This is a genomic window from Chitinophaga sp. 9-1-y, from assembly GCF_059511905.2.
This window is the reverse complement of the sequence record NZ_CM197955.1, coordinates 1-56,311: the sequence shown is the minus strand read 5'-3', so window position 1 is coordinate 56,311 and position 56,311 is coordinate 1. Positions and strand designations below refer to the sequence as shown.

Sequence of the window (56,311 nt, the reverse complement as noted above, 5' to 3'; positions counted from 1 at the left end):
ACGCCTACTGACCGCGTACTGGGCGGCTCGGTGCTGGCAGATTCTTCCTTATTTGAAAATTATATCATCAACCGGTACCAAAGCATTACCCTGCAGGAGAAAGAAGGCGAAGGCTCCAATCCGGGTTTTGGCCGGGGCTTCGAATATGCACTGTGGAGCTCTATTACAGATGAATCCATTTATAATAATGACGACTTTACCTGGATCATTCAACAGGGGCAGATAGCGCCGGAAAATACGGGTATTGCCGGTACCATCTGGGGCAGAAGTTATCGCAGTATCCGCGAATGCAACTTCGCTATTAATAACATTGATAGTGTAGAAATAAGTGCGCCTCTCCGTAAAAAACTGCTGGCGGAATTGCGTTTTATCCGCGCCTACCGCTATCATGACCTGATCCGTAACTATGGGGGAGTAGTGATGATGGGGAATAAAGAATATAGCTTAAACGACAACCTCACCGATCCGGCATTGTTCAAACGTGCTACCCTGCAGGAGTCCATGGATTATGCCATAGCAGAACTGGATGCTGCAGCAGCAGATTTGCCCGCCAGCAATGATGGCAACTGGCAACCGGGCCGCGCTACGCAAGGCGCCGCACTGGCGCTGAAAGCCCGCCTGCTGTTATATGCCGCCAGCCCACTGTACAAAGTAGGCACCTGGCAGGCAGCCGCCACCGCCGCCAAAGCAGTGATGGATATGAGCAAATATTCCCTGGCAGACGACTACAGCCAGCTATTTGTAAAAGGCAGCAATACGGAAGTCATTTTTGCCCGTCAGTATGCTGTAGGCGCCCGTCACGTGTGCCTGGAAATATCCAATGGCCCTAACGGATATGGCGGCTGGGCTGGTAACACCCCGCTGCAGAATATGGTAGATGCCTACGAGATGAATAATGGCAAAACCATTACAGATGCCACTTCCGGTTATAACCCACAACAACCTTACACGAACCGGGATGCCCGCTTCTATGCTACCATCCTGTATAATGGCGCCAGCTACCGTGGTTCGGTAATACAAACATTTTCACCAGGTGGGAAAGACGGGAAAGATGGTCCTTCCAACTGGAATGCAAGCAAAACCGGTTATTATCTCCGTAAATTCCTGGATGATAAAAACCCTATCGATAACCCATGGGATATCGCCGGATTGCAGCCCTGGATTTATTTACGTTATGCAGAAGTATTGCTGAACTACGCAGAAGCCCAAAATGAAGTAGCCGGACCGGATGCCAGTGTATATGACGCCGTTAATCAAATCAGGCAACGTAAAAGCGTAAAACAACCACCGCTCGCACCAGGCTTATCCCAGGCGCAGATGCGGACCGCCATACAACGGGAAAGACAAGTGGAACTGGCTTTTGAAGAACATCGCTTCTATGATGTTCGCAGATGGAAAATTGCCAATGTCACCGAAAATGCCCCTGCCTATGGTATAGACGTGGCTTCTACTGCACCCGGTGTTTATACCTACACCCGTAAAGTGGCGTTAGCTGGTCGTTTGTTTGCGGATAAAAACTATTGGCTGCCTATTCCGAGAGCCGACATCCTGGCGTCTAACAAAAAACTGGATCAAAATCAGGGGTATTAATTAGTAGAATCGTTCACGCAAAGCCGTAACAGCTGGTGGAGGTAAAATACCGGTCAATAAGTTTTGAAAATATTCAGTCCGTATTTTACTATTTTACAGTCTTGCTCACCACCATGGTGGATGTTGTAAGCTTACTTTTTTGCGGCTTTGCGTGAACCAAACCGCCGCTACTATGAACATGAAAAAAATAATTTGCTCACTACTGCTATGCGGTGCGCTACAGGAAACAGCTGCACAAAGTAATACACCCATACAGGTTTATATAGACCTACAACATACTGCGCAAACCATTCACAACTTTGCCGCATCAGATGCGTGGGCCTGTCAGTTTACCGGCAACTGGCCCGATAGTAAAAGAGCACAGTTAGCAGACTGGTTGTTTAGCATGGATACTACCCGCAGCGGCCAGCCTACCGGTATTGGTTTATCTATGTGGCGGTTTAATATTGGTGCAGGCAGTGTGGAGCAAGGCAACAATAGCGGTATCGGAGACGAGTGGCGACGGGCAGCCTGCTTCCGTAACGCCGATGGTACTTATAATTGGCAAAAACAAGCCGGACAATTATGGTTTCTGCAAGCCGCCAAAGCAAGAGGAGTGACCCGTTTCTTAGGATTCCTGAATAGCCCGCCGGTAGCCTTTACGCGCAACAGTAAAGCGTTTGCCGACAAAGGCATTTGTAATCTTACACCAGACAAATATGATTCCGTTGGTATTTTTTTGAGAGATGTAATACTGGGTATCCAAAAAAATACAGGAGTAACGCTCAGTTATATCAGCCCCGTAAACGAGCCGCAATGGGATTGGAGTGATGGCGGCCAGGAAGGATGCCCCTATAATAACGAACAGGTTTACGGTCTTACCAAAGCCATTGACCAGCAATTCAGCGTGGCAGGTATTCAAAGCCAGCTACTGGTGCCAGAAGCCGGTCAATTTAATTATTTATATGCCAGCGAAAATAAGCCTGACAAAGGCATGCAGGTAAAAGCGTTTTTTGATCCACAAAGTCCCACTTACCTGGGTCATCTTAAAAATATTTATCACGGTATAGCTGCACACAGCTATTTCACTACTTCCCCTGCAGATACGGCCATCGCTATACGAAAAAAGGTGGCTGCCGCATTAAAAGGGCTTCCCTTCTGGCAGTCGGAATATTGCATACTGGGAGGCAATGCGGGCGAAATGGATGGTGGCAAAGTAGATCTGGGTATGGATGCCGCTTTGTATATGGCAAAAGTGATTCATACGGATTTGACGGTAGCCAACGCCGCCGCCTGGCAATGGTGGCTGGCCATATCGCCCTACGATTATAAAGACGGATTGATTTACATAGATAAAAACAAAACAGATGGTCAACTGCACGATACCAAAATGCTGTGGGTACTGGGTAACTACAGCCGCTTTGTAAGGCCAGGTGCCACGCGCGTAACAGCCGCACTCAATGATAGCGCAGCTGCCAGCCATCTGCTGGTATCTGCTTATAAAAATCCCGATAACAGCTTGAATGTGATAGTGATTAACAGTAGTCAAACCGCTGCTGATATTGCTATTCAATGCAAGCAATTACGTGGCAGCCATATGCGCAGCTACACCACCAATGCACAGGAAAACCTGCAACCCGGCTATGTTTCGGGACGCATGCTCACCGTGCCACCTCGCTCCGTAGTAACATTGACAGGAAAAATAAACAAGTGATGAAAAAAATTAGTGTTGTTATTTTAATGCTGATATGCTGTTTCCAGTTGAAAGCACAGCATACCTTCCAGCTAGGTGACTCCGCCTTTCTGTTGGATGGAAAACCATTTCAAATGATCTCGGGAGAGATCCACTACCTGCGCGTACCGCGGGAGTCGTGGCGCGACCGGATCAGGATGGCAAAGGCGATGGGATTGAATACCATTGGTACTTATGTATTCTGGAATATGCACGAACCGGAGCAGGGACACTATGAATTTAGCGGTAACAATGATGTTGCTGCTTTCGTAAAGATTGCACAGGAAGAAGGTATGTGGGTGATATTACGCCCCAGCCCATACGCCTGCGCAGAATGGGAATTTGGTGGTTACCCTTATTGGTTGCAAAATAAAAAAGGCCTGGTAGTAAGAAGTAAAGAACCCCAGTACCTCAACGCTTATCACAACTATATCAAAGCAGTAGGTAAACAACTGGCCGGCCTGCAAATCAATCATGGTGGTAACATCCTGATGGTGCAGATAGAAAATGAATATGGTTCCTACTCCAACGATAAAGATTACCTCGAAATTAATCGCAAAATGTTTGTGGACGCTGGGTTCGATGGTCTCCTCTACACCTGTGACCCCGCCGCTGACGTAGCAAACGGCCATTTACCTGGTTTGCTGCCAGCCGTAAACGGTGTGGATGATCCGGTAAAAGTAAAAAAACTGGTAAGAGATAACCACAATGGCAAAGGCCCTTTCTACATTGCAGAATGGTACCCTGCCTGGTTTGATTCCTGGGGCGAAAAACATCATACCGTACCTTACGAAAACTTCCTGGACAGACTGGATCGCGTATTAGCTGCCGGCATTTCCATCAACATGTATATGTTCCATGGCGGCACTACCAGGGGCTACATGAACGGCGCCAACTATGACGACCAGCATCCTTATTCACCGCAGGTGAGTAGCTACGACTATGATGCCCCGCTGGATGAAGCAGGTAATGCCACGCCGAAGTTTATGAAGTTCAGGGAAGTGATTGCAAAGCATTTACCAGCCGGACAAACATTACCGGAAGTTCCTGCTAAAAAACCAGTGATCACTACTCCGGTTGTTACGTTTAGCCGTAGCAGTGCTTTATTAAACACCTTACCCGCTGCTGTTAAAAGCGTAGATCCGTTAACGTTTGAAGACCTGAAACAGGCATATGGCTATGTATTATACCGCACCACGGTTACCGGCGGACAAACCGCCCTGCTGAAAATAAAAGATCTCCGCGACTACGGCCTTGTATTCGTGAATGGGAAACGGGTAGCTATATTGGACAGGCGCCTGGCACAGGATAGCGTTATGGTAACACTACCGGCTGGTAAAGTTACCCTCGATATCCTGGTGGAGAACCTGGGACGCATCAATTTCGGTACTTATCTCCTGAAAAATAAAAAAGGAATTACTGAAACCGTATTACTCAATGGACAGGCCATACATAACTGGCAGCAGTTCAAATTACCATACGATAAACAACCCACCGTAAAAACCGGCCCGGTTAATCCGGACGCACCCGTGTTAAAAGAAGGCAGCTTTGTGCTGAATACTTTAGGCGATACCTACCTGGATATGACCCAATGGGGCAAAGGCGTAGTATGGATCAACGGACATCACCTGGGCAGATACTGGCAGGTAGGTCCGCAACAAACATTGTATGTACCATCCGGATGGTTGAAAAAAGGCAGCAATAAAATCACTGTACTGGAAATGATCAAACCCACTGCTAATACATTACAGGGGATAGATCATCCAGTGCTGGATGTTACACAACAGTAAGGCGCCAGAGACGATATAGCAAGGTAACGAGACGGATTCTCCGTTTCGTTACCTTTTCTTTTTTTCCTTAGTGAAGTATGCACATTGAATAAGATGCATAAAATTATCTTGTATCAGCTATTCTGTTACCGCAAAAGGTAAGTCCATCGCTATTGGAGCGGTTTTTGATATTTTAACATCCATTGCCGAACCTTTACTTTGTAGCCGATCATCCCGTAATTGCCTGTTATGAAAAGGATATTTTTGTTAGCTGTCATCAGCCTTAGCAGTTTGACTACCTTCTCCCAAAGCTTTATGCATGCCGTTGGTTTATCAGTATTTGTGGATCATACTTCCGGATTACGCAATGTTACCAGTGGCGCTTTTACCTACTCTCCCCGCTATAATATAATGGAGAACAACCGAATGTCGGTATCCATTGGTATTCCACTGAGTATTGGTGGATCCGGCGGTCGCGGAGGTGTTCAGGAAGACGGCTATTGGGTGGACGGTGTATACTATTCCAATGGTTATTACGACACCGGTAAGCCAGAAGTTAAAAGTCGCTGGATGATAGATGTTCCCCTGATCATTAACCTGAATTTCGGCGCCTTTTCCACTAAAACCAACAAAAACAGGTTTGGCTTTTATGTAGGCGCCGGATTCGGCTACCACTATGGTCCGGTAAACCTGGATAAGATAACCCGCAACGGGGAACATTATAAAGACTCCACCATGCAACATGCTTATGGCCCGGTAGGAAACGTGGGCCTGAGAGTCAATTTTTCGAAACGTACGCGGGAAGGAATTGATCTCCGGTTTTCCTACATGAAAAGCGTCAGTAAAAGACAACCGGAGATCTATGGAATGACGGCGATGTACGCCTTTTAATGAGGGACATTAATAGCTACTCTTGCAAAATAAAATGCGCCCAGTGAACCCATCTGAACAGACGCATATTTAAATACATCAAAATAGCTGTTGCCATATACCTGCTTATCCGGGAACACATCCAGGATATTATTGGCGCCGATGGAAATCGTTACCGGCTTCAGCTCGTAACTAATGGATACATCTGTTACCACCTTGCCTTTATGCACCTGCACTTCCCCAAAAGGGAAGCTGTTACGGGATACTTCTCCGAAATACACATTACGCACTAATACACTGAACTTTTTGTAGCCATAAGTGAGCGATAAATTTGCTTTTGCCCTTGGCGTACCTTCCGTAATCAGGATGCTGTCGTTCGGCGAAAAGAAGATTTGTTCCTGCCCTTTCAAACCAGCCGGGATGTGCAGGCTACCGGTAATTTTATTTTTGTTGTAGTTGAAACCCAATGACGCATTAAACCGATGAGGCCCGCGGAGGAGATTATAATCCGCTACTACATCCACTCCGGCGGTACGGGTATCTACTCCATTGCTGAAAAACCGTGCAGATGCAGCGCCCAGGGGGTTAATAATATGTTGTATTGCCGGCACCGGATCGCCGTTGGCATCGAAGCCAAAGCTGCCGGTAAGTACAATCCTGTTTTTAATATCTGTGAGATATCCATCTACGGAAATGCTGAAGTTGCGGGCTGCCTGCGCAGTAAAGCCCAGGCTATAGTTAACAGACGTTTCCTGTTTCAGCTTTGGAATACCCAAGGCGATAGCCACTTTGCTGGGATTGGTAAAAAAACCTGATTGGCCGAGTGTGTTATCCGGCAAAATATCTGTGCTCAACGCACTGAAATATTGCTGATGGAGAGATGGAGCGCGGAAACCATTGCTTACAGCGCCACGCACATTAAACACATCTGATATTTTATAACGGGTAGCCAGTTTACCACTTAACGCGGTACCAAAATCGCTGTAGTGCTCCAAACGCGCCGCAGCACTGACCAACCATTTATTGGTAACATCCAGTTCTCCATCTATATACACCCCGGTATTATTTCTGCTTTTATGAATCGCATTTTCGGGAGAGAAACCGGTGAAAGATTGGGAACCACCGGCCAAACCGGAAGGATTAGTGACCGTGCCATCCGGATTGGTGATCAGCGCATAATTTTTCCAGGAAGCTTCTTCTCCCTGCCGGATGCGATAATCATCTATACGGAATTCGGCGCCAAAGGCCAGGTTCAGGCCTGCGGCCACTTGTGTGAAACGGCGACTGAAATCCAGGTTCGTGGTGTTTTGCAGGAACTCATGTCCGCCGGCTTTAAATTCAGTAGGCGATGCTTCCTTCAGGGAAGCATTCACAGTATGATCTACGCGATAGTCGAAGCGGTTATCGCCGAGTGTATTACTAAGATCTGCCTGCCAGGCCCCCAACTTATGTTTCAGGCCTATTGCAACAGAGCGGTCATGGATACGGGAATCCGTGGTGGGCTGAAAACCATTTGGAAAAATGGAATACACATTCACGGAAGGATCACTGGGGAGGCGTCTGAAGCCGAATCCCTGTCCCTGGCGATAGCTGTACCCACCGAAGGAATAGAACTCGCTTTTGCCGTTGCTAAATGGCAGGGATAAGTTATAAAAAACACCTCCGTTCTTTATTTGCGCATCACCGATCTGGAAATTGAAATCATCTCTCTTCAATCCTTTCTGTTTCAGCATATCATCGTCGTACTTGCGGGAAGCAGCGGGATCATTGGTGAATTCATACGCGAAATAGTTGTCCAGGGCCGACTGATCAAAAATGATCAGGTTATTATTTTGCGCTCTGGTGGTTTTACCCCGCTGATAAGCTTCACCGGTGATGTTGAGGTAACCGCCCTGTTTGCCCAGGCCAGTACCGTAGTTAAGGCTCAATTGCCCCAGGCCACCATCGCCGCGGGAAGTAATGCCCCCGGTCAGTGCAGCGGATAACTGATGCGTATTTTGTTTCAATACGATGTTGATAACCCCGGCAATGGCGTCTGAACCATATTGAGCAGAAGCGCCATCACGCAATATTTCTATGCGGTCTATAGCGGCGGCGGGGATAGCGTTCAAATCGGTGCCGACGGAGCCATTGCCCACCGTTCCCTGGTTATTCACCAGCGAAGTAGTATGGCGACGTTTCCCATTAATCAGTACCAACAGCTGATCCGGACCCAGTCCACGGATACTGGCAGGATCAATGTGCTCACTTCCATCGGAAGAAGACTGCCTGTTGGAATTAAAGGAAGGAGATACATATTGTAATAATTGATTCAGGTCGTTTTGCGGGGCCAGTGTTTGCAGTTTAGACAGATGAAATACATCCACCGGCGCCACGGTATTCAGGCGGGTACGGCCACTGCTACGCGTTCCCACGGTAACTACTTCATTCAGGGTGCGCACGGCGGGAGCGGGAATGGTGTCCACACGCTGCTGCGCTAGCGTTAACTGGCTTGCCAGTACAAAAAAAGAGGCAGGGACTAAAATTTTTATCATCAGCGATGTATTATTATTTGTGTGAAACAGTTACTTCTACACTCCATTCACTTCCACTTCCAATATGATGAGTAGCAGCAAAGTTGCCCTGGTTGAGGGCAAAAGACAACTGCATTAAACTATTCAGGTAGCTGAGAGGCTGCCCCACTTTCACCGCGCCAAAAGTTTGACTATAAGGGGCGTTGGTTTCGTATATCTTCTTGCCGTTATGGAAGAAAGTTACGTGTAATATATCTCCATATTTCAGCGATAATTGGTTGACTAAATTTGCTGTGATGTTGGTCCAGATATTACCGTACTGTACGTCCAGGATCGAAATATTTCCTTTCAGATTACCACCTTCGAGTACAGCCGCCTGGTAAGGAATATCGACTACCTGTTGGGGTAATACTTTGCCTACCTGTTCAAAGCTGATGGTACCTGCTGCGAGGCGGGCGGCTGTATAGGCGTATACATCGCGGCCGTGGAAGGTATACGATTTTTGAGAATCTTTACGGCGGTTTACTGCTTCATCAATTTCCCTGATTTCAGCGATCCCTAATGATTTTGCCACCAGGGTTAAGGTGCCATTGTCCGGTGTCACGATAAAATGACCGCTATTGGTTTTCAGGACCACCGATTTCCGGCTGGTGCCTACTCCCGGATCTACTACCGACACAAATACGGTTCCTGCCGGCCAGTAAGGAACGGTTTGTTCCAGGCGATACGCGGCCTCCCAGATGTTGTAAGCAGGAATTTCGTGGGTGAGGTCGTAAAGTTTCAAGTCGGGCGATACGCCGGAAGCCACACCTTTCATGGCAGAAACGGCACCATCCTTCAGGCCAAAGTCTGATTGAAAAACGACTATTTTGTTTTGGGCAAATCCATAGCTGGTAATAAATACGAATACCAGGCAGCCGATAAAATGGTGTAATACTTTTTTCATGGGAGTTAGTTAGTCTACAAAAATAGTAGATTATTAGGAAATCAGTAAAAATTCTTACCTTGAAGATATGAAGTACCAGGAAATACCACCACCATCATATCTTAAAAACCATGTTCGTTATTTCTGGACATTGGAAAGTGATGGTATCGGGCATACGCCGCATATATTTGGCCCGGTGGCGGATGGTTGTCCGGGCTTAATTTTCCAGCAGTCGGCAGACACTACTTTTCTCCTGAACGATAAACAATTGCCGGATCAACTGCTGTATGGTCAAACGACGAAGTATACTGAAATGCATTTAACCGGTGCATTTTATTCCATTGGAGTTTGTTGTTATCCGAATGCGTTGAAATCTATTTTCAGATTAAACGCTGATGAGTTGACCAACTCCTGTATGGACCTTGATTTGCTGTCAATAACCAAAGATTTCAGTCTTGCTGAAAAATTATTGGAAACCCCTTCCTTAAACGGAAAAATTGATGTAATTGCCACATTTCTGTTTAAGCAGATCAACAAGAATGAAGCGGCTGCAGATGATGTCATGCAATTTGCGTTATCTAAAATTATTGAATCCAACGGCAGTATATCATTGAAAGACCTGCAAGAGCAATTGCAGTTAACGGAAAGAAGTTTTGAGCGCCGGTTCAAACAAGGCGTGGGCATCTCTCCCAAATTATTTTCCCGGATATGCCGTTTTCAAAATTCGCTGGCGCAATTGCGGAGTAATAAGTACAGCAAGCTATCGGATATTGCTTTCGAAAATGACTATGCGGATCAATCCCACTATATCCGTGCCTTCAAAGAGTTTGCGGGTATTTCCCCTTACCAGTTTCAAAAAAAATCAGCCGACCTCTCCGCTAATTTCCTCCTGAAACCCAACAAATAATCGTTTTTTTCCGATGGCGATATGCGCTGATTCCATTAAATTGAGCGATCAATAAAGGAACGATTGTATGGAAATATTTGCCTCTACCGCCCGATTGATTCTGCGGGAACTGATTCCGGCTGATGCCCCCGGCATGTTTGCACTTGACTCCGACCCGGAAGTGCTGCGTTATTTACCCGGACAATCTGTTAGCAGCCTGGAGGAAGCCAGGGAAAAAATTCAATTCATCCGGCAGCAATACAAGGATAATGGTATAGGCAGATGGGCGGTTATTGAAAAAGACAGCAATGAATTTGTGGGCTGGGCCGGATTAAAGCTGATTACCACGCCATTGAACAACCATGTCAATTATTATGATGTAGGCTACCGTTTGCTCAAAGATTACTGGGGCAAAGGGTATGCTACTGAGTGTACCATTGCATCTCTCCAATATGGATTTACGCAATTGAAGCCCGACCTTCTTTATGCCTGTGCCGATGTAGCCAATCATGCTTCTAACCGGGTATTACTAAAAACCGGCTTTACCCTGGATGGCACATTTTATCATAACCAGGTGCTGCACAACTGGTTTAGAATCAGCCGGGAAGAGTGGGCTAATCGATATTAACAGGGATAAACTGACTGAGGTGGCGTTACAGCAGGTTGCATTAATTTGCTGATACATTAAAGTGCCGGCGTTACACTCCATTACCGCATCAGTATGAAGATCAACAGCATTCAGTTCTTACGTGCCATCGCAGTAATCCTGGTTATTCATGTACACGCTATTGATACACAGGAAGTATTCGCCATATCCCATCAACAAAAATTCTATTTCCTGGAAAACTTTGGGGCCATTGGGGTGGATCTGTTTTTCGCGATATCAGGTTTTATTATCAGCCACGTGGCAAATAATTATATGGGGGCCAAAGATGGGGTGGATTTTTTGAAGAAACGCTTTCTGAGAATTAACCCTATTTATTACATGGTGACGCTTGGATACCTGGTTATATTCTGTTTCTTTGATGCTTCTTTTTCTTTAGGGGATACCTTCTACTTCCTGCGGGATAGTTTCTTCATGTTACCTGTATTGAATTCACAAAATGACATATATCCATTATTACTGGTAGGATGGTCTCTTAGTTTTGAATGGTGGTTTTATATTTTGTTCTTCTGTTTGATTTTACTAAGGGTAAAGAATAAAGCATTATTGCTGTTACTTATTATTCCAATGCTGGTGGCGATAAGCCAGCTTACATCCCTACATAATTTCCGCGCCATCTTCTACACCAATCCTATTATGCTGGAATTCCTTTTTGGCGTAATCATCTATTGGTTGTACCGGCGTATCAAACTGCCTGTTGCGGTGGCAGGTCTGCTGCTGGCATTAGGAGTAGGAGGATATATCTACAGTGTTTTCCATGGGTTTGGCGACATCTCGGAATTAAGAAGTGTAACCGGTGGTAGCGGCAGCCTGAAACGGGTATTGCTCTGGGGCTTACCCAGCGCCTTTATTCTAGTCGGCTGTATTTTCCTGGAAAAGAACGGGGCACTTGCTTCGCTATGGAACAATCGTTTCTGGCTACTGGCAGGCGATGCCTCTTACTCCATTTACTTAACCCATACCGTTCTTTTTTACCTACTTACCGTATTATACTCTCAAACAGGCTATTTTCTGAATCCGGATCTTTCCATCTTCTTACATATGGCGCTGGCGGTGGGTGTTGGTATTTTGTTTTATCAGCAAGTAGAACGTCCTTTATTAAAACGGCTTCATCCCAAACCACCAGTAGTGCCCTCTTCTGTTCACACAGCATTACCATAACACAAGGTACTATTGTATAACGTATTTATTATGAAGGTTAACAGCATTCAGTTCTTGCGAGCCATAGCAGTGCTTCTTGTTGTTCACGTACATGCTATTGATACACAAGAAAATTTTTCGGTCTCCTATCAGCAAAAGTTTCATTTCCTGGAAAACTTTGGCGCCATTGGCGTGGACTTGTTTTTCGCGATATCGGGTTTCATTATCAGCTACGTAGCAGGTAATTACTTTGGTGTAAGAGAGGGGGCGGACTTTCTTAAAAAGCGTTTTTTGAGAATCAACCCTATTTACTACCTCGCCACCCTGATCATGTTGATCAACTTCTGTTTCTTTGAAACTTCTTTTTCTTTAGCGGATATATTGAGATTTATGACGGATAGCTTATTTATGCTACCAATACTGAATTCACAACATGAGATGGTACCGTTATTGGTAGTGGGGTGGTCGCTTAGCTTTGAATGGTGGTTTTATCTCTTATTTTTCTGTTTAATTCTACTTCGTGTAAAAAATAAAACTGGTTGGCTGTTACTTGTTATTCCTATACTGGTGGCGATAGGCCAGTTCATACACCCACATGATTTCCGGGGCATATTCTACACCAATCCCATTATGCTGGAATTCCTTTTTGGCGTTATCATTTATTGGATGTACCGGCACGTGAGATTACCAGTTGTAGTGGCCGCCCTGCTGTTAGTATTGGGTATCGGGGGCTACATCTATAATGTTTTGTATGGCTTTGGCGACATCTCAGAGCTTCGGAGTGTAACCAATGGTACCGGCAGCCTGAAACGGGTGCTACTTTGGGGTTTACCCAGTGCCGCTATACTGGCTGGCTGTATTTTCCTGGAAAAGCAGCAGGTGCTTACGAAGTTATGGAACAATCGTTTTTGGCTGCTGATAGGAGATGCATCGTATTCTATCTATTTAACGCATACTATCTTTTTCTTCCTGCTCTCAGCATTATATCTTCAAACGGGATACTTTCTGAATCCCGATTTATCCATCTTCGTGCATATAGCACTGGCTGTGGGTGTGGGCATTTTATTTTATCAGAACGTAGAGCGTCCATTGTTAAAACGCCTGCATTCAAAACCACCTGTAGCAGCTTCTTCGGCTCACGCAACGATACCATGACTCATTTAGCCGGCCCTGGAGTTGTATAACTAATTTAGTATCAACCGTAGAGAGCGCACCAAGCAATATGGAAGACTGAGGTGTAGTTACAGCAGACTGCCTTAATTTGCCTGATACATTAAAATGCCGGCGTTACAATCCATTACCCTCAAATCAGTATCCCATTTTATGAAGATTAACAGCATTCAGTTCTTACGAGCCATAGCAGTGCTTCTTGTTGTTCACGTGCATGCTATTGATACCCAGGAAGCATTTACCACCTCTCATCAGCAAAAATTCTATTTCCTGGAAAACTTCGGAGCCATTGGTGTAGACCTGTTTTTCGCGATATCGGGTTTTATTATCAGCTATGTAGCCAACAATTACTTTGGAGCAAGAGAAGGGGTAGATTTTTTGAAGAAGCGCTTTCTGAGAATTAATCCTATTTATTATGTGGCGAGCTTACTGTTCATGATTGTTTTCTGCTTATATGACCAGTATTCTCTCTTTACGGCCGTGTTAAATGGATTGCGGGATACGGTGTTGATGTTGCCGGTGCTGAGTTCGCAAAAAATGTTGCTTCCAATTTTAATAGTAGGATGGTCACTCAGTTATGAATGGTGGTTCTATGTATTATTTTTCGGATTGATTCTACTTCGTGTCAAAAACAAATCGTTATTGCTGTTATTTGTTATTCCGGTGCTGGTGGTGATTGGCCAGCTTATACATCCAGAGGATGGTCGCGTCATTTTCTATACCAATCCTATTATGTTGGAATTTCTTTTTGGGGTTATTATTTACTGGCTGTACAAGCATGCCAAAGTGCCTGCCGGCGTAGCAGCCGTCTTGTTGATACTGGGGTTAGGCGGCTACGTGTATAACGTTTGGCATGGCTTCGGCGACATTTCAGAATTGGGAAGTGTGACCAGTGGTACCGGCAGTTTGAAACGGGTGCTACTTTGGGGTTTACCCAGTGCTTTTATTCTGGCAGGCTCCATCTTCCTGGAGCAGAAAGGGGTGTTTGCAAAATTATGGAACAGTCGTTTTTGGCTCCTGGTAGGAGATGCGTCTTATTCTATTTATTTAACACACTACACCTTCTTCTATCTGCTTATTCAAATATATTCCCGGACGGGCTACTTTATCAATGCGGATTTTTCCATCTTCGTACACATGGCATTGGCTGTGGGGGTAGGTATCCTGTTCTATAAAAAAGTGGAGCGCCCGTTATTAAAACTACTTCATTCAAAACCGCCAGTGTCGCCTCCACCCATTCACGCTGCTATGCCATGACTCAATATCAGGGGGTATTGGGATACCAGCCCCCTCTTTTCATCCACCAGAGCATAGGATCCAGCCATTCGTATACAGGTAACCGTTGGGTGAATCCGTGGTTGCCGGTAGGAAAGAGATGTAATTCTGCCGGTATGCCACCTTTCAGCATGGCCTGGTAGAAAGCCACACTGTTATTTACGCTTACCACGCCATCGTCGTTGGTATGTGTAATATAAGCGGGGGGCGTATTATTATTCACCCATTCTTCATTGGAAAAGAAGGCAACTTTTTCGGGAGTAGCATTTTCGCCAATAAGGCTCATCATAGAACCTACATGTGTAAGCTCTTTATGCATACTGATAACGGCGTATACGAGGATCATGAAATCTGGTCGTAAATCAGTTTTCTCTTTATTGGGAATATAACTCCTGGCGCTATGTGTACCGAGTGTGGATGCCAGGTGGCCTCCTGCCGAATAACCAGCAATACCGATTTTATGCGGGTCGATTCCCCATTCCGCGGCATTCATTCTTACCATTTTAATGGCCTGTTGGGCATCCTGTAGTGGTCCCATACTTCTGTCGCGCATAGTAGCATCTGAAGGAAGGCGGTATTTCACTACAAAGGCCGTGACGCCTTTCGCGGCAAATGCTTCGGCTATTTTGTATCCTTCTTCATCAATAGCAAGAAAGGCGTAAGCACCACCGGGAAAAATGATTATCGCAGTACCATTGGGCTTTTCTGGTTTATAAATCCGGATAGAGGGGGCATTTTCCGGCGCTAATTTGCCGATACTATTGGGAATAGAGTCTTTGTACAGCGGTCTTGTTTCCTGAGCTTGTATATGAGTAACAAATATTGTTAACGTGCAAACAACAAGGGCCAATAGTTTTTTCATGCGCAGATAATTATGTTGAATTATCTGTCAAAAAAAGATTTTTCAGCCCGGGATACTGTTTCAGGGTTCAGAATGTTACCGGATTAACAAATGATTTACAAAAAAAATACGGATTTGCGGGTAGATTCGGAAGATATCCACAAATCCGTATTTCTTTTTGTGAAGGGGGGTTAATGAATTATGGCTGCAGGTATTCAATGCGGGCGCTATCACTTACAAGGAGCTGGCCAAATGACTCCTCCGTTTTCCATACTTTTATAGGATAGCCTTTGCTGTTATACTCATACCTGTATTTTGTCAGGGAAAGTAACTCCTTATTTACGCTGAGCATTCTCATTTCCACTACATTGGCAGCAGATGCTATTCTGGGATTCAACGCCACCCATGTTCTGCAACCACTGAAATAACTCTTTTTGTCATCGTAGGAATACAATGTAGTAAATGTTCTGTCAGGTGACGGCAACTTGCGGTCTACTCTTGCTATATTATTACCTTCCCAGGTAAATTCACTCCTCTCATTGATCCACATAGCATTAGAGGTATCAATAGCATAGGAGATGACTGGCTGTCCTTTGGCATTGTATACCAGTGAATCATAATGGCGTACCTTATTATTGGGTCTGTATATTTTAAGTGGCAACCCATTCTGACCGTATATCACGTCTGCCGGAGGAACTTCAGGAAGTAAGACATCCACAGCTTTTACCACTCTGCCATTTTCATACGAATACCTGGCATCATATAAAATATCCCCCTTTTTATTGGTTTGTATAAGCCGCTTAAGCGTTTTATCACTATTATACTCCATATGCTCACTTCTGCTGTCAGCATCTGCCCAGGTTATACTCGTAATTAACATCGGGGCATCTGCCGGAGGATCCGTGATAATTTCTGTTATATGCTCTTTTTTTTCACATGCGCTAAGCAATACTGTTGCTACAAATAAAGTTAATAAGTTGATTTTCATTTATATATCGGTTATAATAATGGCGCAATATTAGGCCCTTTCCCCAATATTTCTCCACTCTTTAAAAAAAACTCCTGCCTCCTGTCACGTTTTGCTTCCCGTTCTTCTCTTATTAACATCACTCAAATATTTACAACATAACAACGACTATAATGGAACAACGACTTCATTCCCTGATAACCTGGTGAGAATACCGGCAATTATAACGTAAGACAGTTTTAATATTAAAAAAGTAACATCATGACTAACAACAACAAAAATCATCAGCATAAAATGGCTTTCATCATCTGGCTGGCCATCTTCCCATTAATTACTATTACTTTTTATTTTTTTGGAGACCTGTTGTTATTGCTACCACTGGTGGCGAGAACCTTTCTACTGACAATTATTATTGTTCCGACAGTATTTTATATTATTGTGCCGTTTTATACCAGGTTACTGGCAAATTGGTTCAAGTAAATACGACTTAAATTATTTGTGTTGAAAGATTATCAGACTATATTATTTCCATACGCCTATAATATTTTAGGAGCGGTTGAAGATGCGAAAGATGCAATACAGGACGTATTGTATAACTACCTGGCAGCGGCCAAAACGCATATTGAGAATGAAAAAAACTACCTGATTAAAAGTGTTATCAACCAGGCGTTACATATCAAAGAAAAGAAAAAAAAGTTGAAGCTGGGAGAAGTGTGGCTACCGGAGCCAGTAGCCACCGAAAGTGCCGATGCCAACATTAACCTGCACGACATTGCTTCCTACTCCATGCTGGTATTGCTGGAGCAACTTAACCCCAAAGAACGGGCGGTATTTATTCTGAAAGAAAGTTTTGGCTACGCACATGAAGAAATTGCCGATGTGCTGGGCATTACAGTGGAAGGATCGCGGAAACTACTAAGTAGGGCCCGTACACGGCTAAACGATTCGAAACAGGTGAGCAACCGGCAAAAGGTACCCTCCGATATATTGAATAGCTTCATTCATGCTATCAGAAGTCGTGATACCCATGTACTTGAAGGCTTACTCTCTAAAGATGTTACCTTCTTTGCAGATGGCGGCGCTAAGATGAATGTGGTGAAAAAGATTGCCATTGGTTTGGAAGAAGTGGCGGCACTGTTGCGCTATATTTATGAGAAGTATGATGCCGGTTTCCAGGTACAATTTGCTGAAATCAACCACCAGCCGGCATTGTTATACTATAACGATACCCAACTGGTAGCCTGCCAGGTGCTGGGGGTTTCTGCAGCAGACGGCAAAATATTCCAGGTAAACAATATAGTAGACCCGGATAAACTGGCTGCTCTTTCGATAGCCTGACCGGAAAACAACGATGATAGTGGAGCCGGAAAAGCGTTAATGAATAATTAATTTTCACTGCTATAAATAACACCTTTTCCGGTGTATTTTTAAGGATAAACCTTTCCACTATGAAACAGAAAACCCTTTTCCTGGCTTTAGCCGCGTTTTCCCTTTTTGGCTGCAAAAAAGACCTGGTAAACCCAACTGCCACCGCAGGCATTGAAACAGGTAAAAACAGTCTTGCCGCCGGCACGCTAACCGTATCACTTACCTCCTGGATGGGATCTATTGCAGACAATACCAGTCTCAGCGCCCTTTCTATTCCCGGTACGCACGACAGTGGCGCCCGGAATGAACCCGTGAGTGGTACAGCTAAATGTCAGAACCTTAGCATCCGGGAACAACTGGATGCAGGTACCCGCTTCCTGGATATCCGGTGCCGTCACATCGGAGATGCATTTGCGATTCACCATGGGTCTATCTACCAGAACCTGAACTTTACGGATGTATTAACCGCCTGCTACGACTTCCTGGCTACTAATCCTACGGAAACCATTGTGATGTGCGTAAAAGAAGAATATGACCCCACTAACAACACGCGGACATTTGAACAAACATTCGACAGCTACACTGCCTTGCAGCCCTCAAAATGGTATTTAAGCGATGCCGTGCCTAACCTGGGATCCGTAAGAGGTAAGATTGTACTGCTGAGAAGGTTTGGCGCTTCCAACACGCCTAAAGGTATTGAAGCCACTAACTGGGCAGATAATACTACTTTTTCTATTAACAATGCAAACTCCAGTTTGCGCGTACAGGACCAATACGTAGTGCCGGACAATAACGCCAAATGGACTGGTATTACTAATTTGCTTACGGAAGCCAAAAACGGCAACCAATCTGTTTTGTACATCAATTTCACCAGCGGTTATAAGTCGCTGATCTTTGGTATTCCCAGCATCACTACTGTTTCCAATAATATTAATCCCCGGATCAATACCTGGTTTACCAGCAATACACAGGGCAGATACGGCATTATTCCTATGGACTTTGCAGCAGCCGACAGAAATACGCTGATCATTAATACCAATTTCTAACGCAATCTATATAGAAAAGTTCCGGCAGGAATGGATGATCCATTTTTCTGCCGGAATTTTCCATTTATGGGGAATAATTTGTTTCTTTAAAAAATATTCCCATATACCTATACGATGTTTTCTTTATTCCGCAAACAAAAAGCAACACTACACTCAGTTAGCATTACGGATTTTGGCTGGCCAATTGTCAGGCACGACCAAAATATTATTCAATGGGTAAATCCTGAACAAACAGTTGCTGTATCCATTAATTTCTTCACCTTACCGCCAGATATCCCTACCAGCAAAGACATTCAGGCGTTAAGAAACTTCTACCGACATAATGTATCCCGTGTAAATGGTGGTATTATTGAAGTGGAGCTATGTCAACTGCATCATCATACTGCTGTCCATACCTTGTTCAAATTACCACAGGAAAAAATGGGCACTATGTATCTGGCCTCTCTAACACTACCTTTTGAAAATTGCAGTTACGTGATTAAAATACAAGCTGTAGAAACAGGCCCTACCGGGATGAGAGAAACATTTATTGCAGATCAGTTGCTAAAAACCAAGGGAAGGGAAGCATTACCTCATTGGTCTGCCGATCCATATGATCCCAATTTCCGGGAAGGGGCACTGATGAATATCTCAGAGCATTCTATCTATGACGCTTCTTTTCCCACACACCCATTAACGCTGGCCAGGCAGCTTATTTCACAAATAAAAAAAGACTTCCGCCAGGCTCCTGAAATAGATAAACTGACACCATTTTATCGCTGATAAAAACAATACCACTCCATCAGGTATCCTTACTTTTTGATGCCCCCGCTTCGAACCTTTTCAAAATAGGTTTGTTAAATAAAAAGATCGGAAAGAAACATATCCTTTAACTCAAAATAACTGTAACCATCACACAAATAATTCCTCATGGAGTTAGCGAAACCCCTTCCTTACTCCCGAAAACATTCCCAGGACATTTATCTGCATTGGTGTACCAATGAGGCATGGTGAATGCTCTCCATACGAACAGGTAGCGGAATGGACCGCACTATATAGTTAATGCAGATCCAATTATCCAGTGGTGTGGCGATTTTCCTGCATTTCTACCCACACAGGTGGCTAACCTGACGAGCACACTGGCAATGATTGTATAGTATCGTAGGTTCGAATCCTGCCCTGTTCACTCGTTCTATTCATTTTTGTCCCCTCATCTCCATGTGGGGATTATGCTCTTTTATTGATTGAAAAACGAATTCCTTCCTTACCAGGCGCTTTATTTTCCGCAATATCCGGGTTGCTTCAAACACCCGTGTATCGTACTATTGCACCCAATAAGTATCCTTACGGAAATTATCATATTTTCATTTAATCCAATATTTGAATTTTGTATATAATAATCATAGTCGTAAATTGATACCGTCATTGTCATATCAGCAAAGCGAAAACCACCTCATGGAGCAAGTTCAAACCGGTAAATGTGTGTACATTCTTAACACAGGAAAAAACCTGTATAAGATTGGCAAAACGCAGGACCTGCATAAGCGGTTAGCTGCGTATCATACACACCTGCCCGTTATGTTTCGTGTAATCAGACAGTATGCAGCATTGAACATGACCGACCTGGAAGAAAGCCTCCACATTGTTTTTCAACATAAACGTGTAAAAGGTGAATGGTTTGAATTAAGTAAAGATGACCTGATTATCTGCGATAATGTAGCCCGTAACTATGCGCTGCAAAACCTCCAGCGGCAGCCCAAAAAGCAAGCAGATATTGTTTTCAGCAATAACCCCATGCTACAGGTAATGGAAGCAAACGAAAAATACCTGCAGGATTATTCCAGGATTGCAGACGATGTAAAACTGGGTCTCAACAATAACGAGATTTTTGAATTACACGAAGGCACGGTTAGTAAAGTAGTGATTGAAACCGTAAGAAGACTGCTGAAATACCGGACGCCTAATTCGGAATTTTTGGGCAAATGGCTGTCTGTGGCCGGAGAGCTCAGTAATCATACCAGTGAGCGTAGCATTCTTCAGAAATATAAAGGAGAAGTAAGCCGTTCTACCATACAAATGATTAAAAGGATATTACACAATCAATTATACTAGCGCTCATTTTGCCGGCTCCCCGGAAGATGGGAAGCAAATTTTCCACTCTTAAAATTTTAGTTTTGTTCGTTATTGTACAATTTCCGCTTTCCGGCCAGGTTGATCTTTGTGGAAAATAACGTCAACTTATGAAATTATCCGTTTCTTTATTGGTATTACTTATGAGCGCTGTCTGCTCCACGAAAAGCATGGCTCAATCCTCCGAATTACAGGAAGCCAAACAGGCGATTGCCAAAGCCAATGCAGCACATTTTGGTCTGTTTGCTAAAAATGATGGTTCTATTCTGAGCCTGTATACAAACGATGCCTGTTTGTTAATGCCAGGTGCTCCCGCTTATTGCGGAAAGGAAGGCCTGGCAAAATTTTTCAATGGTGTATATGCCGCAGGGTCCAGGGATGGGAAAATTGTTACGGTAGATATTTATGGAGATGGAAAAGAATTTGTAACAGAAGAAGGTCTGACACAGGTTTACGACGCCAACGGAAAAATGCTGGGAGAGGGCAAGTACATCGTTATCTGGAAAAAGACAAAAGACGGCTGGAAGATGTTCAGAGACATGTTTAACGGCAATAAATAATATTCCCTGCTGCCGCACAGGTAGCTGTGCGGCAGCCAATTACACCCCCGATACCATTTGCCCGGCACGGATTTCCGACGGTGTAACGCCGGTAAATTTTCTGAACTCCCGGATGAAATGCGCCTGGTCAAAATAGCCACAGTCGTAGGCAATGCTGGTCAGCGATCGCTCACCACCATGAATCAATTCCAGGCTTTTATTAAATCGTTGTATATGAAAGAATGCTCTTGGGGTAAGCCCTACATTATCGAGAAATAACTGCTGGATATAACGTTCGGAGAAACCATATTTATGGGCCAGCAACTTAATATTAAACAATTCCCCTTCTGCCCCGATATGGCTACAGATCTGCTCCAGCATAGTAATTTTATTACTGCGTTGCTTGCTGCCTAACAATCGTTGCACCAGGAACTGATCCAGCTCTTTTACTTTTTGTTCAATAGAGGGAGCCTCCATCAGCTTGTCATAAAATTCGGCAGATACTTTACCCAGCACACCTTCCAGGTCTACTGAATCATTGGTAAATGATGAAATGGGATTGGGAAAAAAGAGCGCATTGGCATAAGGAAAAATCCGCGCAATCAGTACCATCATTCCTTTGGCAACCGTAAGCCGGGTAGGTACAGTTAACTGCCCCAACACCTCAACCTTAGGCATATCGATCGGACGTCCGTTGATAATAGTGCTGGCAGTACCGCCGGATATATTGACAGCGAAATCAATATATCCACTCGGAAAAAATGTTTGATTCGTCATGTCCTGTTCACTGGTAAAAACCCAGTATCCCTTTACATATGACTTTAATGGAAGCGACGGCAGATATTGCATAGGCATCTTCTATATTTCGCTGAATAAAAGACCGGTTCTCTCTTACTTCTTACAACAGTGCATTCACAAATTGCTGCGCAACAATGTAAAAAGTATCGTTTTAAGCTACCTAATATAACACAATATCCGCTGATTATTTAAGCCCCATGCGCTATTAAAGCGGGTGGGGCTTAATAGGTTCATTATTAACGACAACGGTAATAGTCCGTGATGACGGATTTCTTCATCTTAATACTTTGTATTAAATAGACTAACAGCACAACATCCGTTAAAAGTCTTGATAAAGAAACAGTTATATCATTGTATCTTTGTGACAAGCTGAGGCAATTGCCTGTGAATCCTTTTCCTGATTCATAAAAGAAAAAGCATGCTATCTTTCCAAATTAGGTTTCAATTAAGAAAAAGTAAATTGACCGGCTACTTCGTTGTCAAATGATTCTATATTTATACTCACTACTATGATAGATTTATCTCCTGCTGAGAAACACATTCAATACGTCACGAACTTTCAAGACCTTGTTGCTACGCCATTCAGCGGAGAAATTAATGCGATTTGCTGGACGCGTCATCTGACAGGTGATTTTGCTGAGATTGTTAATAAAGTGACACTAAGCGAAAATATAACGACCATTGAACCAGCGGAGCTAAGTGCACTTCAGCTAAGTGAGCAAGGACAACTTGCCCGCGAAGTTCTTTTAAATGACTGGAAGCTATTAAAAGCATACGGCGCATCGCCTACCCTGAATGTGATCAACCACTATGATCAGGATGACGCCTATCCGTTTTTTCCAACTGATGTTTATTCCTTTCATGTGGATCGCTCTCCCATACCAACCAATACCTTTTTATGCACCTATTATGGCGATTCCAGTGAAATATTACCAAATTCACAAGGAATAAAGAAAATACTTATCCCCGAAATACGTGATGAGCTTAAAAAGCTATTTCAGGGAACAGCGGAAGATTTTGAATCATTTCTAAGTGACCATTTCTTTGATTTACATTATCAGGCTACACCTGATGCACGTCCAATCAGCTTAGGTATTGGGCACTTATGGAGGTTAGCGGTTGACCATCCTGAAAGTCAGGTTCTTCCTTGCATTCATCGTGCTCCAAAGGAAAAATCCGGACTAAATAGGCTGCTAATGATCTGCTAAACACGATACATAATCTAATCCAATCAGTAAAAATTTATACTCATATCACGCCGGAAAACCAGGGTCTCCGATTTAATGGAGCCAATCCCATTTTGGGTGTCCGGATTGTCAATCAGGGTAGCAGACCTACCATATTCTTCGAAATTCTCTGAGCCGATGAATACTATTAATTGGTTCAGATCTCCCCCATCAACCACCTGGTAAGCCAGGAATTTTCGTACTTTTTGTTTGAGTGTTCCAACAAATTTAATGGCCGCTTCGGTATTGGTGACCCGGATAGTCAGCATGCGCATCAGTCTTGAACCCAGCACAACGCTGTCTTCAGGGTCGGACAAGGTTAATCTGATCACTTTATACCCTTCCAGAAAGTCGGCGAAAGGCTCGGTATGCAGTGCATTGTCGGCGGCATCGCCTGAAGGATTAACCCGGTGGTCGAATTCATCCCAGGAATGGCCAAAGCTGGCATCCAGGAATTGACCATCACGTGGACCGGCAATGAAGTACCAGCCATACCAGTTCCACGTATCTTTATTGGCGAGATGCCAGCGGAGGTGTTGTTTATAGCCTGCTTCGAAATTGGCGGCTTGCCCCTCTTTCGGCTTCCAAACAGAAAAGTTGGCGACGTTCTTCTGCGCATTAGCTACAGTTGCCAATAAGAGCAAAAGCGGAATCAGTTTCATGAGTTTTACACTAAAGCTAGTGATTCCCGGGCCTGTGGAATTGTAAAAATATGAAGTGGTGATTTAAGCGCATTTTTAGTTAACTTTCTGTAATGATACTTTTCAGAAACTACATACCAGTTAGCATCGCCAAATTCGTGAAATCGATCTGGTATATGGAGTTGACAACCGACGACCCTGTGTATGAAGAGGAGATCATTCCAGACGGGCATCACGAGCTGATTTTTTACCTGACCCCTAATTGTTCCCAGCGGCAAAGCAAGACTAACACCTGGATAGAGGAACCGTACGCGCTCCTTGCGGGACAGACGCTGGAATGCTATCGGTTAAAAATGTTTCCCGGCGCCAAACTCTATGGCATCCGTTTTTTTCCTCATACCCTGTATCATCTCTTAAATTTACCACTTCACGCGCTGAATGCGGCTGTGCTGCCGTTGGATGAGGTATTGCCCGGGCATGGTTTCTGGAATCACATTACCGACAATCCGGAAGATACTTTTCAAAATATAGAAAACTACCTGGCAGATTTACTCAAGCCCGGGAGCAATCCATATATAGAATATTCGCTAGGGCAAATTCTCAACAGTAATGGCGTGATAGCCGTTGGGGACCTCATCAAAAAGAGCGGTATCACCCCTAAACATTACGATGACTTGTTCAAAAAACACGTAGGTATTACTCCTAAAAACCTTTGCGCGATACTGAAGTTCAACTTCTTTATCAGCCACAAAAGGTGTTACCCGGAAAAGACACTGACAGCATGTGCCTATGAGGCAGGCTACTATGATCAATCACATCTCATTAAGTCCTTCTATCAGTTTACGCGGATGTCGCCGGGAAAGTATTTCAGTTCAAATCCGATAATAGGCCAGCAGTTCGCCGGGCTTTGATCTTAACATTATGCTACCTGGTTTGTGATTGTTAGCTGATTTGACAGGTCAGAACTAAATTCGTTTTTCATACCGCTTTTTTTTACACCATTACAACCGCAAACGATGATCTTGCCAAAGGATAGAGACCCGAGATTTATAACTATAAGACGAGGCGGCACCTTAACAGATTCGCATCATCATTTACTTGCCCTATGGGCGGCTGATTGTGCGGAGCATGTGTTGCACTTTTTCGAAGCAGTGCAACCTTCTGACCCTCGTCCTCGTTTGGCTATCGAACAAATTCGGGCATGGGTGCGTGGCGAGATTAAAATGATGCAGTGCCGTGAAGCGGGTGGCCATGCCATGGCAGCAGCAAGAAATTTAAAAGGTGCTGCCCGAAATGCGGCTTATGCTGCAGGGCAGGCAGCTGTGACGGCGCACGTCGCTGCCCACGAACTTGGAGCAGCCGCCTATGCCATTAAAGCGGTTAAGGAATCTGTTAAAGAAAATGAGAAAGAAGATATGGGCAAAAAAGAATGTGAATGGCAACGTAATCAATTGCCGGATGATATTCGCGAGCTTGTGATAGATGATCAAAAACTTAGAAATCATATCTGTTGGTTTGCGTTCAATTGCTGACTAACCGGGGAAATAATAGCGCATTCAAGCTAATTGCAAGTCTGAACAGCGTTATAGGTCAAAATAAAAAAGGATAGGATGGCATAAAAACCATTCTGTCCAATCAAGTTGGGTCAGCTGGACAAATTTCGAACCTGCCGATACAGGATTTAAAGATTTTAACTGGCTTTGTAAGCCTTAATAAGGAATAGCAAAAGTATCTAATTAACATGACAAAATGACAAAGCAAACTAATCAGACAATTATTGCTGTTTTACCGCTGGAAACCGATTTTCTTAAGACAATGGTTAGTTCTTATTGAAGTAGCTGATTTTTTTCAGCAATAGTTTTATTTTATTTTGATAACAACTTTACCTTTTGCACGCCCTGTTTCCACATACCCCATAGCTTCATTGGTTTGCTCAAATGGAAATACCTTGTCAATAACTGGTTTTATGATACCTGCATCAATAAGTGAAGTAATTTGGCCTAATTGAGTTCCTTCTGCCCTCATGAAAAGGAATGAATAGCTTACATTGAGTCGCTTTGCTTTTTTTCTCACTCCGGCGCTCAGAAGGCGCACTATCAATTTCATGAACCAGGGCGCTTTGATTTCTTCTGCAAAACTGGGATCAGGCGGACCAGAGATAGAAATAAGTTTTCCCCCGGGTTTTAATATTCGCAAAGACTTTTCAAGAGTCTTTGCATCCTGACTATTTAATACTATATCGTAATCTTTCAATAGTGTTTCAAAATCCTCTTTTCTATAATCAATTACAATATCTGCACCGAGACTTTTGACTAAATCAATATTACTGGCACTTGTTGTGGTAGCTACAGTAGCGCCCAAATGTTTCGCTAACTGAATGGCAAATGTGCCCACACCACCAGAACCTGCCTGGATGAAAACTTTTTGCCCTTTCTTCACATTTGCCTTTTCAACCAGCGCCTGCCATGCGGTTAAACCAACCAATGGAATAGACGCAGCTTCTTCCATTGACAAATTTCCGGGCTTTAATGCAACATCGTTTTCATTAATCGCAATAAGTTCTGCAAAAGTGCCAATCCTATGATCTGCCGGACGCGCATACACTTCATCGCCGGTTTTGAATTGTTTTACACCTAAACCTACTTTTATTACGATTCCCGCTACGTCGTGTCCCAGCGTAATAGGAGGTTTATAAGGTAGAATTAACTTAAAGTCACCATTTTTTATTTTGGAATCCAGAACATTTACACTGGCAGCGTGAATCTGCACTAATACATCATTTGCCCTTAAAACCGGTTCTGCGATCTCGGCAGATTGCAAATTTTCTTTTTTGCCGTATCGGTTTATAATAAATGCTTTCATTTTTATTAATTGTTATTCATAAATAGCTTACTTCGCTAAAAACGCTAATGCACTTTTTACGAACGCCTCATGATATTGATACATACCACCATGGCCGGCATCTTTATATATGATTAATTCGGAATTGGGAATACGCTTGCTTAATTCATGAGTATTACTGCTCTGCACCATTCTGTCATTATCGCCATTTGCCACTAATACAGGTTGCTTGATTACTGATAGATCCTGTGGTGTTTGCAGCGCCCAGGCATGGATAGCCTTAAGTTGTCTTTGGAGGTTGCTAAAGCTCATCTTTTTGTCACGGTTTTCTATGCGTTCCTTTAGCCGGGCTAAAAACTCTTTTGCCGATTTCTTTCCATTTTCATTTCTATTGAAAAAAAGATAAGTTTTTGCATCTTTAAAACTAAATAGGCCTCTTAGAATGTCTGCATAAGTAATCTTTGTAACATTTTTGATCCCTTCACCACCGGCCGGGCCAGTACCTGTTATTACAGCTTTGCGAACAAGCTGTGGCTCCTGAAGTAATATTTCCTGCGAAATAAAACCGCCCATCGAAAAGCCAACCAAATCGACTTTTTCATACCCTAAAGCATGAATAAATGCTCTTGCATCTTTTGCCATTTCACCAATAGTTTTCGGCGTTTTACCTTTCGTAGCACCAACACCACGATTGTCAAAACAAATTATCTGATGCTCTGAAGCAATGCCATCCATAATCCTGGGATCGCAATTATCCATTGTGGCGCCTAAGTGGTTTAAAAAAATTACCGGTACACCAGCATTATTATCACCAAGTTTTCGATAACAGAAATCTGTTCCACCAATATTGACAGATTGTGTTTTTACATTTTTAAATGTAATACCTAAGTCGGTTTTGACATCATTGTTTGCTACAGTATTTTTGGCAGGGGATGCGTTTGTCTTTGCTATGATTTGTAATATTATTAGGAATGTTTTTTTTCATTTTTTGCCAGAGCTCTTTTAAATTATTTCGCAGCATTCACCCTTTTCAAAACAGTACTTTCAAGTACGTTATATGCAAAACGTTGCATGGTTAGAAGCATAGAAGTTCCTTTGCCAACAGGATAACTGTATTTTGGCGCTTTTTCATTTATGATTTTCAAAACCGTATTTATAACAGGTTCTGGCCCTGGTGCATTCTCAAACTGAGTTTTAGAATAAGCTGAAATCTTTTTTCGAAATACATCGTAATCTTTGATATCCCCTGTTGCGGCGGTTGAACTATTACCAATATTTGTCTTGAAGCTCGAAGGTTCAACCATGCTGACCTGTATATTAAATTGATTTAATTCAAGCCGCAAGGCTTTGAAATATCCTTCCAATGCATGTTTTGAAGCTGCGTAATAAGCGACATTGGGAAGACTAATCAACCCAAGAATAGAACCTACGGTAATTATCTTGCCTTGCTTCTGTTTTCTGAAATAAGGCAACAACTCGTTTGTAAGTTTAACAGTGCCCCAAAAATTGGTTTCAAACTGCTGTTTGCCTATTTCAATTGTGGTTTCTTCGGCAAGCCCTGTCACTAAGTATCCTGCATTGTTTATAAGCACATCCAACTTATTGATCTCCCTGAAGAGTTTCTTACTAAAAGACGCGATTGAGTTGTAATCGGCAATATCCAATGCCAACAATTTAAACGGCAGTTTAGCCTGGTATTTTTCGGGGTTACGACTTGTTCCAATTACCTGGAAGCCACTTTCATGGAGCTTTTGGGCAGTCAGCAATCCAAAACCTGAAGAAGCGCCAGTTATTAATATTGTTTGTTTCATGTCTCAACGTTTTGTAATTTTACTTGCATATTGCAAGTGCAAATGTAAACATTACTTGCAATATGCAAGTGTATATTTGAAATATATTTTTTATGAACAAAACGAAAAAAAGATCAGATTGCCCTATCAGCAACTCGCTTGATATATGGGGAGACAAGTGGTCGCTGTTGATTATCAGGGATTTAATGTTTGCAAAAGAGTGTACTTATGGCGACTTTCTAAAAGCCCAGGAACGCATAGCCACGAATATTTTGGCTTCACGACTACAATCTCTTGAAGAAAATAAGATCATTGAGAAATTAGACCATCCGGATAGTAAAGCAAAAGTGTTATACCGGTTAACCAAAAAGGGAGTTGACTTAATGCCTGTACTGATTGAAATACATCTATGGGCCGAAAAATATTTTCCTATTCCGGATGACAGAAAAGCAATGTTGAAAGAAGTGAAAAAGGATAAGGCAGGATTTATTAAAGCAGCGACAAAAGAATTGATGGGTTAACGCAGTATGCTAACGCTAAATAATATTTTCCGAACTTAAATGGATTCGAACTTCCTGTAACGTATTAAAATTGAAAGTAGTGACGCTTTTAGACCGAATGGATGCAATATTATTTAAATTAAGAAACCCTTCAAATCCAACGATCTGAAGGGTTTCATTTTTTCGTCGGGGCGGCAGGATTCGAACCTGCGACCTTGCCGCTTATAGCGGTACGAGATACCATAACGCTAGGCTACGCCCATTAAAAACAAAGAAGCCTACTCATTTCTGAGTAAGCTTCTTTACTTAGTCGGGGCGGCAGGATTCGAACCTGCGACCTTGCCGCTTATAGCGGTACGAGATACCATAACGCTAGGCTACGCCCATTAAAAACAAAGAAGCCTACTCATTTCTGAGTAGGCTTCTTCACTTAGTCGGGGCGGCAGGATTCGAACCTGCGACCTTGCCGCTTATAGCGGTACGAGATACCATAACGCTAGGCTACGCCCATTAAAAACAAAGAAGCCTACTCATTTCTGAGTAGGCTTCTTCACTTAGTCGGGGCGGCAGGATTCGAACCTGCGACCTTGCCGCTTATAGCGGTACGAGATACCATAACGCTAGGTTACGCCCATTAAAAACAAAGAAGCCTACTCATTTCTGAGTAGGCTTCTTCACTTAGTCGGGGCGGCAGGATTCGAACCTGCGACCTTGCCGCTTATAGCGGTACAAGATACCATAACGCTAGGTTACGCCCATTAAAAACAAAGAAGCCTACTCATTTCTGAGTAAGCTTCTTTACTAAGTCGGGGCGGCAGGATTCGAACCTGCTACCTTGCCGCTTATAGCGGTACGAGATACCATAACGCTAGGTTACGCCCATTAAAAACAAAGAAGCCTACTCATTTCTGAGTAAGCTTCTTCACTTAGTCGGGGCGGCAGGATTCGAACCTGCGACCTTGCCGCTTATAGCGGTACGAGATACCATAACGCTAGGCTACGCCCATTAAAAACAAAGAAGCCTACTCATTTCTGAGTAAGCTTCTTTACTAAGTCGGGGCGGCAGGATTCGAACCTGCGACCTTGCCGCTTATAGCGGTACGCGATACCATAACGCTAGGCTACGCCCATTAAAAACAAAGAAGCCTACTCATTTCTGAGTAGGCTTCTTCACTTAGTCGGGGCGGCAGGATTCGAACCTGCGACCTTGCCGCTTATAGCGGTACGAGATACCATAACGCTAGGCTACGCCCATTAAAAACAAAGAAGCCTACTCATTTCTGAGTAGGCTTCTTCACTTAGTCGGGGCGGCAGGATTCGAACCTGCGACCTTGCCGCTTATAGCGGTACGAGATACCATAACGCTAGGCTACGCCCATTAAAAACAAAGAAGCCTACTCATTTCTGAGTAAGCTTCTTTACTAAGTCGGGGCGGCAGGATTCGAACCTGCGACCTTGCCGCTTATAGCGGTACGCGATACCATAACGCTAGGCTACGCCCATTAAAAACAAAGAAGCCTACTCATTTCTGAGTAGGCTTCTTCACTTAGTCGGGGCGGCAGGATTCGAACCTGCGACCTTGCCGCTTATAGCGGTACGAGATACCATAACGCTAGGCTACGCCCATTAAAAACAAAGAAGCCTACTCATTTCTGAGTAGGCTTCTTCACTTAGTCGGGGCGGCAGGATTCGAACCTGCGACCTTGCCGCTTATAGCGGTACGAGATACCATAACGCTAGGCTACGCCCATTAAAAACAAAGAAGCCTACTCATTTCTGAGTAGGCTTCTTCACTTAGTCGGGGCGGCAGGATTCGAACCTGCGACCTCCTGCTCCCAAAGCAGGCGCGATACCGGGCTACGCTACGCCCCGTCTCCGACCTTTTGTAGCGGGATGCAAATGTAGGAAATAAAATTCCACAAAAACAAATCTCTCAAAAATATTTCTAAAAATATTTTACAGCACATATACAGAACCTGCTACCACATTACTTATTAACCGGGTTCCCAGAAAGTATATCCTTCAGGGTTAGTCCGGGTAATAAACGGAATACCGGAATATTAATCGCGTATTTATTGCACAAATCTTTAATAGCATGATCTATCTGCTCCGCTGAATACCGGGAGGAAAAGTGCCCCAGGATGAGCTGTTCTACCTTGATATTACTTACCATTTCCATCACTTCTTCCAGTTTGCTGTGCTTATTTTTATGTGCTACTACCTTTACATCTCCTTCGCTGGCTAAGAAAGTAGCTTCATGTATCAGGATACCGGATTGGTCCCAGCGTTGCAGATCTTCTACGGGTGTATCGCCGGAATAGGCAACCAGGTTGGTTCTCACCTCCATCGTGGTGCTTTCCTTTCCTTTTTCCATAATGATTTGCTTTAATGTGGCCGGAGGCAGCGCTGCCAGTTCCGGCTTTACTTTCTGCTTTACCTGCATCACTTTATAGCTCAGGCTTCTGATAATATGGGGATCTGTGGTGACATGCTCATTCCGGATAGGAACTACTACCAGGTCATCTTTCACCCAAATTTCATCGCCGGGACCTACTGCCCTCCATTGTATACCGCTGGTGTGCGGGTCAAATCTGTGGAGGAATTCGGCCATGGCCGGAAATGATTTGCTGTCTCGTGGATAGCAAATTACCGGGAAGCCGTCGCGCGCGTTGAGCTGGTTTAGTTGCACCAGTCCGGTGAGGTGATCCCGGTCGGCGTGTGATATAAATACATAATTAATTTTCCTGCTCTTTTGTAATAATGCCGATGTAAGTCCATCGCCCGCATCCATCAAAATACCCAGTTCCTCCAAAAGATACCAGGTAGAGAATAAGGCGGTAGAATATCCTGATATTGTTAATCTCATCTCTTTTCTTGTTATATGATGAAGATACACATATTATACGAAACCCACTCCACAAAGACTTACACAAAATCTGATCTGGTCAAAATAAACAAAAGTGAATCTGTTTTAAATGATAAGAAAGTTTGAATTTTACACTCGTTAAATTCATATCTCATGGAAATTATGAACAGTACTATCGAAGACATTGACGTCATATTCAGCTTGTACGATGCAGGCACTATCCTGCAGAAAAAAGTAGCGCAGAAGCACTGGTTGGGCTTTGACAGGACACTGATAGAAAATGAAATACGAGAAAAAAGATTGTGGAAAATAGTTGTCCAACAACAAATTGTATGTGTTTTCTCTATTGCCTTTGAAGATCCTTTTATCTGGAAAGAAAAAGATAAAGATCCGGCTATTTATATTCACCGGATAGCTACCCATCCCGATTTTCGCGGCAATGGCTATGTGAAAAAAATCGTGGACTGGTCTAAAAGCTTTGCCAGTGCTAAACATAAACAATTTATCAGAATGGATACCGGCAGCGGCAACGACAAACTGAACAACTACTACGTCAGCTGCGGATTCAATTATCTCGGGGTGGTAGCTACCGGGGATGCACCCGAGCTACCGGCACACTACCGGGGCGGAACCTCCAGCCTGTTTGAAATAGCCCTGTAACCCAAAAACATGGATGCATTAACCACTCAGCTACTACCTGTTTAGGCTGCCAACAGGCAGTAGCTGTCATCTAAATTTCACTATCCCCTTTTTCCGGTTCATCCGCCATTTTTTCCGGTTCGTTTACTTTCGCGCCATCTCAGCTCCCGTCTCTATTGATATTTGCCTTCTATTATATAAAAAATAATCAGATGGCAATGACATATAAAACAGCTTACTTCCCCGGATTACTGATAGCAGTTGCCTTATACGGATGTGGCACCCATGCAGGAGCCGAAGCCACAAACGGCGCTATGCCTGCGCCTGAGTTGCCGGTTATCACACTGGATACCAGCAGCGCCATGACCAGCAGCCAATATTCCGCTGTATTGGAAGGAAAAGTGAACGTAGATATACGGCCACAGGTAGATGGCTATCTCGATAAAATATTTATAGACGAAGGTAGCTTTGTAAAAGCCGGACAACCACTTTTCCAAATCAATGACCGCCCCTACCGGGAACAGCTGAATAAAGATATCGCCAACCTCCGCGCCATGGAATCGGCGGTTACTACCGCCGAACTGGAAGCCGACAAAATAAGGCCACTGGTAGTAAACAAAGTAGTAGCTGAAATGCAGCTGAAAACGGCCAACGCAGCCCTTCAAACTGCCAAAGCCAATGTAGAGCAGGCTAAAGCCGCGGTTGCAGCCTCCCGCATTAATGTAGACTTTACCCTGGTAAAAGCCCCGGTAAGCGGCTATATCGGTCGTATCCCCAAAAGAGTGGGCAACCTGGTAGGCAGAGCAGATGCTACACCATTAACCACCTTGTCTGATATCAGCGAAGTGTATGCATATTTCTCTATGAGTGAAAATGATTTCATGAACTTCAGCAAAGGTGCTTCCGGAGCCAGTTTACAGCAACAACTCCGGCAATTACGCCCGGTAAGCCTGATACTTTCCAATGGAGATGAATTTCAACAAAAAGGACGCATTGAAATGGTAGATGGCCAGTTTAATAAAACTACCGCGGCCATCAGCTTACGCGCCACCTTTCCTAATCCCGGCGCCACTCTCCGTTCCGGCAATACCGGCAAAGTGAAAATTGAACAGCTGTTCACCGGCGTACTGCAAGTGCCCCAAGCCGCTACCCTGGAAATGCAGGATAAAGTATTTGTGTATGAACTGGGCGACAGCAATGTTGTAAAACGCCGGATCCTACAGTTAGCCGGCAGCAACGGCGATCAATTCATCGTAAAAGAGGGGTTAAAACGTGGCGATAAAATTATTACTGCCGGCATAGAAACCCTGGCTGAAGGCAGTGTGATAACACCTGCCGGTACCCAACCAACACCCAAAAAGTAAGTGCGCAGTTCCGCTGCACAAAACGATACTGAGTTATGCTGAACAAAATCATACAACGTCCCGTATTAGCTACGGTGATTTCCGTTATCCTGGTTATCCTGGGACTGGTAGGCCTTTCCCGTCTGCCCATTACACAGTTTCCCGATATTGCACCTCCCAGCGTGGTAGTCAGCGCCTCCTTTCCGGGAGGAAATGCCGCTACCGTATTGCGCTCTGTGGTAACACCACTGGAAGAAGCCATCAACGGGGTAGAGAACATGACCTATATACAATCTAATGCCGGCAATGACGGCGTGGGTTCTGTTACCGTTTTCTTTAAGCTGGGCACCGATCCGGACCAGGCCGCCGTGAATGTACAAAACCGCGTGGCACAGGTCACCAGCCAACTTCCTGCTGAAGTAGTGCAGGCGGGCATTACCACCACCAAACAACAAAGTGGCATGATCATGATCCTCGATATCCTCAGCGAGGATAAACAGAAATATGATGAAGCCTTTCTGCAGAATTTTGCCAAGATCAACGTCATCCCGGAAATTAAACGTATCCCCGGCGTAGGACAGGCACAGATCTTCGGTGCCAAAGATTACGCGATGCGCATCTGGCTGAAGCCGGAACAGCTGTCGGCCTACAACGTTACGCCAACAGAAATCATGAACGCTATCCGCGACCAGAGCCTCGAAGCAGCGCCAGGTAAATTCGGTGAAGGCACCAATGAGCCCTTGTCGTATGTGATCAACTACCAGGGTAAATTCAATAAGCCCGAACAGTTTGAAAAAATCGTTATCCGTGCAGCCTCCGATGGATCTGTGTTATACCTGAAAGACCTGGCCCGCATAGAGCTGGGATCTGCCAACTATACCACCGATAACAAAGTAAATGGTAAAGATGCCGTTACCATGGCCATTTTCCAGACCAACGGTTCCAATGCCAACGAAATACAAACCAGTATCCGGCAGGTAATGGATAATGCCGCCAAAACGTTTCCCAAAGGCATTAAATGCCAGGTGACCATGAGCACCAAAGAACAGCTGGACGTATCTATTGCACAGGTAAAGTCAACACTGGTAGAAGCATTTATACTGGTATTCATAATTGTATTCCTGTTTTTGCAGGACTTCAGATCCACGCTGATCCCGGCTATCGCCGTTCCCGTATCGCTGGTAGGTACCTTCTTCTTCTTACAGATGATGGGATTCTCTATCAACATGCTCACCCTGTTTGCCCTGGTGCTGGCAATTGGTATTGTGGTAGATGATGCCATTGTGGTAGTGGAAGCGGTACATAGCAAAATGGAACGAACACATTTGCCCGCCAGAGCCGCTACGATGTCGGCGATGAGTGAAATAACCGGCGCCATTTTATCCATTACGTTGGTAATGGCAGCGGTATTCCTCCCGGTAGGATTTATGGAAGGCCCTACCGGCGTATTCTACAGGCAGTTTGCTTTTACGCTGGCTATTGCCATCCTTATCTCAGCCTTAAATGCGCTGACATTGAGTCCTGCGTTGTGCGCCTTATTTCTAAAAAATACGCATGCCGGGGAAGATGGTGCCAGTCACGGCCCACAGGGGTTCTCCCGCAGATTTTTCACGGCATTCAATACCAGCTTCCAGGCGATGACCAACAAATACACCCGCGGTGTAAAATGGCTGATCGCACATAAATGGGTAAGCATGGGCGGTTTATTACTGGTAACGCTTCTAACCGGCTGGCTCATGACCACCACGCCCAAAGGCTTTATCCCCAATGAAGACGGCAGCTTTGTGGCTTACTCTTTATCACTGCCTCCAGGGGCAGGGTTAGACCGCACGACTAAAGTTTTACATCAGGCAGACAGCATCCTTAAAAAGCTGCCGATGATTGAATCTGCTACCAGTATCTCCGGGTATAATATCCTGAGTAATGGCGCCAGTCCGGCATATGCGATGGGGTTTGTAAAACTCAAACCTATTAAAGAACGTGGCGAAGTACAACAGATAGATGATATCGTAGGGCTGTTAAACGGGGAGCTGAGCGCACTTAAAGAAGGGACCTTCAGCGTATTTACTTTCCCTACCGTACCGGGGTTTGGTACCTTCAACGGATTGGAAATGGTACTACAGGACCGTACCGGCGGATCTATAGAAAAGTTCAGTGAGGTAACCAATCGCTTCATTGCTGAGATGATGCAGACACCGGCAATCGGCGCCGCCTTTACCATGTTCAAAGCCGACTTCCCCCAATATGAAATAATGGTGGATGCCGTGAAAGCCAAACAACTGGGCGTGAGCGTGAGCGACCTTATGATGACGGTGCAAACCTACTATGGCAGTAACCAGGCGAACGACTTTAACCGTTTCGGTAAATACTACCGGGTTATGGTACAGGCCACCCCGGAATCACGTAGCAATGCCGCTAGCCTGGAAGGGATTTTTGTGAAGAACGACCAGGGCGAGATGGTACCCGTGAACAGTATCATTACGCTGAAAAAAGTATATGGACCGGAGATGATGAACCGCTATAATCTTTTTAATTCCATCGCCATTAACGCCATGCCCAAGCCGGGATACAGTACCGGAGATGCTATTAAGGCAGTAGAAAAGCTCGCGGCCACCAAACTGCCGGCAGGCTATAGCTATGAATGGACAGGGTTGAGTAAAGAAGAAACCACTTCCGGTAACCAGATGATCATGATTTTTGCGCTGGCCATCATTTTCGTGTACTTCCTGCTGGCGGCGCAATACGAAAGTTACCTGTTACCGCTGGCCGTATTGTTCTCTATTCCCACAGGTATATTCGGGGTGTTTGCCGCCATTTCACTGGCTGGCATCGACAACAATATTTATGTGCAGGTAGGACTGGTGATGCTGATAGGCTTGCTCGCCAAAAATGCCATCCTGATTGTGGAATTTGCCGTACAACGGCGCCGTGCAGGAAAAACCCTGTTAGCGGCAGCACTGGAAGCAGCTAAGCTCAGGTTACGGCCCATCATCATGACATCACTGGCCTTTGTGGCCGGACTGATTCCGCTGATGGTAGTAAAAGGACCTTCTGCATTAGGTAATCACTCCATCAGTATTGGTACTGCCGGTGGTATGTTGTCCGGCGTTATTCTCGGTGTATTTATCATCCCGGTGTTATTTGTGATATTCCAGTTCTTACAGGAGAAAGTAACTGGTAAAAAAATCACTCCGACACCTGAACCGAAGCTGGAAACCGCCACCGCTTAATCATCATCTCCCAAAACAGCAAAAAAATGAATAAACATATCAAACGTTTACTGATAATAGTGGGTTTCAGCAGCCTGATGATGGCCTGCCGTGTGGGCAAAGATTTCAGCAGACCCGATACCCCGCTGCCCACGCAGTACCGCAGCGCTACATTACCGGCAGACAGCAATAATATCGGGCTGTTACCTGCGAAAGCATTTTTCACCGATCCCGTGTTGCAGACGCTGATCGACAGCGCCCTGATCAAAAACTTCGACCTGCAGGTAGCTATCCGGAATGTAGCCATTGCTGCACAAACGCTTAAAACAGCCCGTTTAGGCGCCTTGCCCGACCTGAACCTGCAAGTACAAGCGAACCGCAACTGGCCGTCTAAAAACAGCTTAAATGGCTCTTTATCAGAGCAGTTTATGGGCACCAAATACATGGACGACTACAACGCCAACCTGGGACTTAGCTGGGAGGTGATCGCCTGGGGAAAAATCAACCGGCTGAAAGAGGCGGCCCTGGCTACGTACCTTCAAACTGGCGAAGCCTCCAAAGCGGTGCAAACAAAAATTGTGAGCGACGTTGCCCAGGGGTATTACAACCTCCTGATGCTGGATGCCCAACAGGAAATAGCTGCTAAAAACCTGGCGCTGACAGACAGCACCCTGCAAATCATGCAGCTACAGTTTACGTCAGGACAAATTACTACCCTGGCTATTGAGCAAACACAGGCCCAACGGCAGGTAGCCGCCGCCCTGTTACCTAAGATAGCACAGGAAATTACATTGCAGGAAAATGCGCTGCAACTGCTCACCGGTGCCTTACCGGGCGCTATTATCCGCCAGAGCCGCCTGCAATCCATTCGTTTCAACCTCCCACTATCAGCTGGTGTACCAGCCGCCCTGCTCACGCAACGGCCGGATGTACACGCCGCTGAGCTGGCCGCCAAAGCAGCTAATGCCCGCACCGGTGTGGCAAGAGCCAGTATGTACCCGGCACTGAATATTACCGCCAGCGCCGGCGTTAACTCATTTAAAGCCAGCAATTGGTTCAATATACCCGGCAGCCTTTTTGAAACAGTAGGCGGCAGTATTACACAACCCATCTTCCAACGGAAAAAATTAAAAACAGACTGGGAAATAGCTAAACTGGAAGAGGAAAAGTCAGTGATTGAATTTAAACAATCTGTACTCACGGCTGTTGGAGAAGTGTCTGATGCATTGGTCAAATTAGACAAGCTGCAGGCGCAGCATGCCATCACACAGGTAAGGGTGGAACAACTGCAAAGCGCCACCCACCATGCCGGCCTGCTGTTTCAAAGTGGTATGGCTACTTACCTGGAAGTACTCAATGCACAAAGCAATGTGCTGCAAAGTGAACTGGACCTGGCAGCACTGCAACGCGATCAGCTGAGTGCTGCTGTAGACCTTTACCGCTCACTGGGGGGAGGCTGGAAATAAGAAGTACCGCCGAATTATTTATATTTAAGCGTGGCTAAATACGCATAATGAATCCATCTCAAACAAAACAAACCAGGTTATTCAACAGGTATTACAGGATACTGATTATTCCCGTTATATTTCTTTTATACTACCTGTTGTCTTACCTGGTAAACCCCTTTAGTAAATACTGGGACGAACTGTCTACACGGCCCTGGAGTGAATTGCTCATTGAATGGCTGGTCATCATGATCTTCTGCGGATTGGTGACAGAAATCAGCCTGTTATCTGCCCGGTGGATGGACAAACGAATTCCCTGGGAAGAATGGCCTTTAAGACGGTTTGCGGCTCAATTATTTTGTCAGATTATCTCTGTATTCCTGCTACTCACCATACTCACCATTGTACTTACTTTTATCTTCGGCCCCGCGCCAGACCCAAAAGACAATGGCCCGGAAAAGCTGGATCAATGGCAGGTAGGGTTTGTATGCGTTATGGTATCTATTCTTCTCAGCGCCGTACAAACAGGCAACTACCTGCTGCAACGCTGGAAAACATCTATGCTGGAAGCCTCCGCACTGAAGCTCAAAGCGGCGGAACTAAAGCAAATTGCCATGCAGGCAGAATTACAGTCGCTGAAATTACAGCTGGACCCACATTTCATGTTCAATAATTTCAGCACACTTTCCGCGCTTATTGAAGAAGACAAAAGCACCGCACTGGCATTCCTGGAAAACCTTTCCAGGGTGTACCGGTACATGATTATCAACCTCCACAATGACATTATTACCCTCCGGGAAGAACTGAAATTTATACAGGCATTCACTTACCTGATAAAGATTCGCCATGGCGACAATGTAGATATACAAACCACCATCCCGGAATCCATCTTGTCAAAAGGTATTCCACCTATTACGCTACAACTACTCATTGAAAATGCCATCAAGCATAATGTGGCATCTGCTGCGCAGCCATTGCATATACACATTTACCTGGATGATACCAGCCAGCTCATTGTCAGCAATAACATACAGCTCATTCCTACCAACATCCCTTCTACCAAACTGGGACTGGAAAATATCCGTAACCGTTATCGGTTGTTATCCGATCAGTCTACCACCATCAAAGAACAAAATGGGCAATTTATGGTGATGCTGCCTTTACTTAACTTTTAAAAGATAACTGTCATGCGTGTTGTGATTATTGAAGATGAAAAACCAAATGCCACCCGCTTAAAAAACATCCTGCTGGACATTGCACCAGATATCATCATAGAAGCGATGCTGGATACCGTTTCTGCCAGTGTAGCCTGGTTCAGACAACATTCACATCCGGATGCCGTGTTGATGGATATCCGCCTGGCAGACGGCTTATCGTTCGATATATTTCCACAGGTAACACTTACCTGTCCGGTTATTTTCACCACCGCGTACGACGAATACGCTATCCGCGCATTTAAAGTAAATAGTATCGACTACCTCTTAAAACCCATTGAAAAAGACGACCTGAAACAAGCACTGGACCGTATACATCAACAGGCTGCGCCAGCAGATTCCACCGAAATGGTGCAACAACTGCTGGAATTCTTTAAACAAAAAGAAGTGACCTATCGCAGCCGGTTCATGCTACCTTTCCGCGATGGCTATAAAACAGTACTGGTGGCAGATGTAGACTTTATCTTTTATGCTTTTAATGTAACCCATCTGGCACTGAAAGATAAAACACAGGTAGTTCTTACTCATACCATGGACGAATTAGAAGAACAATTAGATCCTTCGCAATTTTTCCGCGCCAACCGACAGCATATTATCAATATCAGCAGCATCGATAATATCCAGCACTATTTCAATGGCAAGCTGAAAATTACCCTTAAACGGGATCCTGAAAGAGAGGTGTTAGTCAGTAAAGAGAAAGTGCCTCTATTTAAACAGTGGCTGGATAAATAGCTACCATTTACTGAGCAATGCTATCCCCAGAGGCGACAGCGTATAGCCGGGATGGCCTTCCTTATCCTTTCGAGGAGTCCCCCATCTATGATTATTATAACAGCGCAAGCGGGGACCGGTTCCTTGGTTGGGACGCTAATTTTCCTGATCCGGCCCAATAAACAGGCATAATTCCTTATAGAGCAACTCCGGAAATGCAATACCAGACACGATACTGGGTATCACATTTCCGGAGATCTTTTTAAATAAATGCTTATATTTGGGTACATATTTTTTTACTTCTCCCCTGACTACCCCCATAAGACAAAAGCCTGTAAATGCCCCCAGAATGAACAAGATCAAGATTTAACAGTCATAAGGAGAAAACATAAAACAGAAGTCATGCCTAAGTATGTTATTGAACGCGAAATTCCTGGTGCCGGTAAGCTTTCAGGAGAACAATTGAAAGCAATTTCTCAAACTTCCTGTGGTGTATTAAGCAATATGGGACCACAAATTCAATGGATACACAGTTATGTAACAGGTGATAAAATTTATTGTATTTATATCGCCCCCAATGAAGAAATGGTTCTTGAGCATGCAAAACAGGGGGGATTCCCTGCTAATTCCATCAGTGAGGTAGCTACTATTATTGATCCAACAACAGCGGAGTAAGGCTTCACAAAAATTAATTGTTATTATAAATTCATCATTGGGTTTCGTAAGTTACCTGAGCATCTGTTTATTTGAAAAACCAATTTGAATTCCGATGAAAATTAGGAACCTGGTTGAATTATTTTCTATTCTTCCTGAAGACGAAAGAATAATTGTAGATGTATTACGGCAGATAGTTGTAGCAGCGCTTCCGGAGTATTGCAAAGAGAAGATATCGTATAATGTTCCTTTTTTCTACGGCAATAAAGGCATATGCATTATATGGCCCTCAACAGTTCCACGGGGAGGTATCAAAAGCGGGGTACTTTTAGGTTTCTGGTATGGCCATAAATTAAATGACCACGATAGCTTTTTATCGCATGGAACTAACAAACAAATTTTCTATAAAATCTACCAGACGCCAGAGGAGATTGATGAAAAGCCAATTGAGAAGCTATTGAAAGAAGCGATCAAATTAGATAATACTTTCAAAAAAGGTTAACCGGCAGTGGTTGCTGCCGAAGCTGCTTTTACTTTTTGTGCAGTTGTAAACTCCGGCATATAGTCCGCCCCCCAGTCTTCCATAGCTCTAATGAGTGGTATGAGCGATTCACCAAGTGCAGTCAGGTAGTACTCAACTTTTAAAGGCAATACCGGATAGATAACTTTCCTGATAACGCCATGTTCTTCCAGCTCCTTCAACTGCAAATGCAGTACTCTTTTGCCGGCGCCGGGATTCCTTTGCAGCAATTCACTGGGCCTACGCACACCATTGTTGATAGCATCTATCAGGCACGGCTTCCATTTTCCCCCGATAATTTCCAGCGTCACACTTATTCCGCAACTGAAATCAATGGGTATCTTTTTTTCATACATCTCCCTTAAATTATAAGTACAAAAATAGGCATATTGAATAACTACGTGTATGGTGTAAAAATTAACCCCATCTGCTAAAATTCCCCCTTATTGATGTTTACAAAGGAGTTTTGAAATTTTGTGAGATAAATTATCATATATGCACCTTTCAAACAAAGACAAAGCCGAAGCTATACAGAATAGCATTGAAACGGGAACACTGGCAGAGATTGGGCTACTCCATCCAACCTCCTATAAACAACACAATCCCAACGTTGCCACCGGCCTCTCCGCAATTCTGGCATTACACGAACAAATGCCGATGGATAAAGTATACACAAATGTAGTCCGTAAATTTCAGGACGGAGACATCGGTTTTGTGCACGTAGATTACTACCTCTTCGAGCCAACTGTAGCTTTTGATATACACAGATTTGAAAACGGGGTAAGTGTTGAACATTGGGATAATCTACAGGTCAACAGTAAGCAACTGAATAAAAGTGGCAGAACAATGACTGATGGAAAAACCAAAGCCATTGATCACCACAAGACAGATTCCAATAAAGAAATAGCGCGCAGGTTTGTACAGGACATACTCATTAATGGCAAACTGGAGGAAGCTTACAGCTATTTTAATGGCGACTTTTTAATTCAGCATAACCCACATATGGGAGATGGCGTATCCACATTTTTCAACACCCTTCAGGCGTGGAAATCATCCGGAGCTCCCCAGGTATATAGCAATATCCATACAATACTTGGTGAAGGCAACTTTGTACTGGTGATAAGTGAGGGCTTTTTAAAACAGGTCCATTCCGCATTCTATGATCTTTATAGAATTGAAAATGATAAAATTATTGAACACTGGGATGTTGTAGAAGTAATACCGCCTATTGCTCAGCGAAAGAATGAGAATGGGAAATTTTAGTTGGTGGTAGTGCTATATTGTTCATGGCAAGTCATAAGCAGTACGATGTTATCGTGTAGCCATGCCTAACAACAAATTCCAGTAAAACAAAGAAGCCTGCTTGGAAACAAGTAGGCTTCTTTGTTAAGATTAACAGCGCCAGGAGGTCGGGTTAAATTGTTCTTCGTATTTTACATGAAAATCATTCCGAATGAAAAACTTTATCTTGTTAGGTGTTATACAATTCTTCGGATGGTATAGCATGTATGCACAATCTGTACAACAGGGGGAATTTGAATTCAAAACAAGTGATAGTGTTAATCTTTACGTGAAAGTTGCGGGTAAAGGTCCGGTTTGTATATTTATTCATGGCGGCCCGGGACAAGGGAGTCGCTCGTTCGAAGAAATGAAAGGTAACGCATTGGAAGCGTGCTTTACAATGGTATACCTTGATCAGCGCGGATCGGGCAAGTCGCAAAATGCCAAGAATTATCATCTTTCCAGAGTTATACAGGATATAGAAGAATTGCGCCGGTACCTAAAAGCAGACAAGCCATTTCTGCTTGCGCATTCTTTCGGAGGCATCCTGGCATTTAATTATGCTTTAGCACATCCTGCGCATGTTCGGGCGCTGATGCTGGCCTCTGCGACATTAAACATGTTGAGCAAAACTGCTTTAACGGAAAGCCTGCAGTATAAGAAGGAGCTTTTAGGCGAAGATACGACTGTATCTGCTACACTTGGCAGGGATAGCCTTTGGCAGTTAAATGTGGAGAAAATGACTGCTCTCCGTAAACGTGGATTAGCATACAAGTTATTGTCGGAGGATACGGCGACCATCCAAAAACAAATGGAAATAGATGACTATAAGCGTTCACAAGATTTTGCGATGGCTGTGCTATTCAAGCAAAAGCAATATCCCGAGTACACAAAAGACTATATACCTTTTGCGCAGCGACTAAAAATACCAGTGCTGATTATTGCCGGAACTGCTGATCATGCGGTAGGCATAAAGGGCTACAAAACTTTTGCTTTCCCGGAAAAAACCGTGCGAGTAATAGAAGGAGGACACCTGCTTTATTATGAAAACAGTACTGCTTTCAAAGACGCAGTTTGCGATTTTGCGCAGCAGCATTAGGAGCGTTTCGCTATACTGTAAAAGCAGGTAACAGTGGTACGCAATACTTATCATGTCGCTCAATGCTTACCAAAAACAAAGAAGCCTACTCGTTTCCAAGTAGGCTTCTTTACTAAGTCGGGGCGGCAGGATTCGAACCTGCGACCTTGCCGCTTACAGCGATACGCGATATCACAACGATACACCATGGTCTAATAACCAACGTGATATACCCCGTTTCTTTATTTGCTTCTCCAATTGAAGCGCATCCGATCTGCTTGCACGCGGAATTACGTGAATAATTCGCCAGGGCACTCCATGACGGGTACTTGTTGTTGATTTTGAATTGTGCTTATTTAACCGCGCAGATACATCAGCAGTTTCGCCCGCATAGTAGCGGGCCGTGCTATCGCTTAAACATTCCCAGACCGCTCCCAATATTCGATCACCCTTTTTCGAAGTTGCTGTTGTGCATCCTTGCTTAGTTTCCGACCGTCTTTTATTGGCATCCCCAAAAAATACGGAATATTTTTAATATGTGATACTATTTATTGCACTTATTAATAAGTAAGCCAACACTGTAACTGCCCTCTACAAACTTATCAGACAAAAATGTCCCAAAACACCCTATGTATGGCGTGTTTGCACAGCCTTCGATTTATCATACTTGTGCATCTTTACATCCTAAATTTCAAGAAAATGATAAATAAAGAAACCTCTATTGTTTTGGCAAAACTTTCCATAGCAGCAGCAATGACTTATCATCTTTTAATAAGTGTATTAATTTTCATTAGACCGGACTTAGACCCATATTGGCATCCATTAAGTGAATACGCCATTGGTTCTTATGGATGGATGATGTCTTTAGCATTTATTATTTCATCATTCAGTTATGGAATATTGCTATTTAACATTAAATCGCATGTAAAAGGATTTTTTGGAAAACTTGGATTGGTCATTTTATTTATCTGCTGTGCAGGAACTTTTTGTGTTGGAGTGTTTACCACCGACCCTTTAACGACTGCACCTGATAAAATATCAACAACAGGTTTAATTCACATGTTTTCAGGTATGGCAGGTTTGTTTCTTTTTCCAATTGCTGCGTTATTGATTAACATAAGCATTGCTTTAAAAAATAAATCATGGGCTGCGGCAAAGAAAGTTTTGATATGGACATCAGTTATACCATTACTTGGCTTAGTCGGTTTTATTATTCATCTCTCTATTTATGTAATACCAAAAGGCGACTACGCATATGGACCCGATGCCCCATTAGGCTATCCACCTCGTTTACTTTTTTTAACTTATTTGGTATGGCTAATAATCTTAAACGTACAACTTATTAGAATTCAAAAATCAAATCACAATTAAAGTTAGCAATCATGGCAACATCAAAATTTAAAACAGTTGCAGAGTATTTTGCAAAGCAACCTGAAGATACCCAAAAAACATTACTTGCTTTAAAGAAAATAATTTTAAAAACTGCTCCCAATGCGGAAGAGTTAATTAATTATGATATTCCAGCCTACGCTTTAGTAAAAGGCGGCAAACGAGACAAGCAAATTATGATTGCTGGGTATAAAAAGTTTGCAGGATTTTATGTAGGAACAGGGATTTTGCAAAACTTTGCAAAAGAGTTATCGGAATATGTCGTAGGCAAAGCATCCGTACAGTTTCCCAACAATCAACCATTGCCAGAAAAATTAATCATTGAAATTATTCAATTTAAGAAAAAGCAAATTTCATAACCAGTAATAACATCAACCCTTAACATCAATATGGTTTCGGCTTCTAATGACATAGCATAACGGTTATCATAAAAAACTCAAATCATTTAGCTTCATGCACGAATCAGGCCAGTTGCCTGAGAAGCCATACCTATACCTTGAAATGAACGTTGGGGTATAATCTTACTCCCTTGATAATGGTTGTTACAGAAGAATCTACAGTCGATGTATCAAAAAAAGTTGGTTCTTTAAAACGAATTCACGGCACCGCTGTAGGAGATAGATGCCAGATCAAGTAGTAACTAATACAAATGACTATTAAACTCAATCTCTACGTCATCAAAAAGATGGTGTGCACTGTACTTACAAACGGTACGCGATACCACAAACACAAACAAGCCTACTCGTTTCCAAGTAGGCTTCTTTACTAAGTCGGGGCGGCAGGATTCGAACCTGCGACCTTGCCGCTTACAGCGGTACGCGATATCACAACGATACACCATGGTCTAATAACCAACGTGATATACCACGTTTCTTTATTTGCTTCTCCAATTGAAGCGCATCCGATCTGCTTGCACACGGAATTACGTGAATTATTCGCCAGGGTACTCCATGACGGGTACTTATTGTTGATTTCGAATTGTGCTTATTTAACCGCGCAGACACATCTACGGTTTCGCCGGCATAATAGCGGGCCGTACTATCGCTTTGAAGGATATAAACATAGTGGGGCATAACAAACAAATTATAATAAAAACAAAAAAGCCTACTCGTTTCCAAGTAGGCTTCTTTACTAAGTCGGGGCGGCAGGATTCGAACCTGCGACCTTGCCGCTTACAGCGGTACGCGATATCACAACGATACACCATGGTCTAATAACCAACGTGATATACCTCGTTTCTTTATTTGCTTCTCCAATTGAAGCGCATCCGATCTGCTTGCACACGGAATTACGTGAATAATTCGCCAGGGTACTCCATGACGGGTGCTTGTTGTTGATTTCGAATTGTGCTTATTTAACCGCGCAGACACATCTACGGTTTCGCCGGCATAATAGCGGGCCGTACTATCGCTTTGAAGGATATAAACATAGTGGGGCATAACAAACAAATTATAATAAAAACAAAAAAGCCTACTCGTTTCCAAGTAGGCTTCTTTACTAAGTCGGGGCGGCAGGATTCGAACCTGCGACCTTGCCGCTTACAGCGGTACGCGATATCACAACGATACACCATGGTCTAATAACCAACGTGATATACCTCGTTTCTTTATTTGCTTCTCCAATTGAAGCGCATCCGATCTGCTTGCACACGGAATTACGTGAATAATTCGCCAGGGTACTCCATGACGGGTGCTTGTTGTTGATTTCGAATTGTGCTTATTTAACCGCGCAGACACATCTACGGTTTCGCCGGCATAATAGCGGGCCGTACTATCGCTTTGAAGGATATAAACATAGTGGGGCATAACAAACAAATTATAATAAAAATAAAAAAGCCTACTCGTTTCCAAGTAGGCTTCTTTACTAAGTCGGGGCGGCAGGATTCGAACCTGCGACCTTGCCGCTTACAGCGGTACGCGATATCACAACGATACACCATGGTCTAATAACCAACGTGATATACCACGTTTCTTTATTTGCTTCTCCAATTGAAGCGCATCCGATCTGCTTGCACACGGAATTACGTGAATAATTCGCCAGGGTACTCCATGACGGGTACTTGTTGTTGATTTTGAATTGTGCTTATTTAACCGCGCAGATACATCAGCAGTTTCGCCGGCATAATAGCGGGCCGTACTATCGCTTTGAAGGATATAAACATAGTGGGGCATAACAAACAAATTATAATAAAAATAAAAAAGCCTACTCGTTTCTGAAGTGCCCCCTAAAAGTGTCTAACTTTTAGGGGGCACTTCATTTCCAAGTAGGCTTCTTTACTAAGTCGGGGCGGCAGGATTCGAACCTGCGACCTTGCCGCTTACAGCGGTACGCGATATCACAACGATACACCATGGTCTAATAACCAACGTGATATACCTCGTTTCTTTATTTGCTTCTCCAATTGAAGCGCATCCGATCTGCTTGCACACGGAATTACGTGAATAATTCGCCAGGGTACTCCATGACGGGTACTTGTTGTTGATTTTGAATTGTGCTTATTTAACCGCGCAGATACATCAGCAGTTTCGCCGGCATAATAGCGGGCCGTACTATCGCTTTGAAGGATATAAACATAGTGGGGCATAACAAACAAATTATAATAAAAATAAAAAAGCCTACTCGTTTCCAAGTAGGCTTCTTTACTAAGTCGGGGCGGCAGGATTCGAACCTGCGACCTTGCCGCTTACAGCGGTACGCGATATCACAACGATACACCATGGTCTAATAACCAACGTGATATACCTCGTTTCTTTATTTGCTTCTCCAATTGAAGCGCATCCGATCTGCTTGCACACGGAATTACGTGAATAATTCGCCAGGGTACTCCATGACGGGTGCTTGTTGTTGATTTCGAATTGTGCTTATTTAACCGCGCAGACACATCTACGGTTTCGCCGGCATAATAGCGGGCCGTACTATCGCTTTGAAGGATATAAACATAGTGGGGCATAACAAACAAATTATAATAAAAACAAAAAAGCCTACTCGTTTCCAAGTAGGCTTCTTTACTAAGTCGGGGCGGCAGGATTCGAACCTGCGACCTCCTGCTCCCAAAGCAGGCGCGATACCGGGCTACGCTACGCCCCGAAATCCCTTCTTAATCCGCTTTTGTTGCTTTATCGGTAACCCTTGTGGTGTTCCTTTGCTTCAATTGCGGAGTGCAAATGTAGGAAATTGTTTCACATAAAAACAAATTTTTTTTCATAAAAAAGCTAGAATTGGTACAAAATGGCCACTACATAGCATTACAGGCTACTACCGAACAACATTGTGGACACAAAAAAGAGGAAGCAATGACTGCTCCCTCTTCCACAATGAAGTGAATATCCTTATTCTGCGCTCTTCTTAGAATTGTTCTGTGCGTTCATCGCTTTCAACTGGGTGAATTGGTCCGGTGTGAGGATGGTTTGATACTGCTGTTTACGGTAAGCAGATATTTCTTTTGCACCAGGTCCACCTTTTTGTCCGCTGGCTTTCAGGGCATCTTTACGTTTAATGCACTCTGTGTTTACGGCCAATACTTTCTGGTATTGATCGTCGGTGAGATGTAGCTTTGCTTTAAGCTCGTCTGTATAAGCAACAGCGCGCTTTTCAGGAGCAGGCAATGCTTTGGGGGTAGCAGCGGGCGTAGCGGCAGGGGCTTGCTTCGTAGCAGGGGCTTGTTTTGGAGTAGCCGTTTGTGCGAAAGCCGGAGAAACCGCCAGCAGGATAGCAATTGCAGTAATTAACTTTTTCATGTGTGTTTATTGTTTAGTAAGCGTAGTAAACCAATTTCCTTGCCAGCGCGCCATAACCAGGTTAAGAGCAGCTTAAAATATCCTTAAAAGGCAACAGATGTCTATCCACAGAGGCTTTCAAGCCAGCTAAAAAGAACATATTTTCGTTAATTCCTGTTAAATAAGTACTTTAAAGTTCGTAATTCAGATAATTTGTCCATTTTCAGGCATCTCAAACGTCATAGGTGATAAACGGGTTTTCCCACTACTTAATTAATAAATATATCGTCATGCCTTTACCAAACATTTTCACTGAAGCGGTTTCAAGCAACGTTATTGAACGGATTAATCACCTAACACCCCAATCCACTCCCAATTGGGGTAAGATGAATGTAGCGCAAATGCTGGCGCATTGTAACGTGACATATGAACTGGTGTACGACCATAAACATCCCGCCCCGAATTTTTTCACCAAGCTCCTCATGAAGGCTTTTGTTAAAAAACTGGTGACCAACGAAACACCCTACAAACACAACGGCCCTACGGGCAAAGCATTCCTGGTAACTGATATCCGCAATTTTGAGCCGGAAAAACAGCGACTAATTGAGTATATCCGGAAAACACAACAGTTGGGCGAAGCACATTTTGACCAACTACCCTCACATTCCTTTGGCGTTTTAAACAAAGACGAATGGAATAATATGTTCTACAAACACCTTGATCACCACTTAACACAGTTTGGTGTGTAGTAAATAAGTTTTACCAGCGTACGACCAATAACCTTGTCGTACGCTGGTAAGTCGTTTTATAAAAACCGAATAAAGCCTGTTTCTGCCCCTCAAAAACAACCACACAACCCCACGATCAAAAGAACGATTTTCCATACCCAAATTCGCCTTATTTCGATCCAAAAAAGGCTTCAAAAACCTTGCACACAAGGCTTTTTCAAGTTATCTTTGTAACATCAGCAATGCGGCATACAGACACCCGGTTGTTGCGTCTGAAGAAATATTCACCAGCTTTTATCGCCCTACATTTTCCGTTCGTTTTGCACATCTGTGATGATGGCTGATTACCACCGTAATCAGTTCGGCAACACTATGCCCATCTCTTTATGCAAAGCGATGGAGCGGGCATTATATTGATTATGGAAAACAAAGCAACACATCCTGGTTATAAAACAGCGTTGAAATTCTGGTTCAAATTAGGCTGGATCAGCTTTGGCGGCACAGCAGGGCACATCGCCATTATGCACGACTACCTCGTAGATAAAAAACAATGGATCAGCAACACCAAATTCCTGCATGCACTCAATCATTGTATGCTATTGCCCGGACCAGAAGCACAGCAACTGGCCATTTATATTGGCTGGCTGTTACATGGGAAGCGGGGAGGACTGGCAGCAGGAATATTGTTTGTACTACCCTCCATGTTTATCCTGCTGGGACTGAGCATTATTTATGTCCTGTTTGGCAACATCCCCTGGGTAACAGCGCTGTTCGCAGGTTTGAAGCCGGCCGTTATCGCCCTCATTATATTAGCGATGTATAAAATAGCACAAAAAGCACTGCATGGCCCCGTACACTATTTCCTGGCTGCCGCCGCTTTTGTGTGTATTTTCTTCTTTCATATTTCCCTCCTCACCATCATTGGAGCCATTTTCATCTTCGTTATCTGCTGTAAATTTATCTGGCCCAGGGTGTTGCTACCTACAGGCAAACAGTTACAGTTTACCGCCGCTGAAGGCAGCTACGTCCTGGACAAAAAGACCGCGCAGACAACCAGCACATTCGATCTAAAAGCAGTCCTCCAGGTGCTGGCGATGGGTATTCTCCTCTGGTTACTCCCATTCCTGCTATTCTTTTTATTTCTCCCTGATTTTACTTTCTGGAAACAACTAAGCCTGTTTTTTACCCAAACGGCCTTTGTGACTGTTGGCGGCTCCTACACTGTACTACCTTATGTAGCACAGTTTACCGTCACCAAATTAAACTGGTTGAGTAAACTGCAGATGATGGATGGATTTGCGCTGGCAGAAACCACCCCCGGCCCGTTGATCATCGTATTATCCTATGTAGGTTTCATGGCAGGGTACAATCATTTCAACGGCTCGCTGTGGATGGGCACTATCGGATTATTAGCCACCACCTGGTTTACGTTTTTACCTTGCTTTGGATTGGTTTTTATTGGTGCGCCACTCATTGAAAAAACACATGGCAACACCCTGATTGAAAACACCCTGGGATTCATTACGGCTGCGGTGGTAGGGGTTATCCTACATCTTACCCTTTACCTGGGGAAAGATGTATTATTTCCTCATGGCATCCACATCAACAGCCTGGATTACATGGCACTGATATGGATCATTGTTTCACTGGTGTTATTACAACGCTGGCAGATAAATATTTTATACCTGATCGGGCTAAGCATGGCGTATGGGTGGGTGCATTATATATTGTTGTGACAACACAGGATTCATCCATGCAATATCCTTTTTTGTCCATGTTCAGAATGCCTTTTGCGTAATAGCTTTGTATCGTCAAATCAACGAAACAATAAAAGAATCGCAACATGAAATCCTTAAAAATCCACCTGTTTATCCTTGGTATCCTCCTCGTAGGATCAGTGAATGCCCAGCATAAAAAAACGTTTCAATGGATAGGCGGTCCCACTTACGTATTACAACTGGGAAGCTTCAAAATACTAACAGATCCAATGTTTAGCCCTAAAGGCGACTCCGCATTTATGATCAAAAAGCATCCTTCTACCGGGGCCACCAATGCATATATTCAACGCTATTTTGCACCAGCTACATTTGATACGGCTCATATAGATGTGTTGCTGGTAAGCCATCCACATGCGGATCATTTCGACCTGGAAGCCAGAAATACTTTGAATAAACAACTCACTGTAGTAGCTCCCGGCGCCGATGCCTCCACCATACAAAGCTGGGGTTTTGCACATCTGACAGGACTCAATTGGGGAGATACCACCGAATTCAAAAAAGGTAACGAAACCTTGCGGATCATAGCAGTAGAGGCCATGCATGCCAAAGACGATCCATTAAAAACATCATTGGGAAAAGGCAATGGGTACATCATCGAATACACGGTGAACCACAAAGTATATCGCATATACTGGACCGGAGATACCGTTTGGTTTGATGAGATGCAACAATATACCCGTTACGGAAAAATCAACCTGCTTATTCCGGACATGGGCGCTGTAGGCTCCGATGGCAAAATTGGACGTCGCGGATTAAATTCGACCGATTGTTTGAAGATCATAGAAACCTTGCAACCGGACATGATTACACCTGTACATCATTCCACTTTCTCTATGTACATTGAGCCCATTGCAAAGCTGCAGGAAACATTGAACAGCACAGCCTACGCGAAGAAGTTAAAGATTGTTCCGGCAGGGACAGTAGTGGCGTTGTAATGGTGTATTTAAGTGATATAATAAAAGCCTTCAAATCTTCCGATTTGAAGGCTTTTATTATTGCGAATAATGACTAATTATAAGGAGCGCCAGATGATTTTATCATACCTGGGATCAACAATCCTGCCAGCTGATCAATGAATCTATCCGGAAACGCGCCTGAAAGATTGGTAAGTATTACGATAGAGAGATCGTCATTAGGATAAACAAATATAGCCGAACGATTGCCGCCTACAGGTGCAAGTGCAGGATGATTCGTTCTTTTTATAACCGGCCATCCTGCAGCATATCCATTTAATAAGCTGCTAAAACCGCCTGTTTCTCCGTTATTTAAAACTGTAGGTGTCCAAAGCGCCTTAAGGCTTGATGACTGTTTTAATAATTGCATGCTTTGCAGAGCAATCACCCAATTTGCAAGTTCTGTAGCCGTTGAACTCATGCCGGCAGCTGTTTGCAGGAAAGGAGGAAAAGAAAAAAACATATTACTAAGCACCCCCTTCCGATATTGATAGCTACATGCTGAATGCGCTATAACAGCTTTTGTAGCACCGAAACCTGATAGTATTGTCTTTGGCATACCTACTTTTTCCAATTGCTCTTTGGTTATAAACTCCTGGAACGACATGCCGCTTAAATTATTGATAATACGGCCAAGTAATAAATAATTGGTTTGATTGTAACTAAATTTTTCACCGGTCTTAAATTCATTCGGCATCTGAATGACCATTTTCCATGCTTCCTCCGGATCGTCATTTATTAGAACAGATTCCTCCTCATTCACAATATCCGGAATCCCGGATGTATGCGACAGGAGTTGCTTAACTGTTACCGGCTTCCATGTATCAGGAATATCTGTGAGGTATTGAGAAATAGGTGCCTCCAACTTTAATTTCCCGGCTTCCATTAATTGCACAATTGCAACACCAACAAACGCTTTAGTGATTGAATTAATTGTAAAAACAGTCTTATCGCTTACGACAATCGAATCCTGCAGATTTGCCAACCCATAATTACCTGTTTTTATAATTTTCCCTTGTCTTACAATTGCCAGTTGCAGGCCGGGAATCCTGTGCGCCTGCATTTGTTTTTGTATAAAAACATCAATAGTATCTGTTTGTCCAAAAATACTGCTGCCGGAAGAAAAAAGCAGTAATGCGATGAGCGCTGTCTTTAGATAGGTAATCATTGGAATTAATTTACACAAGAAAGCAATTCCCCTCCACAATTCTTAGCGCTGTCATCACAAATTTTATATGAATCAATTGCGACAAATGCGCACGTCTGATCTCAAATCCCTTTACATCAAAAAAGCCTTCAGATTTTACAATCTGAAGGCTTAAAGCTTGCGGAGAGAGAGGGATTCGAACCCTCGATACAGTTTAACCCGTATGACGGTTTAGCAAACCGTTCCTTTCGGCCACTCAGGCATCTCTCCGTATTCCCCGTTAGGGGTTGCAAAAATAAACAAAGTTTTAAATTCACCAAAAGATTTTCATTTTTTTATAAAAAAATTGGACGCCCTTATTTGGCGCGTAATATCACCTGCAGCCCAGTTTGCCGTTTATGCCCAGGCCTTCGCCAGTTCTTCCTGCATAGCTGCGTTCTTCTCATTCCGGTTCGTTCGTGGTATTGTTAGTATATACCCTGGCTGTTTCCAGAGGTTTACTCTATTATTCCAGGTAAAATAATCATCCTCACTATGTCTACTTTTCGTTCGGTGGGAATGGATGGTATTTAACCTTGCTCCCAGGGAATCTTCATCGGTTACTTCCGGTAATAGTTTTTACAGGTCGTTTATTTATATCTCTCCGGATACCATCGCATCATTCTGCAAATGGTGGGATTTTGAGAGGGATACTGCCAGTCTCTTTCATCTTCATAAAAACTTACATCACTGATATTACGAAACCTACAGATAGCCTCTGGCAAGCAAATAACGGCCAGTACACCAGCTATTAACGGCAGCATAATTGCTGGGTGATAATAAGTAGGAACAGCAATATGAATATTAAAAATATAGAGGCCTGCTAATAGTAAAAGGTTCCAAATAATTCTTGTTATCCTGTGCGGGACATGTCATTAATAACACCATTTTTTCATATATTAAATAATATTAATTTAATACAGCAAAAAAAAGCCCCGCAATTGCTTGCGGGGCTTTTTTAAATAGGTTATTAGGGTTAGTACTGGTCTTACATCGCTGCCAGTTGCACTTTCTGCTGTAATTCGATGACACTGTCACGGAAGTTATTATCGGTATCCATCAGGTCTTTCACTGTTTGACAGCTATGAATCACAGTAGTGTGATCACGGCCGCCAAAATGCTCGCCAATGGTTTTGAGTGAATTCTTAGTAAATGATTTGGCGAGATACATGGTAATCTGCCGGGCCTGCACAATTTCACGTTTACGTGTTTTTTGCAGTAACTTATCATACGGCACATCAAAGTATTCACACACCATTTTCTGTATACTCTCGATGGTAATTTCTTTGGAAGATGTTTTCACAAAAGATTTCAATACGCGCTTCGCCAGCTCCAGGTCTATTTCTTTGCGGTTCAGCGAAGACTGCGCCAACAATGAAATCAGTGCGCCTTCCAGTTCACGTACATTCGTTTGAATATTATAGGCTACATACTTCACTACTTCTTTAGGCATTTCCAGTCCATCATTCCGCATTTTCATTTCAAGGATTTCCATCCTCGTTTCAAAATCCGGAATCTGGATGTCTGCACTGAGGCCCCAACGGAAGCGGCTCAGCAACCTTTCCTGCACACCATCCAGATCTTTAGGCGCCTTATCAGACGTTAAGATCAGCTGTTTACCAGACTGGTGTAAATGGTTGAAGATCGCGAAGAAAGCATCCTGCGTTTTCTCTGCACGTGCAAAAAACTGAATATCATCTACTATCAACACATCTATCAATTGATAGAAGTGAATAAAATCGTTGATGATATTATTCTTTGAGTGATCTATAAACTGGTTAATGAATTTCTCTGCACTTACATATAACACCGCTTTATTCGGATGTATACGTTTTACATCATTGCCTACAGCCTGCGCCAGATGGGTTTTTCCCAATCCTACGCCTCCATATATTACCAGTGGATTGAAAGACGTACCACCCGGCTTTTCAGCCACGGTTTTCCCTGCGCGTCTTGCTACCCGATTACTGTCTCCTTCTACATACGCGTCGAAGGTATAATTTGGATTGAGCTGCGAGTCAATCTGTACTCTTTTAATACCCGGAATAACAAAGGGGTTCTTAACCGGGTTGTGAATCGTTAAAGGAAAATCTACTTCATTGTCTTTCTGAGGTTTTGTAAACTGCGTGGGCATGTTTACCGTTCTGGGATGCTGATGTGGCGTACCGTTCTCGACTACAATGCGATACTCCAACCTGGCTTCTTTACCTAATTCTCTTTTAATAGTTTTTCCTAACAATCCCACATAATGCTCCTCAAGGTATTCATAAAAGAATTGGCTGGGGACCTGGATGGTTAAAACATTGTTTTCAAGTTTAATGGGTTTAATTGGTTCAAACCATGTCTTAAACGGCTGCCATTCTACTATATCCCTAATTATATTAAGACACTTTTCCCAAACTTGTTCGCAAGTTTTATTCAT

At 43.7% G+C, this 56,311-nt stretch carries 55 protein-coding genes and 23 tRNA genes (1 of these 78 cut by a window edge); 34 read left to right on the top strand and 44 right to left on the bottom strand.

Annotated features, from left to right (window positions below; all coding sequences use genetic code 11):
- The 4 genes from AC5ZC7_RS00390 to AC5ZC7_RS00375 form a co-directional block, all read left to right on the top strand.
- Positions 1-1,590, top strand: the 3' portion of a protein-coding gene (locus AC5ZC7_RS00390; protein WP_496160133.1) for a RagB/SusD family nutrient uptake outer membrane protein. It extends 84 nt beyond the left edge of the window; the window shows 1,590 of its 1,674 coding nt (coding positions 85-1,674); the start codon falls outside the window, past its left edge; its stop codon occupies positions 1,588-1,590.
- 178 nt (positions 1,591-1,768) lie between these two features.
- Positions 1,769-3,283, top strand: coding sequence for a glycoside hydrolase family 30 protein (locus tag AC5ZC7_RS00385; protein WP_511911317.1), 1,515 nt, complete (start codon positions 1,769-1,771; stop codon positions 3,281-3,283).
- On the top strand, positions 3,283-5,091 hold the full coding sequence (locus AC5ZC7_RS00380; protein ID WP_496160135.1) for a beta-galactosidase: 1,809 nt from the start codon (positions 3,283-3,285) through the stop codon (positions 5,089-5,091). Before AC5ZC7_RS00385 ends, AC5ZC7_RS00380 begins: the two co-directional genes overlap by 1 nt.
- A gap of 228 nt (positions 5,092-5,319) precedes the next feature.
- Positions 5,320-5,961 carry a hypothetical protein gene (locus AC5ZC7_RS00375; protein WP_496160136.1) on the top strand — a complete coding sequence of 214 codons (642 nt, stop codon included), beginning with the start codon at positions 5,320-5,322 and terminating at the stop codon, positions 5,959-5,961.
- Here the strand turns inward: AC5ZC7_RS00375 and AC5ZC7_RS00370 are convergent.
- Both AC5ZC7_RS00370 and AC5ZC7_RS00365 read right to left on the bottom strand, forming a co-directional pair.
- Positions 5,958-8,474: a TonB-dependent receptor domain-containing protein gene (locus AC5ZC7_RS00370; RefSeq protein ID WP_496160137.1), complete on the bottom strand. Its 2,517-nt coding sequence runs from the start codon at positions 8,472-8,474 to the stop codon at positions 5,958-5,960. The genes AC5ZC7_RS00375 and AC5ZC7_RS00370 overlap by 4 nt on opposite strands.
- Before the next feature lie 13 nt (positions 8,475-8,487).
- Complete coding sequence (locus tag AC5ZC7_RS00365) at positions 8,488-9,399, bottom strand: SAM-dependent chlorinase/fluorinase (protein WP_496160138.1); 912 nt, start codon at positions 9,397-9,399, stop codon at positions 8,488-8,490.
- A gap of 67 nt (positions 9,400-9,466) precedes the next feature.
- Between AC5ZC7_RS00365 and AC5ZC7_RS00360 the strand changes: the two genes are divergently transcribed.
- The 5 genes from AC5ZC7_RS00360 to AC5ZC7_RS00340 all read left to right on the top strand — a co-directional run bounded on the left by AC5ZC7_RS00360 (position 9,467) and on the right by AC5ZC7_RS00340 (position 14,495).
- Entirely contained in the window at positions 9,467-10,285 is an 819-nt protein-coding gene (locus tag AC5ZC7_RS00360; protein WP_496160139.1) for a DUF6597 domain-containing transcriptional factor, read from the top strand.
- A 67-nt stretch (positions 10,286-10,352) separates the two neighbouring features.
- A complete protein-coding gene (locus AC5ZC7_RS00355) occupies positions 10,353-10,892 on the top strand; it encodes a GNAT family N-acetyltransferase (protein ID WP_496160140.1) in 540 nt (179 codons plus the stop codon).
- Between the two features lie 93 nt (positions 10,893-10,985).
- Positions 10,986-12,089, top strand: coding sequence for an acyltransferase family protein (locus AC5ZC7_RS00350; RefSeq protein WP_496160141.1), 1,104 nt, complete (start codon positions 10,986-10,988; stop codon positions 12,087-12,089).
- A gap of 30 nt (positions 12,090-12,119) precedes the next feature.
- Positions 12,120-13,223 (top strand): acyltransferase family protein, encoded by a 1,104-nt coding sequence (locus AC5ZC7_RS00345; protein ID WP_496160142.1) that lies wholly within the window; start codon positions 12,120-12,122, stop codon positions 13,221-13,223.
- Between the two features lie 168 nt (positions 13,224-13,391).
- Complete coding sequence (locus AC5ZC7_RS00340; protein ID WP_496160143.1) at positions 13,392-14,495, top strand: acyltransferase family protein; 1,104 nt, start codon at positions 13,392-13,394, stop codon at positions 14,493-14,495.
- A 7-nt stretch (positions 14,496-14,502) separates the two neighbouring features.
- On the opposite strand, the gene AC5ZC7_RS00335 is transcribed toward AC5ZC7_RS00340, so the two are convergent.
- Both AC5ZC7_RS00335 and AC5ZC7_RS00330 read right to left on the bottom strand, forming a co-directional pair.
- On the bottom strand, positions 14,503-15,375 hold the full coding sequence (locus AC5ZC7_RS00335) for an alpha/beta hydrolase fold domain-containing protein (protein WP_496160144.1): 873 nt from the start codon (positions 15,373-15,375) through the stop codon (positions 14,503-14,505).
- Positions 15,376-15,553: 178 nt separating this feature from the next.
- Positions 15,554-16,342, bottom strand: coding sequence for a hypothetical protein (locus tag AC5ZC7_RS00330; RefSeq protein ID WP_496160145.1), 789 nt, complete (start codon positions 16,340-16,342; stop codon positions 15,554-15,556).
- 240 nt (positions 16,343-16,582) lie between these two features.
- On the opposite strand from AC5ZC7_RS00330, the gene AC5ZC7_RS00325 reads away from it, so the two are divergent.
- The 6 genes from AC5ZC7_RS00325 (at position 16,583) to AC5ZC7_RS00300 (ending at position 21,404) form a co-directional block, all read left to right on the top strand.
- On the top strand, positions 16,583-16,801 hold the full coding sequence (locus AC5ZC7_RS00325; RefSeq protein ID WP_496160146.1) for a hypothetical protein: 219 nt from the start codon (positions 16,583-16,585) through the stop codon (positions 16,799-16,801).
- Positions 16,802-16,819: 18 nt separating this feature from the next.
- Entirely contained in the window at positions 16,820-17,659 is an 840-nt protein-coding gene (locus AC5ZC7_RS00320) for a sigma factor-like helix-turn-helix DNA-binding protein (RefSeq protein ID WP_496160147.1), read from the top strand.
- Positions 17,660-17,769: 110 nt separating this feature from the next.
- Positions 17,770-18,735, top strand: a complete 966-nt coding sequence (locus AC5ZC7_RS00315; protein WP_496160148.1) for a phosphatidylinositol-specific phospholipase C domain-containing protein — start codon at positions 17,770-17,772, stop codon at positions 18,733-18,735.
- Positions 18,736-18,849: 114 nt separating this feature from the next.
- A complete protein-coding gene (locus AC5ZC7_RS00310; protein WP_496160149.1) occupies positions 18,850-19,497 on the top strand; it encodes a hypothetical protein in 648 nt (215 codons plus the stop codon).
- Between the two features lie 672 nt (positions 19,498-20,169).
- Positions 20,170-20,826, top strand: coding sequence for a GIY-YIG nuclease family protein (locus tag AC5ZC7_RS00305; protein WP_496160150.1), 657 nt, complete (start codon positions 20,170-20,172; stop codon positions 20,824-20,826).
- A gap of 128 nt (positions 20,827-20,954) precedes the next feature.
- Positions 20,955-21,404 carry a YybH family protein gene (locus tag AC5ZC7_RS00300; RefSeq protein ID WP_496160151.1) on the top strand — a complete coding sequence of 150 codons (450 nt, stop codon included), beginning with the start codon at positions 20,955-20,957 and terminating at the stop codon, positions 21,402-21,404.
- A gap of 39 nt (positions 21,405-21,443) precedes the next feature.
- Here AC5ZC7_RS00300 and AC5ZC7_RS00295 read toward each other — a convergent pair whose 3' ends face one another.
- Positions 21,444-22,238: a helix-turn-helix domain-containing protein gene (locus AC5ZC7_RS00295; protein WP_496160152.1), complete on the bottom strand. Its 795-nt coding sequence runs from the start codon at positions 22,236-22,238 to the stop codon at positions 21,444-21,446.
- Positions 22,239-22,690: 452 nt separating this feature from the next.
- Here AC5ZC7_RS00295 and AC5ZC7_RS00290 point away from each other — a divergent pair, with 452 nt between their 5' ends.
- A complete protein-coding gene (locus AC5ZC7_RS00290; protein ID WP_496160153.1) occupies positions 22,691-23,389 on the top strand; it encodes a hypothetical protein in 699 nt (232 codons plus the stop codon).
- A gap of 23 nt (positions 23,390-23,412) precedes the next feature.
- Here AC5ZC7_RS00290 and AC5ZC7_RS00285 read toward each other — a convergent pair whose 3' ends face one another.
- Positions 23,413-24,069, bottom strand: a complete 657-nt coding sequence (locus AC5ZC7_RS00285; protein ID WP_496160154.1) for a hypothetical protein — start codon at positions 24,067-24,069, stop codon at positions 23,413-23,415.
- A 92-nt stretch (positions 24,070-24,161) separates the two neighbouring features.
- Between AC5ZC7_RS00285 and AC5ZC7_RS00280 the strand changes: the two genes are divergently transcribed.
- Positions 24,162-24,959, top strand: a complete 798-nt coding sequence (locus AC5ZC7_RS00280) for a DUF6597 domain-containing transcriptional factor (RefSeq protein WP_496160155.1) — start codon at positions 24,162-24,164, stop codon at positions 24,957-24,959.
- A gap of 105 nt (positions 24,960-25,064) precedes the next feature.
- A complete protein-coding gene (locus AC5ZC7_RS00275) occupies positions 25,065-25,580 on the top strand; it encodes a putative immunity protein (RefSeq protein ID WP_496160156.1) in 516 nt (171 codons plus the stop codon).
- A gap of 328 nt (positions 25,581-25,908) precedes the next feature.
- Here the strand turns inward: AC5ZC7_RS00275 and AC5ZC7_RS00270 are convergent, their stop codons facing one another.
- From AC5ZC7_RS00270 to AC5ZC7_RS00260, 3 genes are all read right to left on the bottom strand, one after another.
- A complete protein-coding gene (locus AC5ZC7_RS00270; RefSeq protein ID WP_496160157.1) occupies positions 25,909-26,910 on the bottom strand; it encodes a zinc-binding dehydrogenase in 1,002 nt (333 codons plus the stop codon).
- Between the two features lie 27 nt (positions 26,911-26,937).
- Positions 26,938-27,624, bottom strand: coding sequence for an alpha/beta fold hydrolase (locus tag AC5ZC7_RS00265; RefSeq protein ID WP_511911313.1), 687 nt, complete (start codon positions 27,622-27,624; stop codon positions 26,938-26,940).
- 272 nt (positions 27,625-27,896) lie between these two features.
- On the bottom strand, positions 27,897-28,700 hold the full coding sequence (locus AC5ZC7_RS00260; protein ID WP_291921473.1) for an SDR family NAD(P)-dependent oxidoreductase: 804 nt from the start codon (positions 28,698-28,700) through the stop codon (positions 27,897-27,899).
- Positions 28,701-28,792: 92 nt separating this feature from the next.
- On the opposite strand from AC5ZC7_RS00260, the gene AC5ZC7_RS00255 reads away from it, so the two are divergent.
- Entirely contained in the window at positions 28,793-29,200 is a 408-nt protein-coding gene (locus AC5ZC7_RS00255; protein WP_130544578.1) for a winged helix-turn-helix transcriptional regulator, read from the top strand.
- 168 nt (positions 29,201-29,368) lie between these two features.
- Here AC5ZC7_RS00255 and AC5ZC7_RS00250 read toward each other — a convergent pair.
- The 15 genes from AC5ZC7_RS00250 to AC5ZC7_RS00180 form a co-directional block, all read right to left on the bottom strand.
- Positions 29,369-29,442: transfer RNA gene (locus tag AC5ZC7_RS00250), tRNA-Tyr, on the bottom strand.
- Positions 29,443-29,492: 50 nt separating this feature from the next.
- Positions 29,493-29,566: transfer RNA gene (locus tag AC5ZC7_RS00245), tRNA-Tyr, on the bottom strand.
- 50 nt (positions 29,567-29,616) lie between these two features.
- Positions 29,617-29,690 (bottom strand) — tRNA-Tyr (locus AC5ZC7_RS00240).
- Between the two features lie 50 nt (positions 29,691-29,740).
- Positions 29,741-29,814 (bottom strand) — tRNA-Tyr (locus AC5ZC7_RS00235).
- Between the two features lie 50 nt (positions 29,815-29,864).
- Positions 29,865-29,938 (bottom strand) — tRNA-Tyr (locus AC5ZC7_RS00230).
- A 50-nt stretch (positions 29,939-29,988) separates the two neighbouring features.
- A tRNA-Tyr gene (locus AC5ZC7_RS00225) sits at positions 29,989-30,062 on the bottom strand.
- A gap of 50 nt (positions 30,063-30,112) precedes the next feature.
- Positions 30,113-30,186: transfer RNA gene (locus AC5ZC7_RS00220), tRNA-Tyr, on the bottom strand.
- A gap of 50 nt (positions 30,187-30,236) precedes the next feature.
- Positions 30,237-30,310: transfer RNA gene (locus tag AC5ZC7_RS00215), tRNA-Tyr, on the bottom strand.
- A gap of 50 nt (positions 30,311-30,360) precedes the next feature.
- Positions 30,361-30,434 (bottom strand) — tRNA-Tyr (locus tag AC5ZC7_RS00210).
- A gap of 50 nt (positions 30,435-30,484) precedes the next feature.
- Positions 30,485-30,558: transfer RNA gene (locus AC5ZC7_RS00205), tRNA-Tyr, on the bottom strand.
- Positions 30,559-30,608: 50 nt separating this feature from the next.
- Positions 30,609-30,682, bottom strand: a tRNA-Tyr gene (locus tag AC5ZC7_RS00200).
- Positions 30,683-30,732: 50 nt separating this feature from the next.
- Positions 30,733-30,806, bottom strand: a tRNA-Tyr gene (locus AC5ZC7_RS00195).
- A gap of 50 nt (positions 30,807-30,856) precedes the next feature.
- Positions 30,857-30,930 (bottom strand) — tRNA-Tyr (locus tag AC5ZC7_RS00190).
- Positions 30,931-30,977: 47 nt separating this feature from the next.
- Positions 30,978-31,051: transfer RNA gene (locus AC5ZC7_RS00185), tRNA-Pro, on the bottom strand.
- Positions 31,052-31,166: 115 nt separating this feature from the next.
- Positions 31,167-32,045 (bottom strand): MBL fold metallo-hydrolase, encoded by an 879-nt coding sequence (locus tag AC5ZC7_RS00180; protein ID WP_496163104.1) that lies wholly within the window; start codon positions 32,043-32,045, stop codon positions 31,167-31,169.
- Positions 32,046-32,198: 153 nt separating this feature from the next.
- On the opposite strand from AC5ZC7_RS00180, the gene AC5ZC7_RS00175 reads away from it, so the two are divergent.
- The 8 genes from AC5ZC7_RS00175 to AC5ZC7_RS00140 all read left to right on the top strand — a co-directional run bounded on the left by AC5ZC7_RS00175 (position 32,199) and on the right by AC5ZC7_RS00140 (position 41,762).
- Positions 32,199-32,705, top strand: a complete 507-nt coding sequence (locus tag AC5ZC7_RS00175; RefSeq protein WP_496163105.1) for a GNAT family N-acetyltransferase — start codon at positions 32,199-32,201, stop codon at positions 32,703-32,705.
- A 191-nt stretch (positions 32,706-32,896) separates the two neighbouring features.
- On the top strand, positions 32,897-34,048 hold the full coding sequence (locus AC5ZC7_RS00170; RefSeq protein WP_496163106.1) for an efflux RND transporter periplasmic adaptor subunit: 1,152 nt from the start codon (positions 32,897-32,899) through the stop codon (positions 34,046-34,048).
- 35 nt (positions 34,049-34,083) lie between these two features.
- Positions 34,084-37,257 (top strand): efflux RND transporter permease subunit, encoded by a 3,174-nt coding sequence (locus AC5ZC7_RS00165; protein ID WP_496163107.1) that lies wholly within the window; start codon positions 34,084-34,086, stop codon positions 37,255-37,257.
- Between the two features lie 26 nt (positions 37,258-37,283).
- Entirely contained in the window at positions 37,284-38,702 is a 1,419-nt protein-coding gene (locus AC5ZC7_RS00160) for an efflux transporter outer membrane subunit (RefSeq protein ID WP_496163108.1), read from the top strand.
- Between the two features lie 47 nt (positions 38,703-38,749).
- Positions 38,750-39,856: a histidine kinase gene (locus tag AC5ZC7_RS00155; protein ID WP_496163109.1), complete on the top strand. Its 1,107-nt coding sequence runs from the start codon at positions 38,750-38,752 to the stop codon at positions 39,854-39,856.
- 12 nt (positions 39,857-39,868) lie between these two features.
- Positions 39,869-40,627 carry a LytTR family transcriptional regulator DNA-binding domain-containing protein gene (locus AC5ZC7_RS00150; protein WP_496163110.1) on the top strand — a complete coding sequence of 253 codons (759 nt, stop codon included), beginning with the start codon at positions 39,869-39,871 and terminating at the stop codon, positions 40,625-40,627.
- A 381-nt stretch (positions 40,628-41,008) separates the two neighbouring features.
- Positions 41,009-41,281, top strand: a complete 273-nt coding sequence (locus tag AC5ZC7_RS00145; protein ID WP_496163111.1) for a nickel-binding protein — start codon at positions 41,009-41,011, stop codon at positions 41,279-41,281.
- Positions 41,282-41,375: 94 nt separating this feature from the next.
- Positions 41,376-41,762: a DUF1801 domain-containing protein gene (locus AC5ZC7_RS00140; RefSeq protein ID WP_496163112.1), complete on the top strand. Its 387-nt coding sequence runs from the start codon at positions 41,376-41,378 to the stop codon at positions 41,760-41,762.
- Here the strand turns inward: AC5ZC7_RS00140 and AC5ZC7_RS00135 are convergent.
- Positions 41,759-42,136 (bottom strand): winged helix-turn-helix transcriptional regulator, encoded by a 378-nt coding sequence (locus AC5ZC7_RS00135; RefSeq protein WP_496163113.1) that lies wholly within the window; start codon positions 42,134-42,136, stop codon positions 41,759-41,761. The two genes, AC5ZC7_RS00140 and AC5ZC7_RS00135, sit on opposite strands and share 4 nt — an antisense overlap.
- A 139-nt stretch (positions 42,137-42,275) precedes the next feature.
- Between AC5ZC7_RS00135 and AC5ZC7_RS00130 the strand changes: the two genes are divergently transcribed.
- Both AC5ZC7_RS00130 and AC5ZC7_RS00125 read left to right on the top strand, forming a co-directional pair.
- Positions 42,276-43,043, top strand: coding sequence for a nuclear transport factor 2 family protein (locus AC5ZC7_RS00130; protein ID WP_496163114.1), 768 nt, complete (start codon positions 42,276-42,278; stop codon positions 43,041-43,043).
- A gap of 190 nt (positions 43,044-43,233) precedes the next feature.
- Positions 43,234-44,160: an alpha/beta fold hydrolase gene (locus AC5ZC7_RS00125; protein WP_496163115.1), complete on the top strand. Its 927-nt coding sequence runs from the start codon at positions 43,234-43,236 to the stop codon at positions 44,158-44,160.
- Between the two features lie 117 nt (positions 44,161-44,277).
- Here the strand turns inward: AC5ZC7_RS00125 and AC5ZC7_RS00120 are convergent.
- Together AC5ZC7_RS00120 and AC5ZC7_RS00115 are read right to left on the bottom strand one after the other, a co-directional pair.
- Positions 44,278-44,376: transfer RNA gene (locus AC5ZC7_RS00120), tRNA-Ser, on the bottom strand.
- The gene (locus AC5ZC7_RS00115) at positions 44,332-44,577 is read right to left on the bottom strand and encodes a GIY-YIG nuclease family protein (RefSeq protein WP_496163116.1); all 246 of its coding nucleotides are present in this window, start codon (positions 44,575-44,577) and stop codon (positions 44,332-44,334) included. Before AC5ZC7_RS00115 ends, AC5ZC7_RS00120 begins: the two co-directional genes overlap by 45 nt.
- Before the next feature lie 261 nt (positions 44,578-44,838).
- Between AC5ZC7_RS00115 and AC5ZC7_RS00110 the strand changes: the two genes are divergently transcribed.
- A complete protein-coding gene (locus tag AC5ZC7_RS00110) occupies positions 44,839-45,510 on the top strand; it encodes a DUF998 domain-containing protein (protein ID WP_496163117.1) in 672 nt (223 codons plus the stop codon).
- Between the two features lie 11 nt (positions 45,511-45,521).
- Positions 45,522-45,887 (top strand): iron chaperone, encoded by a 366-nt coding sequence (locus AC5ZC7_RS00105; protein WP_168740113.1) that lies wholly within the window; start codon positions 45,522-45,524, stop codon positions 45,885-45,887.
- A gap of 411 nt (positions 45,888-46,298) precedes the next feature.
- Here the strand turns inward: AC5ZC7_RS00105 and AC5ZC7_RS00100 are convergent.
- The 14 genes from AC5ZC7_RS00100 to AC5ZC7_RS00035 form a co-directional block, all read right to left on the bottom strand.
- Positions 46,299-46,370, bottom strand: a tRNA-Tyr gene (locus tag AC5ZC7_RS00100).
- Positions 46,353-46,601, bottom strand: a complete 249-nt coding sequence (locus tag AC5ZC7_RS00095) for a GIY-YIG nuclease family protein (protein ID WP_511911312.1) — start codon at positions 46,599-46,601, stop codon at positions 46,353-46,355. The genes AC5ZC7_RS00100 and AC5ZC7_RS00095 overlap by 18 nt, the downstream gene beginning before the upstream one ends.
- A gap of 63 nt (positions 46,602-46,664) precedes the next feature.
- A tRNA-Tyr gene (locus tag AC5ZC7_RS00090) sits at positions 46,665-46,736 on the bottom strand.
- Positions 46,719-46,967: a GIY-YIG nuclease family protein gene (locus tag AC5ZC7_RS00085; RefSeq protein WP_511911310.1), complete on the bottom strand. Its 249-nt coding sequence runs from the start codon at positions 46,965-46,967 to the stop codon at positions 46,719-46,721. The genes AC5ZC7_RS00090 and AC5ZC7_RS00085 overlap by 18 nt, the downstream gene beginning before the upstream one ends.
- Before the next feature lie 63 nt (positions 46,968-47,030).
- Positions 47,031-47,102, bottom strand: a tRNA-Tyr gene (locus AC5ZC7_RS00080).
- Positions 47,085-47,333 (bottom strand): GIY-YIG nuclease family protein, encoded by a 249-nt coding sequence (locus AC5ZC7_RS00075; RefSeq protein ID WP_511911310.1) that lies wholly within the window; start codon positions 47,331-47,333, stop codon positions 47,085-47,087. Before AC5ZC7_RS00075 ends, AC5ZC7_RS00080 begins: the two co-directional genes overlap by 18 nt.
- A 63-nt stretch (positions 47,334-47,396) precedes the next feature.
- Positions 47,397-47,468 (bottom strand) — tRNA-Tyr (locus tag AC5ZC7_RS00070).
- Positions 47,451-47,699, bottom strand: coding sequence for a GIY-YIG nuclease family protein (locus AC5ZC7_RS00065; RefSeq protein WP_511911311.1), 249 nt, complete (start codon positions 47,697-47,699; stop codon positions 47,451-47,453). The genes AC5ZC7_RS00070 and AC5ZC7_RS00065 overlap by 18 nt, the downstream gene beginning before the upstream one ends.
- A gap of 110 nt (positions 47,700-47,809) precedes the next feature.
- Positions 47,810-47,881 (bottom strand) — tRNA-Tyr (locus AC5ZC7_RS00060).
- The gene (locus tag AC5ZC7_RS00055; RefSeq protein ID WP_511911311.1) at positions 47,864-48,112 is read right to left on the bottom strand and encodes a GIY-YIG nuclease family protein; all 249 of its coding nucleotides are present in this window, start codon (positions 48,110-48,112) and stop codon (positions 47,864-47,866) included. The genes AC5ZC7_RS00060 and AC5ZC7_RS00055 overlap by 18 nt, the downstream gene beginning before the upstream one ends.
- 63 nt (positions 48,113-48,175) lie before the next feature.
- Positions 48,176-48,247 (bottom strand) — tRNA-Tyr (locus tag AC5ZC7_RS00050).
- The gene (locus AC5ZC7_RS00045) at positions 48,230-48,478 is read right to left on the bottom strand and encodes a GIY-YIG nuclease family protein (protein ID WP_511911310.1); all 249 of its coding nucleotides are present in this window, start codon (positions 48,476-48,478) and stop codon (positions 48,230-48,232) included. The genes AC5ZC7_RS00050 and AC5ZC7_RS00045 overlap by 18 nt, the downstream gene beginning before the upstream one ends.
- A 63-nt stretch (positions 48,479-48,541) precedes the next feature.
- Positions 48,542-48,615 (bottom strand) — tRNA-Pro (locus AC5ZC7_RS00040).
- A 242-nt stretch (positions 48,616-48,857) separates the two neighbouring features.
- Entirely contained in the window at positions 48,858-49,265 is a 408-nt protein-coding gene (locus tag AC5ZC7_RS00035; RefSeq protein WP_496161212.1) for a DUF4890 domain-containing protein, read from the bottom strand.
- 269 nt (positions 49,266-49,534) lie between these two features.
- Here AC5ZC7_RS00035 and AC5ZC7_RS00030 point away from each other — a divergent pair, with 269 nt between their 5' ends.
- The 3 genes from AC5ZC7_RS00030 to AC5ZC7_RS00020 all read left to right on the top strand — a co-directional run bounded on the left by AC5ZC7_RS00030 (position 49,535) and on the right by AC5ZC7_RS00020 (position 52,685).
- Positions 49,535-49,993, top strand: coding sequence for a DUF1569 domain-containing protein (locus AC5ZC7_RS00030; RefSeq protein WP_496161213.1), 459 nt, complete (start codon positions 49,535-49,537; stop codon positions 49,991-49,993).
- Between the two features lie 398 nt (positions 49,994-50,391).
- A complete protein-coding gene (gene chrA / locus AC5ZC7_RS00025; protein WP_496161214.1) occupies positions 50,392-51,708 on the top strand; it encodes a chromate efflux transporter in 1,317 nt (438 codons plus the stop codon).
- Positions 51,709-51,815: 107 nt separating this feature from the next.
- Positions 51,816-52,685: an MBL fold metallo-hydrolase gene (locus tag AC5ZC7_RS00020; protein ID WP_496161215.1), complete on the top strand. Its 870-nt coding sequence runs from the start codon at positions 51,816-51,818 to the stop codon at positions 52,683-52,685.
- Between the two features lie 73 nt (positions 52,686-52,758).
- On the opposite strand, the gene AC5ZC7_RS00015 is transcribed toward AC5ZC7_RS00020, so the two are convergent.
- The 3 genes from AC5ZC7_RS00015 to dnaA form a co-directional block, all read right to left on the bottom strand.
- Complete coding sequence (locus AC5ZC7_RS00015; RefSeq protein WP_496161216.1) at positions 52,759-53,871, bottom strand: serine hydrolase; 1,113 nt, start codon at positions 53,869-53,871, stop codon at positions 52,759-52,761.
- Positions 53,872-54,031: 160 nt separating this feature from the next.
- A tRNA-Ser gene (locus tag AC5ZC7_RS00010) sits at positions 54,032-54,120 on the bottom strand.
- A gap of 757 nt (positions 54,121-54,877) precedes the next feature.
- Positions 54,878-56,311, bottom strand: coding sequence for a chromosomal replication initiator protein DnaA (gene dnaA, locus AC5ZC7_RS00005; RefSeq protein WP_079469646.1), 1,434 nt, complete (start codon positions 56,309-56,311; stop codon positions 54,878-54,880).

Bases quoted from the DNA above. Each gene is read 5' to 3' on its own strand.
- AC5ZC7_RS00385 (WP_511911317.1), top strand. From the start codon at position 1,769: ATGAAAAAAATAATTTGCTCACTACTGCTATGCGGTGCGCTACAGGAA.
- AC5ZC7_RS00380 (WP_496160135.1), top strand. From the start codon at position 3,283: ATGAAAAAAATTAGTGTTGTTATTTTAATGCTGATATGCTGTTTCCAG.
- AC5ZC7_RS00375 (WP_496160136.1), top strand. From the start codon at position 5,320: ATGAAAAGGATATTTTTGTTAGCTGTCATCAGCCTTAGCAGTTTGACT.
- AC5ZC7_RS00370 (WP_496160137.1), bottom strand. From the start codon at position 8,474: ATGATAAAAATTTTAGTCCCTGCCTCTTTTTTTGTACTGGCAAGCCAG.
- AC5ZC7_RS00365 (WP_496160138.1), bottom strand. From the start codon at position 9,399: ATGAAAAAAGTATTACACCATTTTATCGGCTGCCTGGTATTCGTATTT.
- AC5ZC7_RS00360 (WP_496160139.1), top strand. From the start codon at position 9,467: ATGAAGTACCAGGAAATACCACCACCATCATATCTTAAAAACCATGTT.
- AC5ZC7_RS00355 (WP_496160140.1), top strand. From the start codon at position 10,353: ATGGAAATATTTGCCTCTACCGCCCGATTGATTCTGCGGGAACTGATT.
- AC5ZC7_RS00350 (WP_496160141.1), top strand. From the start codon at position 10,986: ATGAAGATCAACAGCATTCAGTTCTTACGTGCCATCGCAGTAATCCTG.
- AC5ZC7_RS00345 (WP_496160142.1), top strand. From the start codon at position 12,120: ATGAAGGTTAACAGCATTCAGTTCTTGCGAGCCATAGCAGTGCTTCTT.
- AC5ZC7_RS00340 (WP_496160143.1), top strand. From the start codon at position 13,392: ATGAAGATTAACAGCATTCAGTTCTTACGAGCCATAGCAGTGCTTCTT.
- AC5ZC7_RS00335 (WP_496160144.1), bottom strand. From the start codon at position 15,375: ATGAAAAAACTATTGGCCCTTGTTGTTTGCACGTTAACAATATTTGTT.
- AC5ZC7_RS00330 (WP_496160145.1), bottom strand. From the start codon at position 16,342: ATGAAAATCAACTTATTAACTTTATTTGTAGCAACAGTATTGCTTAGC.
- AC5ZC7_RS00325 (WP_496160146.1), top strand. From the start codon at position 16,583: ATGACTAACAACAACAAAAATCATCAGCATAAAATGGCTTTCATCATC.
- AC5ZC7_RS00315 (WP_496160148.1), top strand. From the start codon at position 17,770: ATGAAACAGAAAACCCTTTTCCTGGCTTTAGCCGCGTTTTCCCTTTTT.
- AC5ZC7_RS00310 (WP_496160149.1), top strand. From the start codon at position 18,850: ATGTTTTCTTTATTCCGCAAACAAAAAGCAACACTACACTCAGTTAGC.
- AC5ZC7_RS00305 (WP_496160150.1), top strand. From the start codon at position 20,170: ATGGAGCAAGTTCAAACCGGTAAATGTGTGTACATTCTTAACACAGGA.
- AC5ZC7_RS00300 (WP_496160151.1), top strand. From the start codon at position 20,955: ATGAAATTATCCGTTTCTTTATTGGTATTACTTATGAGCGCTGTCTGC.
- AC5ZC7_RS00295 (WP_496160152.1), bottom strand. From the start codon at position 22,238: ATGCCTATGCAATATCTGCCGTCGCTTCCATTAAAGTCATATGTAAAG.
- AC5ZC7_RS00290 (WP_496160153.1), top strand. From the start codon at position 22,691: ATGATAGATTTATCTCCTGCTGAGAAACACATTCAATACGTCACGAAC.
- AC5ZC7_RS00285 (WP_496160154.1), bottom strand. From the start codon at position 24,069: ATGAAACTGATTCCGCTTTTGCTCTTATTGGCAACTGTAGCTAATGCG.
- AC5ZC7_RS00280 (WP_496160155.1), top strand. From the start codon at position 24,162: ATGATACTTTTCAGAAACTACATACCAGTTAGCATCGCCAAATTCGTG.
- AC5ZC7_RS00275 (WP_496160156.1), top strand. From the start codon at position 25,065: ATGATCTTGCCAAAGGATAGAGACCCGAGATTTATAACTATAAGACGA.
- AC5ZC7_RS00270 (WP_496160157.1), bottom strand. From the start codon at position 26,910: ATGAAAGCATTTATTATAAACCGATACGGCAAAAAAGAAAATTTGCAA.
- AC5ZC7_RS00265 (WP_511911313.1), bottom strand. From the start codon at position 27,624: ATGGATGGCATTGCTTCAGAGCATCAGATAATTTGTTTTGACAATCGT.
- AC5ZC7_RS00260 (WP_291921473.1), bottom strand. From the start codon at position 28,700: ATGAAACAAACAATATTAATAACTGGCGCTTCTTCAGGTTTTGGATTG.
- AC5ZC7_RS00255 (WP_130544578.1), top strand. From the start codon at position 28,793: ATGAACAAAACGAAAAAAAGATCAGATTGCCCTATCAGCAACTCGCTT.
- AC5ZC7_RS00180 (WP_496163104.1), bottom strand. From the start codon at position 32,045: ATGAGATTAACAATATCAGGATATTCTACCGCCTTATTCTCTACCTGG.
- AC5ZC7_RS00175 (WP_496163105.1), top strand. From the start codon at position 32,199: ATGGAAATTATGAACAGTACTATCGAAGACATTGACGTCATATTCAGC.
- AC5ZC7_RS00170 (WP_496163106.1), top strand. From the start codon at position 32,897: ATGGCAATGACATATAAAACAGCTTACTTCCCCGGATTACTGATAGCA.
- AC5ZC7_RS00165 (WP_496163107.1), top strand. From the start codon at position 34,084: ATGCTGAACAAAATCATACAACGTCCCGTATTAGCTACGGTGATTTCC.
- AC5ZC7_RS00160 (WP_496163108.1), top strand. From the start codon at position 37,284: ATGAATAAACATATCAAACGTTTACTGATAATAGTGGGTTTCAGCAGC.
- AC5ZC7_RS00155 (WP_496163109.1), top strand. From the start codon at position 38,750: ATGAATCCATCTCAAACAAAACAAACCAGGTTATTCAACAGGTATTAC.
- AC5ZC7_RS00150 (WP_496163110.1), top strand. From the start codon at position 39,869: ATGCGTGTTGTGATTATTGAAGATGAAAAACCAAATGCCACCCGCTTA.
- AC5ZC7_RS00145 (WP_496163111.1), top strand. From the start codon at position 41,009: ATGCCTAAGTATGTTATTGAACGCGAAATTCCTGGTGCCGGTAAGCTT.
- AC5ZC7_RS00140 (WP_496163112.1), top strand. From the start codon at position 41,376: ATGAAAATTAGGAACCTGGTTGAATTATTTTCTATTCTTCCTGAAGAC.
- AC5ZC7_RS00135 (WP_496163113.1), bottom strand. From the start codon at position 42,136: ATGTATGAAAAAAAGATACCCATTGATTTCAGTTGCGGAATAAGTGTG.
- AC5ZC7_RS00130 (WP_496163114.1), top strand. From the start codon at position 42,276: ATGCACCTTTCAAACAAAGACAAAGCCGAAGCTATACAGAATAGCATT.
- AC5ZC7_RS00125 (WP_496163115.1), top strand. From the start codon at position 43,234: ATGAAAAACTTTATCTTGTTAGGTGTTATACAATTCTTCGGATGGTAT.
- AC5ZC7_RS00110 (WP_496163117.1), top strand. From the start codon at position 44,839: ATGATAAATAAAGAAACCTCTATTGTTTTGGCAAAACTTTCCATAGCA.
- AC5ZC7_RS00105 (WP_168740113.1), top strand. From the start codon at position 45,522: ATGGCAACATCAAAATTTAAAACAGTTGCAGAGTATTTTGCAAAGCAA.
- AC5ZC7_RS00095 (WP_511911312.1), bottom strand. From the start codon at position 46,601: ATGCCCCACTATGTTTATATCCTTCAAAGCGATAGTACGGCCCGCTAT.
- AC5ZC7_RS00085 (WP_511911310.1), bottom strand. From the start codon at position 46,967: ATGCCCCACTATGTTTATATCCTTCAAAGCGATAGTACGGCCCGCTAT.
- AC5ZC7_RS00075 (WP_511911310.1), bottom strand. From the start codon at position 47,333: ATGCCCCACTATGTTTATATCCTTCAAAGCGATAGTACGGCCCGCTAT.
- AC5ZC7_RS00065 (WP_511911311.1), bottom strand. From the start codon at position 47,699: ATGCCCCACTATGTTTATATCCTTCAAAGCGATAGTACGGCCCGCTAT.
- AC5ZC7_RS00055 (WP_511911311.1), bottom strand. From the start codon at position 48,112: ATGCCCCACTATGTTTATATCCTTCAAAGCGATAGTACGGCCCGCTAT.
- AC5ZC7_RS00045 (WP_511911310.1), bottom strand. From the start codon at position 48,478: ATGCCCCACTATGTTTATATCCTTCAAAGCGATAGTACGGCCCGCTAT.
- AC5ZC7_RS00035 (WP_496161212.1), bottom strand. From the start codon at position 49,265: ATGAAAAAGTTAATTACTGCAATTGCTATCCTGCTGGCGGTTTCTCCG.
- AC5ZC7_RS00030 (WP_496161213.1), top strand. From the start codon at position 49,535: ATGCCTTTACCAAACATTTTCACTGAAGCGGTTTCAAGCAACGTTATT.
- chrA (WP_496161214.1), top strand. From the start codon at position 50,392: ATGGAAAACAAAGCAACACATCCTGGTTATAAAACAGCGTTGAAATTC.
- AC5ZC7_RS00020 (WP_496161215.1), top strand. From the start codon at position 51,816: ATGAAATCCTTAAAAATCCACCTGTTTATCCTTGGTATCCTCCTCGTA.
- AC5ZC7_RS00015 (WP_496161216.1), bottom strand. From the start codon at position 53,871: ATGATTACCTATCTAAAGACAGCGCTCATCGCATTACTGCTTTTTTCT.
- dnaA (WP_079469646.1), bottom strand. From the start codon at position 56,311: ATGAATAAAACTTGCGAACAAGTTTGGGAAAAGTGTCTTAATATAATT.